The sequence below is a fragment of the Flavobacterium keumense genome (genome assembly GCF_029866485.1).
Taxonomy (GTDB): Bacteria; Bacteroidota; Bacteroidia; order Flavobacteriales; family Flavobacteriaceae; genus Flavobacterium; species Flavobacterium keumense.
The window spans coordinates 1-57671 of sequence record NZ_CP092332.1 but is presented as its reverse complement, the minus strand read 5'-3'; the positions used below and the strand labels follow the sequence as shown (position 1 = coordinate 57671).

The following is a 57671-nucleotide window of genomic DNA, read 5'->3' as shown; positions in this document are numbered from 1 at the left end:
GTAGTTGTTGTTGGGTATGGCCAAATTAAGAAAAGAAATGAAGTGACAGGAAACGTTACTACTGTGAACGCTGATAAAATTAAGGCGGCTCCTATGGTTTCTGTAGATCAGGCCTTACAAGGTAATGTTGCTGGATTACAAATGGCCACTACTTCAGGTACACCAGGTTCTACTCAGGATATTCGTATTCGTGGTAGAAACTCGATTAACGCAGGGAATGATCCATTATTTGTAATTGATGGAATTCCAATGATTAACAGTAACTTTTCTGGATCTTCAAATATTAGTTCATTATCAACATTGTCTTCAATTGCTGCAGATAATATTGAATCTATGACAGTTTTAAAAGATGCTGGAGCAACTTCTGTATATGGAGCTAGAGGAGCTAATGGTGTAATTTTAATAACAACTAAAAAAGGTAAAAAAGGAGATGCTAAATTTAGTTTGAGTTCTAGTGTAGGGTTTCAAAATAATGCTGTTGCAGGTCTTAGACCTTTTACTGGTGCAGAGAAAAAAGAGTTGTTACTTGAGGCAATTTACAATACTTATGGTACTACCTATAATTTCACAGAGGATGGAGCCTTAGCTTGGGCAACAACAAATTTAGCTTCTGGAACAAGCGCAATGAGAGCATGGATTGCTGCTGGTTCTAAAGAATATGATTGGACTAAATTGATGAAAAACGAGGATGCATTAATTAATAATTTGGATTTCTCTGTATCTGCAGGGGATGATAAGTCTACTTTGTATGCTTCTGTTGGTTATAACAAAACAGAAGCAACTGTTATTGGTTCCGATTTTAAACGTATAAGTGCAAATTTGAACTATACTAGGAAATTAACAGATAAGTGGGATTTAAAAACAAGTATTAATGTTTCGGATGTTAAACAGGCAGGTGTTTTAGAACAAGGGGCTTTCTTCTCAAATCCTAATTTGACTAGATATTTCATGAGTCCTTGGAATGCTCCATATAATGCTGATGGGACTTATTTTTTGCCAGCAACAGGCTTGCATAACTCTTTGTATACTGCAAAAAACAATATCAGAGCTAATGAGTTAACTCGTTTAATGTCTAATAATTCAGTTTCATATAAGATTTCTAAAAATTTAACTTATAATGGAGGAATTTCATTTGATTATACCATGAATTCTTATAAAGGATTTAATGATGCAATACATGGAGATGGTGTAGCTTATGGTGGTACTTCTTCAGCTTCAGTATCTAGAAACTTTAATTATGTAGCTCAAAACTCTGTAGATTATCGTTTAGCTTTAGGAGAAAATCACAAATTAGATTTCAAAGGATTGATCGAATTCCAAAAAAATAAACTAAATTTTATTAGTGCCTATGGAGAAGTGTTGCCTCTAGGTTTTACAAATGTTGCTAATGCTGCGGCAAATAAAGATGCTAGTTCAAGTTTTGATGATTGGTCTAATTTGAGTTACTTAGGTATAGCGAATTATAAATTTCAAGATCGTTTCTTGTTAGATCTAACAGCAAGAAGAGAAGGTTCTTCTAGATTTAGTGAAGCAACAAGATGGGGAAGTTTCTTCTCCGTAGGAGGAGCTTGGAATGTTGATAAAGAGAACTTTATGAAAAAGTTATCTTTTGTTGATTTGTTTCGCTTGAGAGCTTCTTATGGAACAACAGGAAATAATTCTATTGGGTTAAATGAATTTCAGACTTTATTAGGAACAAGTAGCTATAATAATCAAGGAGGGATGTTTCCTTCTCAATTCGGTACAACTGGTCTTACATGGGAAATTCAAAAAAAGCTGGATGCAGGTATAGAATTTGGATTATTTGATAACAGAATTACAGGTTCGGTTGCATATTATAACAATAATTCAAACGATTTGTTATTAAGCCTACCGATGTCATTGACGACGGGTCATACTTCACAAACAAAAAATTTAGGTAAGTTAAATAATAAAGGTTTTGAATTTGAATTAGACCTTGATTTAATTCGATCAGAAAATTTTAATTGGAGTATTGGTGGTAATTATTCTACAGTTAAGAATGAAGTAACAGATATGCCAATAGTTAATGGTACAAGAATTACTATTACCGGTGGAACAACTAGAACTGAAATCGGACATCCTGTTGCAGGATGGTATATGAGAAAGTATGCAGGTGTTGATCCAGCTAACGGGAATGCTTTATGGTATGTTAATGGAGTTGATGGGGCTACTACTACGAATTACAATACGGCTGCACAAACATGGCAAGGTAAAAGTGCATTACCAACATATTCTGGCGGATTTAATACTCATATTGATTTGAATAATTTTTATTTAGACGCTACTTTGTATGTTGCTGGAGGTCACAAAGTGTATGAAGATTGGGCCGCATACACACAAGGACAAGGAACAACTACTTTAGTTTCTTATAACGGTTCTGAGCCGTTATTAGCAAGATGGCAAAAAGCTGGAGATATTACAAATGTTCCTAAAGTAGAGTATGTTGCTACTGCAGGAAATGCTCAAGCTACAAGTACATCTACTAGATTTTTACATGATGGTGATTTTATGAGATTAAGAGATGTGACAGTAGGTTATAATTTTAAATCAGATTTTTTATCTCAAATTAAATTAGATGGTTTGTCTTTCTCTTTAAGAGGAACAAATTTATTGACTTGGGTTAAAGATAAAGATTTAAAATATGATCCAGAAGTTCGTGCAGATGGTTTTACAAGACTATCTTCTCCACCTGTAAAGTCAGTTGTATTTTCAATCAATGTTAAATTCTAAGAATTATGAAAAGAATATTTATAAAAATTTTATCGGTTGTGGTTTTTTCTGCAACGATGGTATCATGCTCATCAGATTCTCTAGAGCCTAGCTTGGTTCAAAATAGAGACTTTAATTTGAACCCACCAAGTACTGTTCAAGACTTGTCACTATTGGCGAATGGAATGTATAAAAGAATGGTTGCTGTTCCTTATTATGGTAGAGATTACATTATTTATAATGAATGTAGAACAGATAATGCATATTCAAACAACGCTTCAGGTAGATTTCTAAATGTTGGCACAGGGACTTTAACAGCCTCTGCTGCTTATCCTACCGATACATGGACTCAAATATATAGGGTGATTGCGAATGCTAATTTAATTATCAATTCTTCTATTGAAGGGAGTGCTGCAAATGATTTAAAAGCCCAAGCTTTAGTAGCAAGAGCTTTAGCTCATTTTGATTTATTAAAATTGTATGGTCAACATCATGTAGCTGGACAGGGAGGAATGGATGCACTGGGTGTTCCTTATGTAAAAACATATAGAGATTTAACTCAATTGTCTCCGGCTCGTAATAAAGTTTCTGAAGTAAAACAATTCATTTATCAAGATTTAGATGCTGCTTTACCTTTGTTTGGTTCTACATTGGATTATACAAAAATTAATAAGCAATCGGCCTATGCCATTAAATCAAGAGTAGGTGTTTATTTTGGTGATTGGGCAATTGCAAAAGATGCTGCGGCTACTGCTTTAGGATTAGGAACCGCCACAATTGTTCCTCAGTCAGGATTTGTGTCCTCATTTTCTGCTGATGGGAAACAAGTTAACTCGGTATTTGAATTAGTTCAGTTATCAAATGATAATAATGGGATTAATGGGCTGTACCAGATTTATGGAGCTACAAATTATGGTGATGTAGTAATTAACACAACTCAAAACTTTCAATCTATATATGAATCTACAGACGTTAGAAACTCTGCATTTATGATAGGAACTATCTCTGGCTATGTTAGAAATATAGGTAAGTACACTAAATTAGCTACAAATACAAAAGTAATTCGTTATGAAGAAATTGTATTGAATTATGCTGAAGCACTTTTTGAGACTGGGGATGCTGCAGGAGCTTTAACACAAATTAATAGGATAACAGCACAAAGAGGAGCTACTGCATATACTACAGCAACTAAAGCCAATATATTGCTTGAAAGAAGAAAAGAATTGGCTTTTGAAGGGTTTAGGTTTGATGACAGAATAAGAAATGGTTTAGGTACACCTACTAGTCCCAAGGCTACTGCTGCTTTTGCATATGGAGACTACAGATTAGCTTTCCCAATTCCTCAGTCGGAGATAAATGGTAATCCTAATATGAAACAAAATTATAATTATTAATTATTATAATATTAATTATTCCAAAACAGCAGTAAGCAATTGTTTACTGCTGTTTTTTTTATCCCTTTATATCAATTACCTTTGCGAAGCTAATTGGAGAGATCCTATTTTATTTGCAAATGAGAATTTATCTTAAATTACTTTTTTTATTTATTTCTATTGTTGCTTTTTCTCAAAATAAAAAAGGTGCAACTGATTTTAATTCTTCATACCAGAATATGTCAGATAGTACTAAATCTATTAAGAAAAAGACAGCTACTATAGATAGGTATCGCGTAATTACTTTAGATAGAGATACTACTTATATAGACACCTCTTTGACGATCCAAAAAGAATACAGCCATAATTATTTAAGAAAAGATAATTTTGGGTTGTTACCATTTCCTAATGATGGGCAAACGTATAATACACTTCAATACAGTTTGACGGGATTTTCTCTTTACCCTGAATTTGGGTTTAAAGCAAAACATTTTAATTTTTTAGAAGCTGATCAAATTCGTTATGCTTCAGTAGCTACTCCTGTAACGGAGTTGTATTTTAAAACTACACAATTGAAAGGGCAATCAGTAGATTCTTTTTTTACTTTGAATACTTCTCCAAATCTCAATTTTTCAATTGCCTATAGAGGATTACGATCGGAAGGAAAATATATGAATCAATTGGCAAGTACAGGTAATTTTAGGTTTACCACTAGTTATAATACAAGTAATCAACAGTATAGAGCCAATTTTCATTATGTACAACAGGATATTCTCAACGAAGAAAATGGAGGGATTACTACTGTTAGTGATTTTGAAAGCGGTGATGTAGATTATAAGAACAGACAACGATTAGAAGTTTTTCTGACTGATGCTAAGTCTTTTCTTAAAGGTAAGAGGGTGTTTTTAGATCATGTTTTTAGAATAAGCACACTTTCAAAAAGTAATAATTTGTATGTAAATCACCAATTTAATTACGAAAATAAGTTTTTTGAGTACAATCAAGCAACCGTTCCTTCAACTTTAAGTGGAACTATTGTATATCGATTTGGAGATTCATTCAAAACAAGCGGAATAAATGATCAAACACATTATAATAAAATGTATAATAAGTTTGGCCTAACGTATGAAAATAGTTCTATTGGAAAGTTTCGTTTTTTTGCAGATGACTTTAGGTCAAATTATTATTACAATCAAATTTTGATTTTTGATAATAGGACAGTAGTTAATATTTTGTCTCAAAAAATTAATAATCTAGGGAGCGAATATGAATATCGTAAAAATAAATGGAATGGAAAGTTTTTGTATTCTAGATCTATTACTAATCAGTCATTATCTAATTTAGATGCCAAAATGCAATTTGATCTAGATGAGGAAAATCAATTTACATTTCAATATCAAAACATCAATAAATTGCCAAATAATAACTACAATTTGTACCAAAGTAGTTATATCGCTTATAATTGGTCAAATGATTTTAAAAATGAAAAAATCAATTCATTAGCTGCAACCGCTACTAATCCGTGGTTGAATGCCTCTTTTCAGTTTTCAGTTTTAAAGGACCATTTGTATTTTAATGATGTTTCTTCAGTATCTCAAAAATTGACACATACTCAAATCATTGCTCCAGCACAATATGGAGGAACAATCAATTATATGTCTTTGAAACTAAGTAAGGAATTTAGATCGGGTAAATTTGCCTTAGATAATACTGTGTTATACCAGAGAGTAGGACAAGATGAAGTGGTGTTAAATGTGCCAGAATTGGTCACAAGAAACACAATTTATTTCACAGATTATTTTTTCAAAAAAGCATTATATCTTCAAGCCGGTTTAATTTTTAATTATTTTACAAAATACTATGCTAACGAATATAATCCTGTGGTTGGAGAGTTTTTTGTACAAAGAGAAAAACAGATAGGTGATTTTCCTAATCTTGATTTTTTTGTGAATGCTAAAATTCAAAGAACACGTATTTATTTTAAAGCGGAACATTTTAATTCTTTATTAACGGGTAATAATTATTTTGCTTCTCCAAATAATCCTTATCGTGATTTTACCATTCGATTTGGCTTAATATGGAATTTCTTTGATTAAAATGATTTTTTTTAACAAAGTGACTTAAATCGAGTATTATTTTAGTACATTAGTTTTTCATTTAATAGCCCCCTGAATGAAAGAAGATTTTTTACACTACCTCTGGAAATTTAAAAATTTCGACACATTAAATCTTAAAACTACCAAAGGAGAAGTTGTTACAATTATTCACGTTGGATTTCATTTAAAACAAGCAGGTCCTGATTTTTTCAATGCCCAAATTATAATAGGCACTCAAAAATGGGCTGGTAGTGTGGAAATGCATTTGAAATCATCCGATTGGTATGTACATCATCATGAGCAAGATTCAGCCTATGATAATGTAATTCTTCACGTAGTTTGGGAACATGATATTGATGTATTTAGGAAGGATAATTCGGTAATTCCAGTTTTGGAATTAAATAATTATGTTAGTTCAAAAACGATAGATAATTATCAGTCATTGCGTGTTACAAAATCGTGGCTGTTTTGTGAAAATCGATTGGCTAATTTTGATGAATTTCTTTTAAGGAATTGGCAAGAGCGTTTGTTTTTTGAACGGTTAGAAAGAAAATCAAAGTCTATTTCAAACTTACTCACTCAATCTAATTCAGATTGGGAGGAAGTATTATTTGTTTTACTAGCTAGAAATTTTGGTTTGAATACTAATGGAGAGCAGTTTTTTGAATTAGCTAAATCAATTCCATTTTCAATAATTAGAAAAGAATCTTCAGAACAAATTAATATAGAAGCTTTGTTTTTTGGAAATGCAGGTTTACTCGATTCAGAAAAACAAGATGAGTATTATAAAGAGTTACATTTTCGATATTATTATTTACTTCAGAAGTATCAATTAAATAAGCCAATTCTCCCTCCAGTACAGTTTTTTAGACATCGACCAGATAATTTTCCAACAATTAGATTGTCTCAATTAGCTAATTTGTACCACCATCACTATAATTTATTTTCAAAAATAATATCGTCAAATTCTGTTGAATCAATCTATGCGCTTTTTGAAGTGTCAACTACGTCATACTGGCTAGATCATTATCAATTTGACAAAGTAAGTCCAAATAAAAGAAAAATGTTGTCAAAATCATTTGTTGATTTACTCATAATAAACACCATTGTTCCTTTTCAGTTTGCTTATGCACAAAGTCAAGGAAAAGAGAATAGCGACTATTTGATTCAATTATTACATGAGATTGCCCCTGAAAAAAATGCCGTGGTCGATAAATTTAAATTTTTTGGGATAAATGCTACTAATGCATTTGAAACACAATCTTTATTACAGTTAAAAAATGAATATTGTAATTATGGAAAATGTATGAATTGTGCTATTGGGATAGAATCGATCAAAAATTAATCCGTTAATTGAAATTTATGTAATTTTGGAATTAAATTCGATTACTTTGAATCAATTAAAATTTTTTCTAGAAAAACATGGATTTCATGTGTCGTCTCGATTAGCGGATGCTTTAGGGATGCGTGCCAGCAGTGTGCGATTGTTTTTTATCTATTTGTCTTTTGTAACAGTCGGGTTGTGGTTTGCGGTCTATTTAGTATTAGCTTTTTGGATCCGATTAAAGGATTTGATTAGAGCTAAACGAAGCTCAGTTTTTGATTTATAAAAAAGAAGAGCTCCTATTTGGGAGCTCTTCTTTTTGAATGGTTTATGTTTAATTCTGATTATTTAACCTAGAGCGACTTTTGCTATAGCTAAAATATATTACAATACCAATTAATAACCAGCACCCAGAGAATAGTTGTGCTTTAGCACTCAAATTGATAATGAGATAACTATTAATTAAAATACCACATACAGCTATTACAGGTAACGCAGGAACCTTAAACGTCCTTGTTAGGTTAGGTTGTTTAATTCGCAACATCCATACTGCGATACATACCATAGTAAAGGCAAAAAGTGTTCCAAAGCTAGTCATGTCTGCTAATTCGTTAATTGGAGTAAAAGCAGCTACAATTGATATAACAGCACCTAAAATCATTAAATTAGTTTTTGGAGTCCCTGATGCTTGATTGACTTTTGAGAATACTTGTGGAATTAATCCATCTTTGGACATGCCTAAAAATATTCTTGACTGTCCCATTATCATAACCATTAACACAGAAATTAAACCAATTGTAGCTGCTACAGTAATGATTAAACCAGCCCAACCTTGCCCAGCTATATCAAATGCATAAGCAACAGGAGCTTTAATTGCATCTGGATATTTTCCTAGCGGATTGAAGTCTTGATAGTTCATCATTCCGGTTAAAACTAGTGAAACTAAGATGTACAAAATGGTACAAATTAATAAAGAGGCAATAATAGCAAAAGGAACATCTTTTTTTGGATTGATCGCTTCTCCCGCTTGTGTTGAAACAGCATCAAATCCTACATAAGCAAAAAAGATGGCAGCAGCACCGGATATTATTCCAGTTATTCCGTAGGCACTATGAGTAGATTCTTTTTCAATAATTTGAGTTGCTTCTGGAATAAAAGGAGACCAATTGTCAATATTGATAAAGAAAGCGCCAGCAATGATTACAAATACTACTGCAGAAACTTTTAAAAGAACAATCATGTTATTAGCCTTTGCAGCATTTTGAGTTCCTTTAATCAAAATAGATATAACAAATAATACAATTAAGAAAGCAGGTAAGTTCATGGAAAAACCTTCGCCAGTATAACTCGCAGGATCGGTAGTAAGCCATTCTGGGAGTTGGATATGAAAGATTTTGAGTAATTTATTGAAATAGCCCGACCAAGAAACAGCAACAGTCATTGATCCCATAGCGTATTCCAATATTAGCCCCCATCCAATTATCCACGCAAATATTTCTCCAATCGTCCCATAGGCATAGGCATAAGCAGAGCCTTCAACAGGTAATATTGACGCAAATTCTGAATAACATAGTGCTGCGAAAACACATGCAATACCTGCAATAATAAATGAAATAGCGAGTGCTGGGCCAGCATGGTAATAGGCTCCTGTTCCTGTTAGAACAAAAATACCTCCTCCAATAATAGCTCCGACACCAATAGCTGTTAAGCTCCATTTTCCTAGAACTCTTTTTAGGTCGCTTTTTTTCATATCAGCTTCAAAAGCTGAAATAGGTTTAATTCTCCAAATTGACATGGTTGTTTTTTGTTTTAGTTATTAATTTCCAAATGTATAGTTTTTTGTAAAAAATAAAAACAATAATTGCTTTTAAAGTTATAAAAAGTGAATTATACATAGAGGTTGATTGTTTAATGAGGGAAATTTATCTATGTTTTTTCTTTTAATTCATTTTTTTCTTATTTTTAAATATCCCAAATTTTAAATTGTCCCAATCTATGAATTTCAAAAAGTGCTTCACGTATTTTAATTTTTCTAAATCACAACGATCTGGTCTTTTAGCTTTGTTAGTTTTGATTGTAGTTTTACAAACAATCTATTTTTTTGTTGATTTTAGTTGGCCAATCAAACAAAATTCTGAAAAAGAAAAATGGCTTGCAGTACAAATAGAAATAGACTCTTTAAAATCGACTATGACGATAAAAGAATCTAAATTATATCCTTTTAATCCCAATTTTATTTCAGATTATAAAGGCTATAAATTAGGAATGAATGTAAAAGAAATAGAAAGATTGTTGTCTTTTCGAAAACAAAATAAATTTGTGAATTCAGCTGAAGAATTTCAAAAAGTGACTCAAGTTTCAGATTCTTTATTAAGGGTAATTGCACCTTATTTTAAATTTCCGGACTGGGTGAACCACAAAACAAAATGGAAAACATATAATAATCCAAATTACCCCGTTTTTATAAATAAAGGAAAGCCAATAGTGATTGATATTAATATGGCTACTACCCAAGAGCTGGTTAAAGTATATGGTGTCGGAGAAGTAATTGCTCAGCGAATAGTAAGTTACAAAGAAAGTTTGGGTGCCTTTGTCGATATGGAGCAACTTAATGAAGTTTGGGGTTTGTCACCTGAAGTATTGACTAATCTAAATAAACAATTTAAAGTAAAATCTATGACCGGAATAAAAAAAGTAGATGTTAATAATGCTTCGATAAAAGAATTAGCACAATTTCCTTACTTTAAATATGCAGTAGCAAAACAAATAGTAATTTATCGGAGTATGAATGGTACTATCAATTCTGTTGATGATTTAATAAAAATTAAAAATTTTCCTGTTGATAAAGCAAAAATAATTAGTTTATATTTGGACTTTTAATCAGAACCATAAATTATGAATTTCGATTATAACGAAACACAATTACTCATTGCGCAGTCGATACGAGATTTTGCAGAACAAAACATTCGACCAAATATAATGGAGTGGGATGAAGCGCAAATTTTTCCAGTTCCCTTGTTTAAAAAATTAGGAGAAATGGGATTTATGGGAATTTTAGTTCCTGAAGAATTAGGTGGTTCTGGTTTAGGTTATCACGAGTACATAACAATTGTTGAAGAGTTGTCTAAAGTAGACCCTTCAATAGGACTGTCTGTTGCGGCACATAATTCACTGTGTACCAATCATATTTTAGCTTTTGGAAATGAAGAGCAAAAGAAAAAATGGATTCCAAAGTTGGCTTCTGGAGAGCATATTGGTGCTTGGGGCTTAACGGAGCATAACACAGGTTCAGATGCGGGTGGAATGAGTACTACTGCGGTTAGAGATGGAAATGATTGGATTATCAATGGAGCTAAAAATTTTATTACACACGCTATTTCGGGTCAAATAGCTGTAGTTGTAGTTAGAACTGGTGAAAAAGGAGATTCTAAAGGAATGACTGCTTTTGTAGTTGAAAAAGGGATGCCAGGTTTTAGCTCAGGAAAAAAAGAAAATAAATTAGGAATGCGAGCGAGCGAGACGGCAGAATTGATTTTTGATAATTGTCGAATTCCAGATGCGAATCGTTTAGGAGAAGTAGGGCAGGGATTTATTCAGGCAATGAAAGTCTTAGATGGTGGGAGAATTTCTATAGGTGCTTTGGCTTTGGGGATTGCTAAAGGGGCATATGAGGCCTCTTTAAAATATTCCAAAGAAAGACATCAGTTTGGAAAACCAATATCGGACTTTCAAGGTGTTTCGTTTAAACTAGCTGACATGGCTACCGAAATTGAAGCTGCTGAGTTGTTGTTACATAAGGCTGCTTTCTTAAAAGAAAATAATAGACCAGTCACCACACTTGGCGCTATGGGTAAGATGTATGCTTCTGAAATGTGTGTGAAAGTGGCTACCGATGCTATTCAAATTCATGGAGGATATGGGTATACTAAAGACTATCCGGTAGAGAAGTTTTACAGGGATGCTAAATTATGTACTATTGGAGAAGGAACTACCGAAATTCAAAAAGTAGTGATTTCTAGAAATATTCTAAAATAAAGCAGATTGAGTTGAGGGGATGGGAATTTTATAAATAATTTATAATTTATAATTCATAATTCATATTTTATTTATAGTTTTGCAGCCTTAACGAGAGGAGGTGTCTATATTATGTTAATTATACCAATTAAAGACGGAGAAAATATCGATAGAGCATTAAAGCGCTATAAAAGAAAATTTGATAAAACAGGAACTGTTCGTCAGTTGCGTGCACGTCAAGCTTTCATTAAGCCATCTGTAACGAATAGAATGAAATTCCAAAAGGCGGCTTATATCCAAAATTTGAAAGATAGTTTAGAAAGTTAATTTCTAAATTTATTGAAATACTAACCGTTAGTCATTAAAATTATATAATTTTGATGCTAACGGTTTTTTTATGAAAGAAAATAAAGAAGCATTTCGAGATTATTTGCAGTTGGAGAAAAAATATTCCCCACATACTGTGCAGGCCTATTGGAATGATATTGTCTCTTTTGAATCGTTTAATCTGGTTCAATTTGAACAACCAACCATAGACCAGGTTAATTATACTCAAATTAGAAGTTGGATTGTTTCTTTGGTTGATGATGATCTCTCCAATGTTTCTATTAATCGAAAAATTGCTTCGCTTAAGGCGTATTATAAATTTCTTCTTAAAACCAAACAAATAGAAGTGAATCCGCTTTTGAAACACAAAGCATTAAAGACTCCTAAAAAAATCCAAATTCCTTTTTCCGAAAATGAAGTTGATGCTGTTTTGCTGCATTTACAAAATCCTTCTGGTTTTGAAGCTATCCGAGATAAATTAATTATTGACTTGTTTTATGCTACAGGTATGCGAAGAACTGAGTTGGTTCATTTAAAGATTGCAAATGTTAATTTTGCCGCCAGTACAATTAAAGTTTTAGGAAAAAGAAATAAGGAAAGAATCATTCCAATTCTTCCGGTAATCAATTGTCAGTTTGAGAGTTATCTTTCGGAAAGGTCTAGATTGGAAAATATAATCGACTCAGAATATTTTTTTCTTACAAAAAAAGGGTTAAAAATTAATGATTCTTTTGTGTACCGATTAATAAATTCGTACTTTAGTATTGTTTCCGAAAAAACAAAAAAGAGTCCGCACATTTTGCGTCATACATTTGCAACTCATTTGTTGAATCACGGAGCCGATTTAAATTCAGTCAAAGAATTATTAGGTCATTCTAGTTTAGCCTCGACGCAAGTATATACTCATAATAGTTTGTCCGAACTTAAAAAAGTGTATAAAGAAGCGCATCCAAGAAACCAAAAATAATTCTATAATGTTTAATTGTTTAATTAATTTTAGATTATGAAGGTAAGTATTCATGCTGTCAATTTTAATGTTGATAGAAAATTGGTTGATTTTATTCAGGAAAAAATGAATAAATTAGAAAAATATTATGATAAAGTGGTTGCTTCAGATGTTTTTCTTAAGGTAGAAAAGGCTAGTGATAAGGAAAATAAATTCGTTGAAATAAAAATAAATGTGCCTGGGGATGATTTTGTGGTTAAGAAACAGTGTAAAACATTTGAAGAAGCAGTTGATTTAGCAACAGAATCATTAGAACGTTTGTTGGTAAAAAGAAAAGAAAAAATAAGAACATCGGTTTAAAATTAATTTTTTTTCAAAAAATGTTTTGAAAGAGAGATAAAATCTATACATTTGCAGTCCGTTAGAAATAGCGGACTTTTTTTTATTGGTAAATGCCGGTATAGCTCAGTTGGCTAGAGCAGCTGATTTGTAATCAGCAGGTCGTGGGTTCGAGTCCCTCTATCGGCTCAAATTTGATATATTGATAATTTAATGGTTCGGGGAGATACTCAAGCGGCCAACGAGGGCAGACTGTAAATCTGCTGTGAAAACTTCGCAGGTTCGAATCCTGCTCTCCCCACAAACAAAAGTTGATTAAGTTTCAAGTTTCAAGTTGTATAAAACATGAAACTTTAAACCTGAAACAAAAAACTTTACCGCCGGTGTAGCTCAGGGGTAGAGTGCTTCCTTGGTAAGGAAGAGGTCACGGGTTCAAATCCCGTCATTGGCTCAAAATAGAATATTTGAACACTAATAAATATATAACTAAGATTAAAAATTAAGTAAAATGGCAAAAGAAAATTTTAATCGTTCCAAACCGCACTTGAATATCGGTACAATTGGACACGTAGATCATGGAAAAACTACTTTAACTGCTGCAATCACGAAAGTATTATCTGATGCTGGTTACTGTCAAGCAAAATCATTTGATCAAATTGATAACGCTCCAGAAGAGAAAGAAAGAGGTATTACTATTAATACATCTCACGTAGAGTATGAAACAGCTAACCGTCACTACGCACACGTTGACTGTCCAGGTCACGCGGATTACGTTAAAAACATGGTTACTGGTGCTGCTCAAATGGACGGTGCTATCCTTGTTGTAGCTGCAACTGATGGTCCTATGCCACAAACTCGTGAGCACATTTTATTAGGACGTCAAGTAGGTATTCCTAGAATCGTTGTATTCATGAACAAAGTGGATATGGTTGATGATCCAGAATTGTTAGAATTAGTTGAAATGGAAATCAGAGATTTATTGTCTTTCTATGAGTATGATGGAGATAATGGTCCTGTTGTTCAAGGTTCTGCTTTAGGAGGATTAAATAATGATCCAAACTGGGTACCTAAAATTATTGAATTAATGGAAGCTGTTGATGCTTGGATTGAAGAGCCAGTTCGTGATAACGCTAAACCATTCTTGATGCCAGTTGAGGACGTATTTACAATTACAGGTCGTGGAACTGTTGCTACAGGTCGTATCGAAACTGGAGTTGCTAATACTGGAGATCCTGTTGAAATCATCGGTATGGGTGCTGATAAATTAACTTCTACAATTACAGGAGTTGAGATGTTCCGTAAAATCCTTGATAGAGGTGAGGCTGGAGATAACGTAGGGTTGTTATTGAGAGGTATCGATAAAGCTGATATCAAAAGAGGTATGGTAATCTGTAAACCAGGTTCAGTTAAACCACATGCTAAATTTAAAGCTGAGGTGTATATCTTGAAAAAAGAAGAAGGTGGTCGTCACACACCATTCCACAATAACTATCGTCCTCAATTCTATGTTCGTACAACAGACGTAACAGGTGTAATTACATTGCCTGCTGGTGTAGAAATGGTAATGCCAGGAGATAACTTAACTATTGAAGTTAACTTATTGAGTGAAATTGCATTGAACGTAGGATTACGTTTTGCTATCCGTGAAGGAGGTAGAACTGTAGGTGCTGGTCAAGTAACTGAAATTCTATAATACTTTTAAAGTATAAAATTCAAAAGCCAGTAATGTTTCTCATTACTGGCTTTTATTAACAAACGGGCGTAGTTCAAGGGTAGAATAGCGGTCTCCAAAACCGTTGATGGGGGTTCGAATCCCTCCGCCCGTGCAAAATATATATCATAATGACAAAAGTTGTTAATTACATATCGGAAGCATTCGAAGAGTTAAAGTCTAATGTAACTTGGCCATCTTGGTCAGAAGTTCAGCGTTTGACAATTATTGTTGCTGTTTTTTCAGTTGTATTTGCCTTGGCAACTTGGGGGGTAGATGAATTTTTTGCTAAAGCATTAGCTGGATTTTTTAACTGGATAAAAGCTTAATTCTTTTTGCGATGACAGATAATAATATCAAAAAATGGTATGTTGTTCGCGCGGTAAGCGGTCAAGAGAATAAGGTGAAAACTTATATTGAGACTGAAATCGCTCGTTTGGGAATGGGAGATTATGTTTCTCAAGTATTAGTCCCAACAGAGAAGATTGTAACTGTTAAAGATGGTAAAAAAATAGCCAAGGATAAAGTGTATTTTCCTGGTTATGTTATGATTGAAGCTAATTTAGTTGGAGAGATTCCACATATAATAAAGTCTATTACTAGTGTTATTGGGTTTTTAGGAGAAACTAAAAACGGGGAGCCAGTTCCTTTACGAGTAGCAGAAGTAAATAGAATGTTAGGTAAAGTAGACGAGTTAGCTGTTTCAACAGATACTCAAGCAATACCGTTCAGCTTAGGAGAAACAGTGAAGGTTATTGACGGGCCTTTCAATGGTTTCAATGGTACAGTTGAAAAAATAAATGAAGAAAAGCGTAAACTTGAAGTAATGGTGAAAATTTTCGGAAGAAAAACACCTTTAGAGTTAAGTTTTATGCAAGTTGAAAAAGTATAATTTTTTGTTACATCTATAATAACCATTACAATTGCTTCCAATAATTGTAATGTTAAATTTTTTAAAAATGGCTAAAGAAATTGGTAAAGTAGTTAAACTACAAGTTAAGGGAGGTGCTGCGAACCCGTCGCCACCGGTTGGACCTGCTTTAGGAGCTGCTGGGGTAAACATCATGGAGTTTTGTAAGCAGTTTAATGCTAGAACTCAAGATAAACCTGGCAAAGTATGCCCAGTGGTAATCACTGTGTATAAAGACAAATCATTTGATTTTGTCGTTAAGACTCCTCCAGCGGCCGTTCAGTTAATGGAAGCTGCAAAGCTTAAATCTGGTTCTGGTGAGCCTAATCGTAGAAAAGTAGCTAGCGTTACTTGGGAACAAATTAGAACTATTGCTGAAGACAAAATGCCAGACTTAAACGCATTCACTATTGAATCTGCTATGAGTATGGTTGCTGGAACAGCTAGATCTATGGGTATAACTGTATCAGGAGAAGCTCCTTTTTAATTAAAAGAAAGACATGGCAAAATTGACAAAAAAGCAAAAAGAGGCTGCTTCAAAAATTGAAAAGAACAAACTATATACTTTGAGAGATGCTGCGGCGTTGATTAAAGTTGTAGCTTCTGCAAAATTTGATGAGTCTGTTGATATCGCAGTACGTTTAGGTGTTGATCCTAGAAAAGCGAATCAAATGGTTAGAGGTGTTGTAACATTACCTCATGGAACAGGAAAAGATGTACGAGTATTAGCTCTTGTAACACCTGATAAAGAAGCTGAAGCTAAAGCAGCTGGTGCAGACCACGTTGGTTTAGATGACTATCTTCAAAAAATAAAAGATGGTTGGACTGATATTGATGTAATCATCACTATGCCTGCTGTTATGGGTAAATTGGGTCCATTAGGTCGTGTTTTAGGACCTAGAGGTTTAATGCCAAATCCAAAGACAGGTACGGTAACTATGGATGTTGCAAAAGCAGTTCAAGAAGTTAAAGCTGGTAAAATCGATTTTAAAGTTGATAAAACTGGTATTGTACATGCAGGTATAGGTAAAGTATCTTTTGATGCTGATAAAATCTATGACAATGCACACGAAATTATTCAAACATTAATCAAACTTAAACCAACTGCTGCAAAAGGTACCTATATTAAAGGTATTCACCTTACAAGCACAATGAGTCCTGCAATTGCATTGGATCCAAAAGCAGTATAATTGGTAGTTAATAATTTTTAGTATGACTAGAGAAGAAAAATCAATCGCGATTGAAGATTTAACTGCACAGTTAGCTGGTACAAATGTTATTTATGTATCTGATATTTCTGGATTAAATGCAGAGACTACTTCAGACTTAAGAAGAGCTTGTTTTAAAGCAGGTATTAAATTAGAGGTTGTAAAAAATACATTGCTTGCAAAAGCAATGGAAGCTTCTGATAATGATTATGGTGATTTACCATCAGTTTTAACTGGTAATAGCGCTATTTTTATTGCAGATATAGCAAATGCACCTGGAAAAATTATTAAAGATTTCAGAAAAAAATCAGATAAGCCTGTATTAAAAGGAGCTTATATTAATTCTGAAGTTTACATTGGAGACGATCAGTTAGATGCTTTGGCAACTATCAAATCGAAAGAAGAACTTATTGGCGAAATCATTGGATTACTTCAATCACCAGCACAACGAGTTATTTCTGCTCTTCAAAACCACTTCAAAGACGAAGAGGTTGCTTAATTAAGCTTGGCTTTAATTAAGTGTAGAAAACGCGCACAATATAAATTATATTTTACAAATCATTTTAAAACGATAGAAAAAATGGCAGATTTGAAACAATTCGCAGAACAATTAGTTAATTTAACAGTAAAAGAAGTTAACGAATTAGCAACAATATTAAAAGATGAGTATGGTATTGAGCCTGCTGCTGCAGCTGTAGTAGTTGCTGCTGGTGGTGCTGGTGAAGCTGGTGGTGCTTCTGAGCAATCAGAATTCACAGTAGTATTGAAAGATGCTGGTGCTTCTAAATTAGCAGTTGTTAAGTTAGTAAAAGAACTTACAGGTTTAGGTTTGAAAGAAGCTAAAGATGTAGTTGACGGTGCTCCAAGCAACGTTAAAGAAGGTGTTTCTAAAGAAGAGGCTGAAGGTCTTAAAAAATCTTTAGAAGAAGCTGGAGCTGTTGTTGAGTTAAAATAACTTTTACATAGTTTTAGAACAAGGTTTAGGTCTTGAGTAGTAACACTCGATGACCTAAACCATTTTTCGTATAATAAAATTATAGCCAATTTTATTATAAATTAAGTTTAAAATACGAAAAAGTTTTTGATCAATACGAAGAAAAAAAACCGACTAATTCGTTTAGTTTGTTTTTAAAGATGTGTTGGTTACAAAAAAGAAAGTATAAATTAAACAGTGTTTTTGCACAAAAAATTACTTTTTTTAAATCAAAATTTTGTCCATCGATGATAACAAATCAGACTGAAAGATTGAATTTTGCCTCTACAAAAAATATTCCTGCATATCCAGATTTTCTTGATGTTCAGGTGAAATCATTTAAAGATTTTTTCCAATTGGAAACTAAATCTGATGAAAGAGGCAACGAAGGTTTATATAACACCTTCATGGAAAACTTTCCAATCACAGATACAAGGAATAACTTTGTATTGGAATTCCTCGATTATTTTGTTGATCCACCACGTTATACAATTCAAGAATGTATAGAAAGAGGTCTTACCTATAGTGTGCCTTTAAAAGCAAGGCTAAAATTGTATTGTACAGATCCAGAACACGAAGATTTTGAAACTATTGTACAAGATGTTTATCTTGGAACAATTCCTTACATGACGCCAAGTGGTACTTTTGTTATCAATGGTGCTGAACGTGTAGTTGTTTCTCAATTACATAGATCACCTGGTGTATTCTTTGGACAATCATTCCATGCTAATGGGACTAAATTATATTCTGCCAGAGTAATTCCTTTTAAAGGTTCTTGGATAGAATTTTCTACTGATATCAATAGCGTAATGTATGCTTATATCGATAGAAAGAAAAAATTACCAGTAACTACTTTATTTAGAGCTATTGGTTTTGAAAGAGATAAAGATATCCTTGAAATTTTTGACCTTGCTGAAGAAATTAAAGTTTCTAAAACGGGGCTTAAAAAATATATTGGTAGAAAATTAGCAGCACGTGTATTAAATACTTGGCACGAAGATTTCGTGGATGAGGATACAGGTGAGGTAGTTTCTATCGAACGTAACGAAATTATCCTTGATAGAGATACTATTATCGACAAAGATAATGTGGAAGAGATTATCGATTCTAACGTTAAATCTATTTTGTTACATAAAGAAGATGCTAATCAAGGAGATTACGCTATCATTCATAACACCTTACAAAAAGACCCAACAAACTCTGAAAAAGAAGCTGTTGAGCATATCTACAGACAATTGCGTAATGCAGAACCGCCTGATGAAGAAACTGCTCGAGGTATTATCGATAAATTGTTCTTCTCTGACCAACGTTACAACTTAGGTGAAGTAGGTCGTTACAGAATGAACAAAAAACTTGGTTTGGATATTCCTATGGAAAAGCAAGTGCTTACCAAAGAAGATATCATTACCATTGTTAAATATTTGATTGAATTAATCAACTCTAAAGCAGAGATTGATGATATAGATCACTTATCAAACCGTCGTGTTAGAACAGTTGGTGAACAATTGTCTCAACAATTCGGTGTTGGTTTAGCTCGTATGGCTAGAACTATTAGAGAGAGAATGAACGTTAGAGATAACGAGGTGTTTACACCTATTGATTTGATTAATGCAAAAACATTATCATCAGTAATCAACTCTTTCTTTGGAACGAACCAATTGTCTCAATTTATGGATCAAACGAATCCATTGGCTGAGATTACACACAAAAGAAGATTATCTGCACTTGGACCTGGTGGACTTTCAAGAGAAAGAGCTGGTTTCGAGGTTCGTGACGTTCACTATACACACTATGGACGTTTATGTCCTATTGAAACTCCAGAGGGACCAAACATTGGTTTGATTTCATCTCTTGGTGTTTATGCAAAAGTGAATGGTATGGGATTCATTGAGACTCCTTACCGTAAAGTAACGAATGGAGTTGTTGATTTAGAATCAGCTCCTGTTTACTTAAGCGCTGAAGAAGAAGAAGGTATGATGATTGCACAAGCAAACATTCAAATGGAAAATTCAGGAAAAATTACTGCTGATAACGTAATTGCACGTCAAGAAGGTGATTTCCCTGTTATTGAACCATCTAATGTACATTATACTGACGTTGCTCCTAACCAAATTGCATCGATTTCGGCTTCATTGATTCCTTTCTTGGAACATGATGATGCGAACCGTGCCTTGATGGGATCTAACATGATGCGTCAAGCAGTACCATTGATTCGTCCAGAAGCTCCAATTGTTGGAACTGGTTTAGAGCGTCAAGTAGCTTCAGATTCTAGAGTATTAATTAATGCTGAAGGACACGGAACAGTAGAATATGTTGATGCTAACATCATAACTATCAAATACGATCGTTCTGAAGAAGAAAGAATGGTAAGTTTTGATGCTGATGAGAAAACATATAATTTAATTAAATTTAGAAAAACTAACCAAGGAACAAGCATTAACTTGAAGCCTATCGTAAGAAAAGGAGATCGAGTAGTTCCAGGTCAAGTTTTATCTGAAGGATATGCCACTCAAAACGGAGAGTTAGCTTTAGGTAGAAACCTGAAAGTAGCCTTCATGCCTTGGAAAGGGTACAACTTTGAGGATGCGATTGTAATTTCTGAGAAAGTAGTTCGTGACGATATCTTTACCTCTATTCACGTTGATGATTATTCATTGGAAGTGAGAGATACTAAATTAGGTAACGAAGAATTAACGAATGATATTCCTAACGTTTCTGAAGAAGCTACTAAAGATTTGGATGAAAACGGTATGATTAGAATTGGAGCCGAGGTAAAACCTGGTGATATTCTTATCGGAAAAATTACACCTAAAGGGGAATCAGATCCTACTCCAGAAGAGAAATTGCTTCGTGCAATCTTCGGAGATAAAGCAGGTGATGTTAAAGATGCGTCATTGAAAGCATCTCCTTCGTTACACGGTGTTGTTTTGGATAAAAAATTATTCGCAAGAGCGGTAAAAGACAAACGTAAGAGAACACAAGATAAAGACGCTTTAGACAAACTTGAGTTAGAATTTGAAACTAAATTTGTTGAGTTAAAAGACAAATTAGTTGAAAAATTATTCTTGATTGTTAATGGAAAAACATCTCAAGGTGTAATGAATGATTTGGGTGAAGAAGTTTTACCAAAAGGTAAAAAATACACTCAAAAAATGTTATATGCTGTTGAAGATTTTGCTCACTTAAGTAAAGGTCAATGGGTAGCTGATGAGGCTACTAATAAAATGGTTAATGATTTGATTCATAACTATAAAATTAAATTGAACGATTTACAAGGTGCATTACGTAGAGAGAAATTCACTATTACTGTTGGAGATGAATTGCCATCAGGAATCTTGAAATTAGCGAAAGTATATATTGCTAAAAAACGTAAGTTGAAAGTTGGGGATAAAATGGCGGGTCGTCACGGTAACAAAGGTATTGTTGCTCGTATCGTTCGTCATGAAGATATGCCTTTCTTGGAAGACGGAACACCAGTTGATATCGTATTGAATCCACTTGGGGTACCTTCTCGTATGAACATTGGTCAGATCTATGAAACCGTTTTAGGATGGGCTGGAATGAATTTGGGTAGAAAATTTGCTACTCCAATTTTTGATGGTGCTTCTTTAGACGAAATCAATGCTTTGACTGATGAAGCAGGTGTACCACGTTTTGGACATACTTATCTTTATGATGGAGGTACTGGAGAACGTTTCCACCAAGCTGCAACAGTGGGTGTTATCTATATGTTGAAATTAGGACACATGGTAGATGATAAAATGCACGCACGTTCTATCGGACCATACTCGTTGATTACACAACAACCATTGGGTGGTAAAGCTCAATTTGGAGGTCAACGTTTTGGAGAGATGGAGGTTTGGGCTCTTGAAGCTTATGGAGCATCAAGTACACTTAGAGAAATCTTGACTGTTAAATCTGATGATGTTATTGGTAGAGCTAAATCTTACGAAGCAATCGTTAAAGGTGAGTCTATGCCAGAACCAGGATTGCCAGAATCATTCAATGTATTAATGCATGAATTGAAAGGTCTTGGTTTAGATATCAGATTAGAAGAATAGTTTTTTGTTTCAAGTTTCAGGTTTCAAGTTGTAAACCTGAAACTTTAAACTTGAAACAAGTTATTAATAAGTTTTTAAAGATTTATACCCGTAAACCGTTCCGATTTTTTATTGAAGCTTTAGGCTTTTATAACTAGCACTTCAAAAATTGCGTTTGAAGTTTAGAGAAGTAATTCGAGGTATTAGCTGAATGGTTTATTGTTTATGGAGTAATACAATTGCAAAATAAAAGTAAATCATAAATCTAAAATCAATTTTTTAATTGCAAATAAATCAATAGTAAAAACTATGATGAATAATAGAAATAACAAAGACAAAAACCAAGTTAAAAGGTTTGACAAGATTTCGATAGGACTTGCTTCTCCTGAATCTATTTTAAAAGAATCAAGAGGTGAAGTATTAAAGCCTGAAACTATCAACTACAGAACGCACAAACCAGAGCGTGACGGTCTTTTCTGCGAAAGAATTTTCGGTCCTGTTAAGGATTTTGAATGTGCTTGTGGAAAATACAAAAGAATTCGTTACAAAGGAATTATTTGTGACCGTTGTGGTGTAGAAGTTACCGAGAAAAAAGTACGTAGAGATAGAGTAGGACACATCAACCTTGTGGTGCCAATTGCTCATATTTGGTATTTCCGTTCTCTTCCAAACAAAATTGGATACATCCTTGGATTGCCATCTAAGAAATTAGATATGATTATTTACTACGAAAGATACGTAGTAATCCAAGCAGGTATTGCTAAAAATGCTGAAGGAGAACCATTACAAAGATTAGATTTCTTGACAGAAGAAGAGTATTTGAATATTTTAGATACACTTCCAGCTGACAATCAATATTTAGACGATTTTGATCCAAATAAATTTGTTGCCAAAATGGGAGCAGAGTGTATTATGGATTTATTAGCACGTATCGACTTAGATGAATTATCATACAGTTTACGTCATAGTGCGAATAATGAAACCTCTAAACAACGTAAAACAGAAGCTTTAAAAAGATTACAAGTAGTAGAGTCTTTCCGTGAGTCTAACTTGAACCGCGAGAATCGTCCTGAGTGGATGATTATGAAAGTAGTTCCTGTTATTCCACCAGAATTACGTCCGCTTGTGCCACTAGATGGAGGTCGTTTTGCAACTTCTGATTTGAATGATTTATACCGTCGTGTAATTATACGTAACAACCGTTTGAAAAGATTGATGGAGATCAAAGCTCCTGAAGTAATCTTGAGAAACGAAAAACGTATGTTACAAGAATCTGTAGATTCACTTTTCGATAATACTCGTAAAGCTTCTGCGGTTAAAACAGAATCAAACAGACCATTAAAATCATTATCGGATTCATTAAAAGGTAAACAAGGACGTTTCCGTCAAAACTTACTTGGAAAACGTGTAGATTATTCTGCTCGTTCAGTAATTGTTGTTGGACCTGAGTTGAAATTATTCGAATGTGGTATCCCAAAAGATATGGCATCTGAATTATACAAACCTTTTGTAATCCGTAAATTGATTGAAAGAGGAATTGTAAAAACGGTTAAATCTGCTAAAAAAATAATTGACAAAAAAGAGCCAGTAGTTTGGGACATCCTTGAAAACGTAATTAAAGGACACCCAGTATTACTGAACCGTGCTCCTACTTTGCACCGTTTAGGTATCCAAGCGTTCCAACCAAAATTAATTGAAGGAAAAGCAATCCAATTACACCCTTTAGTGTGTACGGCATTCAACGCGGATTTTGATGGTGACCAGATGGCGGTTCACTTGCCATTAGGACCAGAGGCAATTTTGGAAGCACAATTATTAATGTTGGCTTCTCACAATATTTTGAACCCTGCTAATGGAGCGCCTATCACGGTACCTTCTCAAGACATGGTTTTGGGTCTATATTATATGACCAAAGAGCGTTTATCAACTCCTGAGCATAAAATTTTAGGTCAAGATTTGACTTTCTATTCTGCTGAAGAGGTAAACATTGCATTAAACGAAGGACGATTAGAATTGAATGCTCGTGTAAAAATTAGAGCAAAAGATTTTAATGAAAATGGAGAGTTGGTTTACAAAATAATCCAAACTACTGCAGGTCGTGTATTGTTTAATGAAGTAGTTCCTGAAGCTGCTGGATATATCAATGATGTATTAACTAAGAAAAACTTAAGAGATATTATTGGTCACATTTTAAGTGTTACTGATGTGCCTACAACAGCTGCTTTCTTAGATAATATGAAAGATATGGGATACAAATTTGCCTTCAAAGGTGGTTTGTCATTCTCATTAGGTGATATTAGAATTCCAGAGCAAAAAACTAAATTAATTGCAGATGCTAGAGAGCAAGTTGAAGGTATTTCTGCTAACTATAACATGGGTCTTATCACCAATAACGAACGTTATAACCAAGTTATTGATGTGTGGACATCTACTAATGCTCAATTAACAGAGGCAGCAATGAAAAACATTAGAGAAGACCAACAAGGTTTTAACTCAGTGTACATGATGCTTGATTCTGGAGCAAGGGGATCTAAAGAACAAATCCGTCAGTTAACTGGTATGCGTGGTTTGATGGCTAAGCCTAAAAAATCGACTGCTGGTGGTGGTGAGATTATTGAAAACCCGATTTTGTCTAACTTTAAAGAAGGTCTTTCTATCCTTGAGTATTTTATTTCTACTCACGGTGCTCGTAAAGGTCTTGCAGATACGGCTCTTAAAACTGCGGATGCAGGGTATTTAACAAGAAGATTACATGATGTTTCTCAGGATGTTATTGTTAATCTTGATGATTGTGGAACATTGAGAGGTGTTGAAGTTTCGGCTTTAAAGAAAAACGAAGAAATAGTAGAAACTTTAGGAGAAAGAATCCTTGGACGTGTAGCATTACAAGATGTTGTAAATCCATTAGATAATGAAATTCTAGTTGCTGCAGGACAAGAAATAACAGAAACAATTGTAAAAGCAATTGAAGCTTCTCCGATTGAAAAAGTAGAGGTTCGTTCTCCATTAACTTGTGAGGCATTAAAAGGAATTTGTGCTAAATGTTATGGTAGAAACTTAGCTACTGGAAAAATGACTCAAAGAGGTGAAGCAGTAGGAGTTATTGCTGCACAATCTATTGGAGAGCCTGGTACACAGTTAACACTTCGTACCTTCCACGTTGGAGGGGTAGCAGGAGGTATTTCTGAAGAATCAAGCATTGTTGCTCGTTTCCCAGGAAAACTAGAAATCGAAGATTTAAAAACAGTTAAAGGAGAAGATAATGAAGGAAACGCAGTGGATATTGTTGTTTCTCGTTCTACTGAATTGAAATTAGTCGATGAAAAAACAGGTATTTTATTAAGTACAAATAATATCCCTTACGGTTCAAGTATTTTTGTAAAAGACGGTCAGTCTGTTGCAAAAGGAGAGGTAATCTGTAAATGGGATCCATATAATGGAGTTATTGTTTCTGAGTTTACTGGTAAAATTGCTTACGAAGATTTAGAACAAGGTCAAACTTATATGGTTGAAATCGACGAACAAACTGGTTTCCAAGAAAAAGTTATTTCTGAAGCAAGAAACAAAAAATTAATTCCTACTTTATTAGTATATGGTAAAGACAATGAATTAATTCGTTCGTATAACTTACCAGTAGGAGCCCACTTGATGGTTGACGATGGTGAGAAAATTAAAGCAGGTAAAGTATTGGTGAAAATTCCTCGTCGTTCTTCTAAATCAGGAGATATCACAGGAGGTTTACCAAGAATTACAGAGTTGTTAGAAGCTCGTAATCCTTCAAACCCAGCTGTAGTTTCAGAAATCGACGGAGTTGTTTCTTTCGGAAAAATCAAACGTGGTAATCGTGAAATCATCATTGAGTCTAAATTTGGTGAAGTGAAGAAGTACTTGGTAAAATTATCAAGTCAAATTTTAGTTCAAGAAAACGACTTTGTACGTGCTGGAGCTCCACTTTCAGATGGTGCCATTACGCCAGATGATATTTTAAGAATTCAAGGTCCAGCGGCTGTTCAACAGTACTTGGTGAACGAAATTCAAGAAGTATACCGTTTACAAGGGGTTAAAATTAACGACAAACACTTTGAGGTAGTAATTCGTCAAATGATGCGTAAAGTTCAAGTTCAAGATCCAGGAGATACTTTATTCTTAGAAGATCAATTGATTCATACTAAAGATTTTATCTTAGAAAATGATAAGTTATATGGTATGAAAGTAGTTGAAGATGCTGGAGATTCAGAGGTGTTGAAACCAGGACAAATCATTACGCCACGTCAATTACGTGATGAAAATTCATTGTTGAAACGTACCGATAAGAACTTAGTTGTTGCTCGTGATGTAATTACAGCAACTGCAACTCCAGTGTTACAAGGTATCACAAGAGCTTCTCTTCAAACAAAATCATTCATTTCTGCAGCCTCTTTCCAAGAGACTACTAAAGTATTAAACGAAGCTGCTGTTGCAGGTAAAGTAGATAATTTAGAAGGATTGAAAGAAAATGTAATTGTAGGTCACAGAATCCCTGCAGGTACAGGTATGAGAGAATACGATCACACGATTGTAGGATCTAAAGAAGACTACAATGAAATGATGGCTAACAAAGAAGAGTATATATATTAATTCAAAAAAATAAAGATTCAAAGGGTGTAACACTACACTCTTTGAATTCTTTACTTTTTTAATCTTTTTGATATGACAGAGCAACAAGAACAAATCAATATTGAGTTGGATGAGCAAACAGCCGAAGGAATTTATTCCAATCTAGCGATTATCAATCATTCTTCTTCCGAATTTGTATTGGATTTTGTGAGCATTATGCCAGGAATTCCAAAAGCTAAAGTAAAATCTAGAATTGTGTTGACTCCACAACATGCTAAAAGATTGTTGAAAGCCATTGGAGAAAATATTCATCGTTTTGAAGTCGCTCATGGCGAAATCAAAGACACTGAACAAGCTCCAATTCCATTGAATTTTGGTCCTGCGGGACAAGCTTAAATATTAAAAAGGCTCCAGAAATGGAGCCTTTTTTGTTTTATTGAAGTTTGTGGACTACTTCGTTTTTGATTTCCTCTAAAACGAAGGTGCTTTGTACATTGGAAATCCCCTCAATGACGGACAATTTTTCTACTGCAAATTGTTGGTATTCATTCATGTCTTTTACGGCAATTTTCAATAAAAAATCATAGTTTCCAGAAACATGGTAACACCCCATAACATCATGTAATTTTGCAATTTGCTTTTTGAAATTGTCAATTACTTCCTTGGAATGAATCGATAAGGTGACTTGGCAAAAGACCTGAATTGATTTTCCAATTTTTACTTCGTCCAAAAGAGCAACATATTTTTTGATGTACCCCAATTGTTCTAATTTCTTAATTCTTGCAAAGGTAGGTGAGACCGATAAGCCTGATTTTTCAGCAATCATTTTGATGTTGGCTTTGGCATCCTCTTGTAAAACCATCAGAATTCGTTTGTCAATGGCGTCCATTTTAAAATATTTTTATTGTTTTGATAATTTGTAATTCTTGTTTCAGTATAAAAGTTCTGCTAATATATCTATTTTTAGAATTATACTATTGATTATTTTTATTATTTAGAAAATTTTGAAAATAAATCTACATTTACAAAAAAAAACAATGGAATTACATTCAACCTTTCTTACCGAAATTGATAAACAACGCTTAGCGGAGTTAGAACAGTTTATTAATCTTTCCAATGAAAATTCTATAGGGTATCCTGTTTCTAAAGATTTTGATTTTTCAGAGATGATGCCGTTTTTGAAATACCCCATTAATAACGTGGGTGACCCCTTTGAAAATTCCATTAATAAAGTAAAAACCCACGAACTCGAGCGAGAAGTAGTTGGATTCTTTGCTAAGTTGTTTAGAGCTGACCCTAATGATTATTGGGGCTATGTTACTAATGGTGGTTCTGAAAGTAATTTGTACGGTTTGTATTTGGCTAGAGAGCTGTATCCTAAAGGAATGGTGTATTATTCAGAATCGACACATTACAGTATTCGTAAGAACATTCATTTGTTAAACATTCCAAGTATTGTGATTCGTTCGCAAGAAAATGGGGAAATTGATTATGCCGATTTAGAAAACACTTTGCGAATCAATCGGGATAAACCCGCCATTGTGTTGGCTAATTATGGTACTACGATGAAAGAAGCCAAAGATGATGTGGCTAGAATCAAATCCATTCTAAAAAGTTTAGCCATTCAAGATAGTTATATTCATTGCGATGCCGCCCTTGCAGGAAGTTACGGTGCCTTTGTAGAACCTAGAGTACCTTTTGATTTTAAAGACGGAGCCGATAGCGTAGCGATTAGCGGACACAAGTTTATTGGTTCGCCAATACCTACTGGGGTAATTATTACTAAAAAATCAAATCGAGACAGAATTGCCAAAGGAGTTTCGTATATCGGTTCGTTGGATACGACCATAACTGGTTCAAGAAACGGTCACAGTCCGTTGTTTTTATGGTATGCTTTGAAACGAATGGGAGTGGAAGGATTGAGACAACGATTCCAGAATAGTCTTGAAGTGGCTGCTTATTGTGAAAAGCGATTGAATGCAATTGGGATTCCAGCTTGGAGAAATCCCAATGCGATTACGGTAGTATTTCCAAAAGTACACGATTCCATAATTTCCAAATGGCAATTGGCCACACAAGAAACAATTTCTCATATTATTTGTATGCCTAATGTAACCAAAGAGCAAATTGACAATCTGATTCTAGACCTTCAAAATTGTGTTGAAGTCATGGAAAACGAGTACGAATTTAATTTCTAATTAATCAAACTCCGAAGTGAAAAACAACTTCACGGTTGGGAATTTACTTTGCGTCATTTGAATGGTAAAATCAGAATCGGCTAAGAAAACCAATTGTCCGTATTTGTCGTGTGCCAAAAACTTTTGTTTGATGCGTTTGAATTCTTTGAACTCTTCGCTTTTAGCATCGTCTGGTTTTACCCAACAGGCTTTGTGAACAGGGAAATTTTCATACGAACATTTTGCGCCGTATTCATGTTCCAATCGGTACTGAATTACCTCGTATTGAAGCGCTCCAACCGTTCCAATGACTTTTCTATTGTTCATTTCTAAGGTAAACAACTGCGCTACCCCTTCGTCCATTAATTGATCGATACCTTTGTCAAGCTGTTTTGCTTTTAATGGGTCGGCATTATTGATGTAACGGAAATGCTCTGGCGAGAAACTCGGAATTCCTTTAAAGCTCATCACTTCGCCTTCGGTCAAGGTATCCCCAATTTTGAAGTTACCCGTATCGTGCAATCCTACAATGTCACCTGGATACGAAACATCCACAATCTCTTTCTTCTCAGCAAAAAAGGCATTCGGACTAGAGAATTTTAAATTCTTTTTTTGGCGAACGTGGAAATAGGGTTTGTTGCGTTCAAAAGTTCCCGAAACAATTTTGATAAACGCCAAACGGTCGCGGTGTTTGGGATCCATATTCGCGTGAATTTTGAACACAAAGCCCGACATTTTTTCTTCTTTTGGATCCACCAAACGCGTTTCTGAATCTTTAGGTCGAGGCGAAGGTGCAATGGCTACAAAGCAATCCAACAATTCGCGTACCCCAAAATTATTCAAAGCCGAACCAAAAAACACAGGTTGTAATTTTCCGTCCAAATAGTCTTGTTGGTTGAATTTCGGATAGACCTCGTCAATTAATTCCAATTCTTCACGCAATTTATCGGCTGGTTTTTGACCAATTATTTGTTCTAATTCAGGACTTTGGACGTCCGAAAAAGCAATTGTTTCTTCAATGTTTTTACGGCTATCTCCGCTAAACAAGTTGATGTTTTGTTCCCATAAATTATAAATTCCTTGGAAGTCATACCCCATTCCAATTGGAAAACTCAAAGGCGTAACCGTCAAGCCCAATTTTTGCTCCACTTCGTCCATCAAGTCAAAAGCGTCTTTTCCCTCACGGTCTAATTTATTGATGAAAACAATAATCGGAATGTTACGCATTCTGCATACCGAAACTAATTTTTCGGTTTGTTCCTCCACCCCTTTGGCAACGTCAATCACTACAATTACGCTATCCACGGCGGTTAAAGTTCGAAACGTATCCTCGGCAAAATCCTTGTGACCGGGTGTGTCCAGAATATTGATTTTTTTCTCTTTGTAATTGAATGCCAAAACCGAAGTCGAAACCGAAATCCCTCTTTGACGCTCAATTTCCATAAAGTCAGACGTAGCGCCCTTCTTGATTTTATTATTTTTTACCGCACCCGCTTCCTGAATCGCCCCTCCAAAAAGAAGTAATTTCTCGGTTAGTGTCGTCTTTCCTGCATCGGGATGCGAAATAATTCCAAATGTTCTCCTGCGTTGTATTTCTTCTAAAAAACTCATAATTGCTATAATGGAGTGCAAAAATACTATTTACTTCACTAAATAACTAATTCCAAAAGTTTTTCTAGAAGCTATTTCCCGCTGTACGCTCTATCTGTGTCGGCAAACCCTGCCGCCACAGGATGCCGCTCCCATCAGGGCTAGGGTTTCATTTTCAAAATCTATTTTGTTTACTTCAAAAAAAATAAATATATTTACAAAACCAAATCTTACAAAATGAACCTAACCTTGTTACCCATTTCCTGTACACTACAATCATCTCTGTCTTTAATTCCAACTAAAACGACTGGAATGAATACGCTAGTGAATACTCAAAATAGGCAAAAAATAATAAATCCGTTTGATGATTTATAAAAAAAATAATACACAACATTAGTTGAGCATTGCTAACCAAAACAGCTTGCTTTGCTCAACAATAAAGCAAAAAAAACTGAGCATATAAACGAGTTAGTGGCAATTTTAACAACAACATCACGAAAAAAATGAAATATATATTTACGGTAATATTAGCACTTATTATACATATAAGCACTTGCTACGGGCAGACAAATAAAGAGAATGAAGCCAACAAAAAGATTGACCGCTACCTTTCAGCATTAGAGAGTGTTGGTTTTTCTGGATCGGTATTGGTAGAAATAAATGGTAAAAAAGTTATTGCAAAAGGATATGGTTTTTGTGATGCTGAAACACAAATCACAAATTCACCGAAAACTATTTTCGACATTGGTTCTATTACAAAACAATTTACTGCGGCAGCAATTCTAAAATTAGAAATGCAAGGCAAACTTTCAACTAATGACAAAATTTCAAAGTTCTTTGACAAAATTCCATCAGATAAACAGCAGATTACAATTCACGATTTACTTCGTCATCAATCTGGACTTATAAGTAATGTCGGTAGAGATTTTGAAAAAATTAGTGAAAAAGAATTTTTAGAAAATGTTTTTAATTCAGAATTACTATTCCCGGTCGGGACAAATTTTTCTTACTCGAACATTGGATATAGTTTATTGGCTATGATAATAGAAAAAACATCTAATAAATCTTATGAAACCTATCTCTATGAAAATTTGTGGAAGCCTTCGCAAATGAAAATGACAGGTTACACACGACCTTCATATGACAAAAATTATATTGCAGTTGGGTATGAAAATGATAATAAAGTTTGGGGAAAACCAACAGAAAAAGAATGGGACACAGTTTCACCTTACTGGCACTTAAAAGGCAATGGCGGTATTCTTTCAACTACCGAAGACCTTTATAAATGGCACAAGTGCTTATTGTCAGAAAAGATACTATCTAATGACGCAAAACAAAAATTGTATCATCCTAAGTTAAGACCAGAAGAAACCGAAAATTCATACTATGCTTATGGTTGGGATGTTTCAAAGACAAATAGAAACACTACACAAGTTTGGCATAATGGAACAAATAGGATTTTTTATGCTGACTTTCTTCGCTTTATAGATGAAAAGGTTACATTCATTATGCTATCTAATAAATCGCATCCTAATTTCAATAACCTAAATTTTGAAATGGCAAGAATTGTTTTCAACCCTAATTTTATTCCTGAAATTCCTATTGCTGATAATGCAGAAAACCGTAATTTTTCCAATAACATCATTAAAACGATTAGTGAGTTTGGTATAGAAAAAGCAAAAGAAGAATATGCTAAAAAGAAAAGCACCGAACAACTTTTAGAATTTCTGATGAGAGAAGAAGGTTTTAAGCACATTGACAATGGAAAACCCGAAATTGCTGTTCAAATCTTTGAAATGAATGTGTTTGTTTATCCTAAATCAGCCAAGGCATTACAAGGATTAGGGGAAGGTTATATGGAAACAGGTAAGAATGAATTAGCATTAAAATATTTAAAAGAAAGTTTAGCCATAAACCCCGACAATCCATTCGTTAGCAGATTAATTAAACAGCTAGACAAGTGAGAAAAACTGCCACTAACAGCGGTTTTGCGCAATGGCGGCATTTATAATAAATTCAAGTTTTTCTTTCCGAAAAACCCCGCTGCTCAAAGTCTCCTGACTTTGAGCTCTGTCTTGAATAAGTTTTCTAGCATCATAAGAAGTGCTCTAAACTCAAGGTCAAACAAATAATAACAGTTTTTTCAGGATTCTCAACTCCATTTTTAAAACAGTTTTCATATTTCCCTTAACCCGTTGGGTGAAATTGTTTTTCGATGAAAAATTTTCGTCAGTCCGAGTGATTTTCGACTGAAAATCGTCCTTCGGCTTTGCTCAGGATGACAGAGCAAGAAAATTTGAAATCAAAAACGATTCTCGATACATTTTTTGCTACATTATATTGCGCAAAAAACACTCGAATTGACGTTTTTGATAATCTCATCCAACGGGTTCCCTACTAATTTTTTGTTAATAGTACTTAGTTCACTTGCATTCTCTAATTGAATTGTTATTTTTGTTGGCAATAATACATTTCGGCTTCTATAGTTAGTATTAGATTACTAAAAAATAAAAATTAAACAATGATATTTCAATTACCATCGATTTCCTCTTTTGTTACTAAGAAAGCACTTTCTTTATTCTTGGTTCTTTTTTCTGTAGTGACTTTAACTGCCCAAGAGGTGATTAAAGACCAACCCACAAAAGAAGCACCAAAAACGGACTCGTCAAAAAAAATGAAAGTAGATGGTGTTATCGCTACCGTTGGAGATTACATTATTTTGGATTCGGATATTGACAAAGCTTATTTGGAGATTGCAAGTCAAGGCGGTTCTGTAAAAGACATTACAAGATGTCAGATGTTAGGCAAGCTAATGGAAGACAAATTATATGCACACCAAGCGGTGCAAGATAGTGTTAAAGTGACTGATTCTGAGGTGAAAGCTATGATGGACGAGCGTTTGAATTACATGACAGAGCAGTTAGGTTCAATGGATAAAGTGGTGAGTTACTACAAGAAAAACAACGAAGAAGAATTCAGAACCTATTTTTTTGATATTCTAAAAGAAAACAAGCTAACATCCGAAATGCAAAAGAAAATTGTTGACGATGTGCAAATTACACCTGAGGAGGTGCGTAACTTTTTTAAGAAAATTCCAAAAGACGAATTGCCTGTTTTTGGTGCCGAAATGGAAGTAGCGCAAATTGTGGTAAAACCTAAAATTTCGGATGCTGATAAACAAAAAGTAATTGACCGTTTGAATGGTTTCAAAAAAGAAATTCAAGAAGGTTCTAGTTTTGCTACCAAAGCGGTGTTGTATTCGCAAGACCCAGGATCAAGAGCGAGTGGTGGGTATTACAAAATGAATCGTAAAACACCTTTTGTAAAAGAATTTAAGGACGTAGCATTCAGTTTAGCCGAAGGAGAAATCTCGGCACCTTTTGAAACAGAATACGGCTATCACATTATCTATGTAGAGAAAATAAAAGGGCAAGAAATCGAGTTGCGTCATATTTTATTGGCTCCTAAAGTGACCGAGGAATCGTTGCAAGAAGCAAAAGAAAAAATCGCTTTGATTCGTAAACGAATTGTGGACAAGGAAATCACATTTGCAGAAGCAGCAAGAACTTTGTCTGACGAAAAAGAAACCAGAGCCAATGGTGGAACTTTAATCAACCCGAAAACACAAGATACTCGTTTTGAGTTGACTAAAATGGATCCAAGTTTGTATGCGCAAGTGTCTAATTTGAAAGAAAATGAAATTTCATTGCCAATTCCCGAAGAGTTGCAAGAAGGGAAAAAACAATTCAAATTGGTTACAGTAACTAATAGAATCAATGAGCATACCGCGGATTATGCAAAGGACTATACTAAAATCAAAGAGTTGGCTTTGAAAGAAAAACAAATCAAGGCGATTGCTAAATGGTTTGACGAAAAAATTAAAGATACTTATATTAAAATTGTAGGTGAATACAGGGATTGTACGTTTACCAATAATTGGTTAAAAAAATAAATTATTAAAATAAATCCAAAAAGAGTTAGCTTTATGACACTAAAATCATGTTGCTAACTCTTTTTAATTTAAACTATATTGAGAATGTCTGATGTAGCTGCTATACATAACTTAGTTCAAAAACGAACTGCGCTAAAAAAAGAAATTGCTAAAATTATTGTGGGGCAAGATGCTGTGATTGATCAAATTGTATTGGCTATTTTTTCAGGCGGACATGCTTTGTTGGTAGGTGTGCCAGGCTTGGCAAAAACCTTAATGGTAAATACGTTGGCACAAGCTTTAGGATTGGATTTCAAGCGCATTCAGTTCACGCCAGATTTAATGCCGTCGGATATTTTGGGAAGTGAAATTTTGGATGAAAACAGACAATTTAAATTTATAAAAGGGCCTGTTTTTTCAAACATCATCTTGGCTGATGAAATCAATAGAACGCCGCCAAAGACGCAAGCCGCTTTGTTAGAAGCCATGCAAGAGCGTGCCGTAACCATTGCAGGACATCAATACCAATTGGGCTTGCCGTATTTTGTATTGGCAACCCAAAATCCCATCGAGCAAGAAGGAACCTATCCTTTGCCAGAGGCGCAATTGGACCGATTCATGTTTGCTATCAAGTTAGAATATCCCACTTTTGAAGAAGAAGTTCAGGTAGTGAAACAAACGACTTCGGATGTAAAAAGTGTTATTGAACCACTATTTTCTGCTCAAGAAATTATTGATTTTCAGCACTTAATTCGCCGCATTCCAGTAGCAGATAATGTGATTGAATATGCGGTTGCGTTGGTGGCTAAAACACGACCTGACAATTCATTGACTACTGATTTTGTAAAAAACTATTTGGATTGGGGAGCAGGGCCAAGAGCCTCGCAAAATTTAGTTTTGGCAGCCAAAGCGCATGCTGCTTTTAACGGAAAATTCTCCCCAGACATTGAGGATGTTAAAGCGGTTGCAATTGGTATTTTGCGTCATCGAATTATTAAAAACTACAAGGCTGATGCCGAAGGAATTACAGAAGAAATGATTATTACTAAACTACTCTAATTGCATAGCTTATTTTAATTTCAATCGCTTCATTTGAATTGAATAGGGGATAGTTTTTTATTAATTGTTTAATATCTATTAGGTTAAATTATTTTTTTGATAATAAAATTAAATCTAATTTGATATTTTGTAATAATAATCAGCAATACGACTAGATTTATTAAATTATTTTTAAATCTCGGCTTTAATTTCTAAATTTGCTAAACATAAAAAACAAATAATACCCAATATAGTATGGCTATTGAAAACGAAATGAATCTTTATAAAGAATACATTAAAGAAATAGAGGAAAGAAAAGGTCAAGGGCTTCACCCAAAACCAATTGATAGTGCTGAATTACTAAGCGAAATTATTGCGCAAATTAAAGATGCTAAAAATTCTAACAGAAAAGAGTGTCTTCATTTCTTCATTTACAACACCTTGCCAGGAACTACTAGTGCGGCAGGTCAAAAGGCAAAATTCCTAAAAGAAATCATCCTTGGACAGGAAGTAGTAAGTGAAATTACTCCGGCATTTGCATTGGAGTTATTGTCTCATATGAAAGGTGGACCATCCATTGAAGTTTTATTGGATTTAGCATTAGGAAATGATGCAACTATTGCGAAAGACGCAGCAGCAGTTCTTAAAACCCAAGTGTATTTGTATGATGCTGATATGGCGCGTTTGAAAGAAGCTTATACCAATGGAAATACTGTTGCAAAAGACATATTAGAAAGCTACGCAAAAGCTGAGTTTTTTACCAAATTACCTGAAGTTGAAGAAGAAATTAAAGTGGTGACATTTATTGCTGGTGAAGGAGATATTTCTACGGATTTATTGTCACCAGGAAATCAAGCGCACTCGCGTTCAGACCGTGAATTACACGGAAAATGTATGATTACGCCTCAAGCACAAGAAGAAATTCAAGCTCTTCAAGCGCAACATCCAGACAAAAGTGTGATGTTAATTGCTGAAAAAGGAACGATGGGAGTAGGATCTTCAAGAATGTCGGGTGTAAACAACGTGGCGCTTTGGACAGGAAAACAAGCGAGTCCGTATGTGCCTTTTGTTAACATAGCACCAATTGTGGGTGGAACAAACGGAATTTCACCTATTTTCTTGACTACTGTTGATGTAACAGGAGGTATCGGAATTGATTTAAAAAACTGGGTTAAGAAAACAGATGCGAATGGTGAGTTAGTTCGTGATGCCAATGGCGAACCTATTTTAGAGCAAGTATATTCTGTTGCAACAGGAACTGTCTTAACGATCAATACAAAAACAAAAAAATTATACAATGGTGCTCAAGAATTGATTGATATTTCAAGATCATTCACACCACAAAAAATGGAATTTATCAAAGCAGGTGGTTCTTATGCCATCGTTTTTGGTAAAAAAATTCAAACTTTTGCAGCGCAAACATTAGGGATTCAAGCGCCAGTAGTTTTTGCTCCTTCAAAAGAAGTTTCTAATCCAGGTCAAGGTCTTACTGCAGTAGAGAAAATTTTTAATAAAAATGCGGTTGGAGTAACTCCAGGAAAAGTTTTACATGCGGGTTCCGATGTTCGTGTAGAAGTAAATATTGTGGGTTCGCAAGATACTACAGGATTGATGACGGCACAAGAATTAGAGTCGATGGCTGCTACCGTGATTTCGCCAATCGTTGATGGAGCGTATCAATCAGGTTGTCATACAGCTTCGGTTTGGGATAAAAAAGCACAAGCAAATATTCCAAAATTGATGCAATTCATGAATAATTTTGGTTTGATTACTGCTCGTGATCCAAAAGGAGTGTATCATGCCATGACAGATGTGATTCATAAAGTTTTGAATGATATTACGGTTGATGATTGGGCAATTATTATCGGAGGAGATTCGCATACGAGAATGTCTAAAGGAGTTGCTTTTGGTGCCGATTCTGGTACGGTAGCCTTAGCTTTGGCAACAGGAGAGGCTTCTATGCCAATTCCTGAATCCGTAAAAGTTACTTTCAAAGGAACTATGCCTGATTATATGGATTTTCGTGATGTGGTGCATGCTACTCAAGCGCAAATGTTACATCAATTTGGAGGAGAAAATGTGTTCCAAGGTCGAATTATCGAGGTGCATATTGGAACATTAACAGCTGATCAAGCCTTTACTTTTACAGACTGGTCTGCTGAGATGAAAGCGAAAGCATCTATTTGTATCTCAGAGGATGAAACCTTGATTCAATCTTTGGAAATTGCAAAAGGCAGAATCCAAATCATGATTGATAAAGGAATGGATAATAGCCGTCAAGTGCTTAAAGGATTAATTGATAAGGCAAATAAGAGAATTGCTGAAATTAGATCAGGTGAAAAACCAGCTTTACGACCAGATGCTAATGCAAAATATTATGCAGAAGTAGTAGTTGATTTGGACGTAATTAATGAGCCAATGATTGCTGACCCAGATGTAAACAATAAAGATGTTTCTAAGCGTTATACACACGATACTATCCGACCATTGTCATTCTACGGAGGAACAAAAAAGGTAGATTTAGGATTCATTGGTTCTTGTATGGTCCACAAAGGCGATATGAAAATCTTAGCGCAAATGCTTAAAAACATTGAAAAACAACAAGGTAAAGTGGAATTTAAAGCACCTTTAGTGGTAGCGCCACCAACATACAATATTGTTGATGAATTAAAAGCAGAGGGTGACTGGGAAGTATTACAAAAATATTCAGGTTTTGAATTTGATGATAATGCGCCAAAATCGACTGCACGTACGGAATATGAAAACATGTTGTATTTAGAGCGCCCAGGTTGTAACCTTTGTATGGGTAACCAAGAAAAGGCTTCAAAAGGAGATACGGTAATGGCAACATCAACACGTTTGTTCCAAGGTAGGGTTGTTGAAGATTCTGCTGAGAAAAAAGGAGAATCATTACTTTCTTCAACTCCAGTAGTGGTTTTATCGACAATTTTAGGTAGAACACCATCTATTGAAGAATACAAACAAGCGGTGGAAGGGATTAACTTGACTAAGTTTGCACCTTCACATAAGTTGTTAGTAGGATAAGATTTTTTCTTTGATTATATTTCAAAAAGCTCCTCGTACAGAGGGGCTTTTTTTTAAGAATCACGGTATGATTTAGCTTGCGGGTTCTTTAGTACCGGTATAGAGCTAATTTTATAAATGCTTTAACTTTTTTAAATTTAAAAAAGACTATCTTTGTAATTCTTGAAATATTCCCGTTTTTTTAATAAAGGAATGACAATAATTCCATTTTTGCGTTTCAAAATAGTTGCGATTTTTAAACCGGGTCGAAAATTAAAAACAGAATGAAGTATTGCAAACTAATTTTAATTTTATCGTTTATTAACTTATCAGCAGCTTTTTCTCAAGAAAAACTGATAAAACATACCGTACAAAAAGGCGAAACAATTACTGCAATCGCCCAAAAATATAAAGTTGAGCCAAGTGCTATTTATGAACTTAATCCAGATTGTACTAGAACGTTAAAATTAGAATCGATTATTTTGATTCCGCGCCAAACATCAAAAAGTGGTAAGGCAAAAATAGAATCAAAGCCAACTTTAGTTCAAAATTTACACGAAGTACAACCCAAAGAAACTCTGTTTGGTATTGCAAAACAATATGAAATTTCTTTAGAAGAATTGAATGCAGCAAATCCTGAATTAGCAGAAGCAGGTTTGAAAGCAGGACAAAAAATCAAGATTCCGACCAAGGCTAATGCTAATTTAGTTACTAAGAAAGAAACACTACAATTAGAACCTAAAAAAGAAGTAGTTCTCAAAGAAAAACAAGAAAAAGGTATTCCATTAGCAGTTACTCCACAAACAGAAACAACAATCCATGAAGTAGTACCATCTGAAACAAAATTCGGAATCGCGAAACAGTATGGGATTTCGGTAGCTGATTTGGATAAAGCTAATCCGATATTAGAAAAAGAAGCACTTAAGGCGGGTCAAAAAATTGTGATTCCAATAAAAGAAGGAATTACAGCCGTTGCACCAGTGCTAAAACAAGTGGAGGTGGTACCATCTAAAAAGATAGAGCTAAAAGAAAAAGTCAAAGAAGAAACAGTAGTAGTTAAAAAAGAACTAGTCGAAGAGAAGCAAGAAACGGTGACTCATGAAGTGCTTCCAAAAGAGACGAAATACGGAATTGCTAAAAAGTACGGAATTTCGGTAGCAGAATTAGAAAATCAAAATCCAACGATTGTTAAGAATTTGTACGTAGGTGCCAAATTGACTATTTCTGGAGCCAAAACCATTCAAGAAGATACTATTGTTGAAACTCAACTTGTGTCGACAGAAACCACTGATGCGGTTGCCAAAAAAGAAAATCTTACGATAGCTAGTAGTATTGCAAAGTGGAATACCAATGAAGAATTAGCAGACGAGTTAATTCGTATGGCATCCGATAATTTAGGTTCGAGATACCGTGCAGGTGGAACATCGAAGAATGGATTTGATTGTTCAGGTTTGATGTATTCTACATTTAGTTCGTTGGATATTAAATTACCAAGATCCTCCGTTGAAATGGCTGCAATTGGGACCAAAGTAGAGGCTAAAGAGGCTAAAAAAGGAGATTTAATTTTCTTCAAAACAAGAGGAGGGAGTCAGATTAATCACGTAGGAATGGTGGTGGAAGTGTGTGATGGAGAAATTCGATTTATTCATTCCTCAACGCAAAGTGGTGTTATTATTTCTTCTACCAAAGAGAAATATTACGAGAAAAATTTCACCCAAATCAATAGGGTGTTGCAACAATAAGAAAACAAAAAACTCCTCATTTGAGGAGTTTTTTGTTTTAAATAGGGTATTGTTTATTTCTTTTACTTTGAAAAACTCGGTTTTAAAAAAAAGTATATCTTTAACCAACCAAAAACTAAAACCAATAATTATGGAAGAAAATCGACCAGGAGATTTTAAACGAGAATTAGGATTGTTAGACGGCACAATGCTAGTAGTGGGATCTATGATTGGCTCTGGAATATTCATTGTAAGTGCTGATATTGCTAGACAAGTAGGGTCAGCGGGATGGTTGACTTTGATTTGGTTAATCTCAGGAATAATCACCATGATTGCCGCAGTGAGTTATGGAGAGTTGAGCGCCATGTTTCCAAATGCAGGTGGGCAATATGTCTATTTGAAAGAAGCTTATAACAAACTGATTGCCTTTTTGTATGGTTGGAGTTTCTTTGCGGTTATTCAAACAGGTACAATTGCTGCTGTAGGGGTTGGTTTTTCAAAATTCGCTGCGTATTTAATTCCTTCGCTAAGCGATGAAAATATTCTATATGAGTTAGGCACTTTTAAATTAAACGCAGCTCAAATCGTTTCAATTATCACGATTGTATTACTTACTTACATAAATAGTCGAGGAGTAAAGAATAGTAAAATATTACAAACCGTTTTGACTATAATAAAGATTGTATCGTTATTTGGGTTGATTATTTTTGGGTTTTTATTGGCTGCTAAAGCCGAGATTTGGAATGCCAATTGGTCAGATACATGGAATACCCGTTCGTTTAATACAGACACAAGTTCGTGGTTGCCTATTGGAGGAACTGCTTTGCTGACAGGGATTTCTGCGGCTATGGTAGGATCGTTGTTCTCAAGCGATGCTTGGGTTGGAGTTACTTTTATTGCTGGAGAAATTAAAAATCCAAAACGTAATGTAGGTTTGAGTTTGTTTCTGGGAACTTTTATAGTTACAATTATTTATGTATTAACAAATTTAATGTACTTAGCGGTAATTCCACTTGATGAAATTGCAACCGCCAAATCGGATAGGGTAGCCGTAGTGGCTTCTCAATATACTTTTGGAGATATAGGTACAATCATTATTGCTGTAATGATTATGATTTCGACATTTGCCTGTAATAATGGATTGATTATGGCAGGAGCAAGGGTATATTATACCATGGCTAAAGACGGTTTGTTCTTGAAAAAAGCCGCTAATTTGAATTCGGCAAGTGTACCTGAATGGGCGCTATGGGTACAATGTATTTGGGCTTCGCTTCTATGCTTGACAGGTAAATATGGTGATTTGTTAGATTTTGTAATGATTATTGTTTTGATATTTTATATTCTAACAATTTGTGGAATTTTTATTCTGCGTAAAAAAATGCCTGAAATAGAAAGACCTTATAAAGCTTTTGGCTATCCAATTCTTCCGTTGATATATATAATAATAGCTTCTGCTATATGTGTGTCTTTATTAATCACTAAATTTTCAACCTGTGGCTGGGGAGTTTTAATTATGCTGACAGGGATACCGATTTACTATGCGACAAAACCTCAAGAATAATTAGGTTATTAAAGGTAAAAGTCGTCTTGGTATTATTATCAAGACGACTTTTTTATGATGTGGGGAAAATAAAATTTATAAAATTGAGGCTACTTCTTCAAAAGGCAATCCCCAAGCTTCGGCAACTCCTTTGTAAACAATCTTACCATTGGCAATGTTTAATCCTTTTTTCAATTCTTCGTTTTCATTGCAAGCTTTTTTCCAACCTTTGTTAGCTAATTGTAGCGCATAAGGTAAAGTAGCATTGGTCAAAGCCAAAGTAGAAGTATAAGGCACAGCTCCCGGCATATTGGCTACGCAATAATGAACAATTCCGTCAATAATGAAAGTTGGATTTTCGTGTGTAGTTGGTGTACAGGTTTCAATGCAACCACCTTGATCTACCGCTACGTCAACTACAACTGTTCCTGGACTCATTAACTGTAGCATCTCTTTTGTAATTAGATGAGGTGCTTTAGCTCCTGGAATTAAAACGGCTCCAATGACTAAATCGGCATCAGCAATCGCTTCACAAATGTTGTAATGATTAGACATTAGGGTAGTTACATTTGCTGGCATAATATCAGATAAATAACGCAAACGTGCTAAACTTACATCCATAATCGTTACCTTGGCACCAAAACCTGCTGCCATTTTTGCCGCTTGTGTTCCTACAATTCCTCCGCCTAAAACTACCACTTTAGCAGGGTTAACTCCTGGAACACCGCCCAATAAAATCCCTTTTCCTTGCATTGGTTTTTCAAGATATTTAGCACCTTCTTGGATCGACATTCTTCCTGCTACTTCCGACATAGGTACTAGTAAAGGCAGACTGCGGTCTATTTTTTCTACAGTTTCGTATGCCAAACAAATCGCATCGCGTTCTATCATGGCTTTGGTTAATGCTTCTGAAGAAGCGAAGTGGAAATAGGTAAATACCAATTGGTTTTTTCTAATCAAAGCATATTCAGATGCAATAGGCTCTTTCACTTTAATAATCATTTCGGCTATTTCGTAAACCGCTTCAATTGTGGGTAAAATTACCGCTCCAGCATTGGCATAGGCGCTATCACTAAAACCGCTGTTTTCTCCTGCACTAGCTTGAATATAAATTACGTGTCCGTGTTTCTTGAATTCAGCCACTCCTGCAGGAGTTAGGGCTACTCGGTTCTCGTTATTTTTAATTTCTTTTGGAACACCTATTATCATAAATTGTAGTTTTAAAGTTAGATTTAAAATGCAGTAACAAATGTATGTATAAAGAAAAAATTATTGTAATAATATGTTTAATTAAGTAATTATTTCTTTTATTTTGTATTTTTAAATTATTTATTTCTTTTCAGGTTCCATTTTTTGAAGAGTAAAAGAAAAATAATCGCTTAATTCATTTTTAATTTAATTAATTTCGACTATTACGATGACTATTGATGCTATTGATAAAAAAATTCTTCGTTTACTACAAGAAGATGCTCATTTGACGCTTAAAGATATTTCAAATAAGATTAATTTATCATTGACACCCGTTCATGATAGAGTAAAACGTTTGGAAAAAGAAGGAATTATTGAAAAGTATGTTTCTATTTTAAATAAAAAGAAACTAGGAATGCATCTTACAGTATATTGTCAGGTTACTTTGGTAAAGCAAACGCATGATGTGTCTGAAGGATTTAATGCCTCGATTCTAAATATGCCCGAAGTGGTAGAGTGTAATTTTGTTTCAGGAAATTTTGATTATTTACTCAAAGTAGTATTACCCGATATGGATAGTTACCATCATTTTCACCAACAGAAATTATCCGTTTTACCTGAAGTTTCGTTGATAAATAGTTTTTTTAGTATTGCAGCGGTGAAAACCACTACTGTGTTGCCCATTAAATAAAAAAGTCGTCTTGATATTCAAGACGACTTTCATTCTAAAATTGAGTTGAATTAAATAATTATTCTAAAAATTTCTCCATTATGATTGATCATTTCAATTCGAATACTTTGATTTTCTTCTTTGTTATTCAATAATTTAGAAACAGTTTCAATATCGGTTGCTTTTACATTGTCAATACTTAAAATGATATTCCCTAAAAGCTCCGTTTCGTATTGTTTCAAATTCTCGTTAGTAATTGCTTTGATTTTAACACCATAATTCAAACGGAATCGCTTCTTGTCATTAGCATCAATATTTTCTAATTCTAATCCTTTGAATTCTGTATTGAAATATTCATTTTTGCTAAGTGTAACAGGAACAACTTTATTTTTTCCATCTCGGATAATAGTTACAACTACTTTATCATTAGGTCGTTTAGTATTGATATAACCAGATAAATCAGCAAAAGTTGAAACAGATTGATTATCGAGTTTGATTATAATATCTCCTTTTTGAAGTCCTGCTTTTTCAGCCCCAGATCGTTTGGTTACTCGACTAACGTAGAAGCCTTCGGTTTGAGAAACGCCTAATTCTTTAGACGATTTTGAATTTAATTCGCCTCCTTCCACTCCAAGGATGCCACGTTGCACATTACCATATTCCATAATGTCCTCAATTATTTTTCGAGCTATATTGGAAGGAACTGCAAATGAATAACCAGTATAACTTCCGGTTGGAGAGCTAATCATGGTGTTAATACCAATTAATTCTCCACGAGTATTCACTAAGGCACCACCGCTATTTCCTGGATTGACAGCAGCATCGGTTTGAATAAAAGATTGAATACCGCTGGTGTCTAGATTTCGTGCTTTGGCAGATACAATTCCAGCAGTTACCGTTGAAGTTAAATTATAGGGATTTCCAACTGCCAAAACCCATTCCCCAATTTTTACTGAATCAGAATTAGCAAAAGCTGTATAGGGTAATTTTTCATCGGCATTGATTTTTAGTAAGGCTATATCCATTTTGGAATCGGTACCAATGAGTTTGGCTTTGTATGATTTTTTATTGTTTAATGTGATTTCGATTTCGGTAGCGTCTTTAATCACGTGGTTATTAGTTACAATATAACCATCTTCGGAGATGATGACCCCTGACCCGGTACCGATTTGTTCTTGTTGTTGACTGCCTCCATAGCCATAAAAGAATTCAAGAATAGGATTTGAAATGGTTCTTCGAGAAACATTTTTTACGTGAACTACGGTATGAATTGTCTTTTCGGCGGCTTCTGTAAAATCGACATTTTCAGGAGAAAAACCAGTTCGTTTACCATAATAATCGGGAGCAACAGTGACTAATCCATCATTGTTTTTTGATAAAAAACCATTTTGGTCAAATAATAATTTGTAAGTCCCTAGCGTTACTGCTCCACTTAATAAAGAAACTAAAAATAAATTTGAAAAGCGATTCATAATGTTTTTTCGGTTTTAAATTATTGATGGTAAATTTAAAATAGAAATTGTTTTACAAAAAACAGTTTAACGCTCTTTAACAATGATTAACATTTCATTAATAGTTCGTACTTTTGTGTTTTACAATTACTGAAAATGCAACTAGAGTTTTATAAATACCAAGGTACTGGAAATGATTTTGTAATGATTGATAATCGTTCGAATACTTTTCCTAAAGAAAACACGCAATTAGTAGCTCATTTATGCGACCGTCGTTTTGGGATTGGAGCAGATGGACTGATTTTACTGGATAGCAATACAGATACTGATTTCAGAATGGTGTATTACAACTCGGATGGTAATTTGAGTTCGATGTGTGGTAACGGAGGACGTTGTTTGGTGGCTTTCGCCAAAAAATTAAATGTTATCCAAGACGAAACTACTTTTATTGCTACTGATGGCTTGCATTATGCTACAGTGGCTGCTGATGGTATTGTTTCTTTGCAAATGATTGATGTTACTGAAATTAAAAACACAGCAGAATATTCTTTTTTGAATACCGGTTCCCCACATCATGTGCAATTAGTTGAGGATTTAGAACATTATAATGTAAAAGAGAACGGAGCTGCTATTCGTTATGGCGCTTTGTATGGACAACAAGGAAGTAATATTAATTTTGTAAAAAAAATAGACGATACTACTTTTTCTTTACGAACTTATGAAAGAGGGGTAGAGGATGAAACTCTAGCTTGTGGTACAGGTGCTACTGCGGTAGCGATTGCAATGAATGCTACGGGTCAAACGGATTTGAACGCTATTAATTTGAATGTTGAAGGCGGAAAATTAGCCGTTTCTTTTGATAAAAAAGATGGAAAATACACTAATGTGTTTTTGAAAGGGCCTGCCGAATTTGTTTTTAAAGGAACAATTGAGATATAAATCTAGCAAATGATAACCCTTACAGGCAAAACTATTTATCTGCGCGCATTGGAACCCAATGATTTGGAGTTTGTCTATGCGATGGAAAATGACCAAAATATTTGGGAAGTGAGTAATACACAAACGCCTTACAGTCGGTTTTTAGTGAAACAGTATTTGGAAAATGCCCATCAGGATATTTATGAGGCCAAACAATTGCGATTGGCTATTTGTCAAGACGAAGATTTTCCTGCCTTGGGGTTGATTGATTTGTTTGACTTCGATCCTCAAAATAGGAGAGCTGGAATTGGGATTGTAATTCAATCCATCGAGAATAGAAAACAAAATATCGGTTCAGAAGCATTAGAATTGCTAATTCAATATGCTTTTTACAATTTGAATTTACATCAATTGTATGCAAATATTGCAACAGAAAATACGGCCAGTATAGCACTTTTTACTAAATTTGGATTTGAAAAAATAGGCGTTAAAAAAGATTGGACGTTAGTTAACGGAATCTTTAAAGACGAAGCTCTATATCAATTAGTTAATCATTCATTTTAAAAAAATACAATTTTGAATATAAAAAAAATCATCACTACAGTTAGTATTGTTGTTATTTCAATCCTAATGATTTACGGACTTATATTAGTGCGTCAAATATTTTCGGACAATACTAAATTTGAAGAAAATGAGGTATATGTTTACGTTCCAACAGGTTCGGATTATGAAGCAGTTAAAAAAATAGTAGCTCCGTATGTTGAAGACATGGATCGATTTGATGCGGTGGCGAATAAAAAGAAATACCCTAACAATGTGAAGCCAGGTAAATTCTTATTCAAAAAAGGAATGAATAGTAATGAACTGATTAACGCCTTACGAATCAATAATGAAGTAAAATTATCATTCAACAACCAAGAACGATTAGAAGATTTTGCTGGAAGAATTGGTTCTGAAATAGAAGCAGATAGTATTTCCTTATTAAAGGCTATTAAAGATTCCACTTTTTTAAAGGAAAATGGATTTGATGAAGAAAATGTGCTGACGATGTTTATTCCTAATACCTACGAATTGTATTGGAATACAACAGCTATCAAGTTTCGTGATAAAATGATTAAAGAATACCGTATTTTTTGGAATGAAGAGCGAGTTGCCAAAGCTAAAGCACAAGGTTTAACACCAATTGAGGCAACAATTTTAGCTTCGATAGTGCATAAAGAATCTGTGAAAAAAGATGAAAGACCTAGAATTGCAGGGGTATATTTAAATCGTTTACATAAAGGTATTTTATTGCAAGCAGATCCAACCGTAATTTATGCCGTAAAAAAGAAATCAAATGATTTTACTCAAGTAATTAAAAGAGTTTTAAACAAAGATTTACAAGTTAACTCTCCTTATAATACTTATGCTGTTGCAGGACTTCCACCGGGCCCAATTGCGATGCCTGATATTACTGCAATTGAAGCAGTATTGAATCCGGAGAAACATAATTATATTTATTTCTGCGCGAGTGTAGATCGTTTTGGGTACCACGATTTTGCAGTCACACAAGCAGAACATGAGCAAAATGCTAAAAAATATTACAATTGGATGAATAGTCAAGGTGTAAAAAGATAGTTTAAAAGGGCGAAAATTAGTTGTTTTCGTCTTTTTTTAGTCGCTAAATCGATCAAACAATTGTCAATAATGAGCTTTTTTAAGCTCTTTTTTTATGATTTTATTCGAATTATCAAAATCCAGCGCTAACGTTTGAATACTAGGTTTGCCACTATTTCTAAAAAGTTAAAAAGTTGTTTTTAGAAAACTTTAACATGCTGATTTTAAGCATTGTATTTTTTGTTGTATATTTGCATTGTAGAAATTTCTAATAGTGACAGTGTTTAGAAGAAAAACAATTTATGATAAAGAAATGGCATTTTTATTCCACTTTACTACTAATTATTGCTTTTTTAAGTTCAGGTTTTAAGCCTTTTAATTTAGATTCCAATCCTTGGTTTCTAACTGACGGAACAGATGAATCCGACTATTTATTTCCTTCTCAAAAACAAGAAGATTACGCAAAATTGAATATTCCTTTTACTGGAAATTTCTTTATTGGTTATAAAGAAGCAATTGCCTTCAAAGAATCGCAAGGAAAATACAGAAAAATCAATTCGTTAGGTTATTTAGGTAAATACCAATTTGGACCTGAAACCTTACGAACTATTGGAGTGTACAATACTACTTCTTTTTTGAGAAATCCAGATTTACAAGAGAAAGCCTTTTTGGCATTATTGGCAAAAAACAAATGGTTGTTGCGTAATGAAATTGAAAAATATGAGGGCGCTGTAATTAATGGCATTCATATTACAGAATCAGGGATCTTAGCCGCTGCTCATTTGGGTGGTGTTCGTTCGGTGAAAAGATATTTTAGATCCAATGGAGAGCGTTATTTTAGAGATGCGTATGGTACCTCTATACGAAGTTATATGAAAGCGTTTGGAGGTTACGATACTTCGTTTATTGAACCAGATGCGGATGCTACAGTTTTAAAAAATTAGGTTAAAGAAAAAAGTGTTTAAAGGTTAAAAGAAAGCCAAGTATATATTTGGCTTTCTTTTTTGTTTCTATCTAATTTTGACGATTTCACCATTAGCTTTTACGGTTAAGTGTTTTACCTCTTTATCTTTTTTTATTTTGATATTGTATTGCTTTTTAATTATATCACCGGATTCTTGAGTGTATAAGAATTTATCATTTACAATAGTCCATTTCGGGTAAGTCCTGTAGATAGCATAAATCACTTGTGATGGTAAAATGACATTTTTATAATTTTCTACTACACGAGTTAATTTCCCTTTTTCATCATAGGTTGCAGCAAGTTGTCCTTTATTGCCTTTCATAACTAGAAGGTATTCTTCATATCCCTCATTTTCTTTTCCAAGGTCATAGGCTATGAATTTTTCTTCAATAGCTCTTACTCTTTGATCTGGATTGTTGTCTGGTAGATAGATAGAAAAATCTTTTCCGACTCTTTTGATTACTACACCAGGTAATTCGATTGCTTTGATTTGACCTTTCTCCTGTGCATAAGAGTTAGCAGTAAGTGCTAATACAAGTAAAATAATACTAGTTGATTTCATAATTTTCATGTTTAAATTAATATTGATTGTGTTTAATTGATTAAATAATGTTGTAAGGTTTTTGTTTTCTTCCCCTTTTGGTTAATTATTTAGTGACACATCAATAGGTAATCTGAAAATATGATGATTTGGAGTTACTGTATTTTTTTTAGATATTTAATACAAGTAAAAATATAAATAGTAATTGAATTATTGCGTTAAAAATATATTAATTTTTTGATAATCAATGTTTTAAAATAAAAAGACAGCTTATTAGCTGTCTTTTTATTCTTAAGTATAAGGTTGTTAATCAATTAAAATTTCTAGTATTTTAATTGCTGCTTCGCTAATTTTTGTTCCGGGACCAAAAACCGCCACAGCACCGGCATCAAATAAGAATTGGTAATCTTGAGCAGGAATTACTCCTCCTACAACTACCATGATGTCTTCTCTTCCGTATTTTTTCAGTTCTTCAATTACTTGCGGAACTAAGGTTTTGTGACCAGCAGCTAATGAAGATACACCAAGGATATGGACATCATTTTCTACGGCTTGCTTTGCTGCTTCAGCAGGCGTTTGAAAAAGCGGACCAATATCCACATCAAAACCCACATCAGCATAACCTGTGGCGACAACTTTGGCACCACGATCGTGACCGTCTTGTCCCATTTTAGCAATCATAATTCGAGGTCTTCTGCCTTCTTTTTCGGCAAATACATTGGCTAATTGTTTTGCTTTTTCAAAACTTTCGTCATTTTTTATTTCTTTACTATACACACCACTAAACGATTTAATTTGTGCTTTATATCTTCCAAAAACAGTTTCAAGGGCATCACTAATTTCTCCTAAAGTAGCTCTGTTTCTGGCTGCTTCAACAGCAATTTCTAATAAATTACCATCTCCTGTTTTGGCACAATGGATTAATTTATCTAGACTTTTTTTAACATTTTCATTATTTCGAGTCGATTTAATGCGCTCCAATTGTTCTATTTGTTGTTTGCGCACCATTTGATTATCTACGTCCAAAATTTGTAGTGGATCTTCTTTCTCTAAACGGTATTGGTTGACACCTACAATAATATCTTGTCCACTATCAATTCGAGCTTGTTTTCTTGCCGCTGCTTCTTCAATTCGAAGTTTAGGAATTCCAGATTCAATGGCCTTAGTCATGCCTCCTAATTCTTCTACTTCTTCGATCAGTTTCCATGCACTTTGCGCAATTTCATTGGTCAAATTTTCTACATAGTAACTGCCTGCCCACGGGTCAACAGTTTTAGTGATTTTGGTTTCGTCTTGTAAATAGAGTTGCGTGTTTCTAGCTATCCTAGCCGAAAAATCTGTAGGTAAGGCGATGGCTTCGTCTAACGCATTAGTATGTAACGATTGTGTTCCGCCAAAAGCTGCTGCCGCCGCTTCTATACAAGTTCGTGCAACGTTGTTAAACGGATCTTGTTCAGTTAAACTCCAACCCGATGTTTGGCAATGGGTGCGCAATGCTAAGGATTTGTCATCTTTTGGTTCGAATTGTTTGACCAATTTTGCCCAAATCATTCGTCCTGCACGCATTTTGGCAATTTCCATAAAATGGTTCATCCCAATAGCCCAAAAGAAAGAAAGTCTCGGCGCAAATTCGTCAATTTTCATTCCGGCAGAGAGTCCTGTTCTAATGTATTCTAAACCATCGGCTAAAGTGTAGGCCAATTCAATATCTGCAGTAGCTCCAGCTTCTTGCATGTGATAACCAGAGATAGAAATCGAGTTGAATTTTGGCATACTTTTACTGGTAAACTCAAAAATATCAGCAATGATTTTCATTGAAGGAGTAGGCGGATAGATGTAGGTGTTTCTCACCATAAACTCTTTCAAAATATCGTTTTGGATAGTGCCGGATAGTTTTTCAGGGGTTACACCTTGTTCTTCAGCTGCTACAATATAAAATGCCATAATGGGAAGTACGGCGCCATTCATGGTCATGGAAACCGACATTTCGTCTAGAGGAATTTGGTCAAATAAGACTTTCATATCCTCAACAGAATCAATGGCTACACCTGCTTTTCCAACATCGCCTACCACACGCTCGTGATCTGAATCGTAGCCGCGGTGCGTGGGTAAATCAAAGGCAATAGAAAGGCCTTTTTGACCTGCTGCTAAATTTCGTCTGTAAAAAGCATTACTTTCTTCGGCGGTTGAAAATCCTGCATATTGACGCACTGTCCAAGGACGACGTACATACATGGTTGCATATGGACCACGTAAATTAGGCGCAAATCCGGCTCCAAAATCCAAATGTTCTAATTGTTGAATATCTTGTTTGGTGTAGGTTGGTTTCAAAGCAATTCCTTCAGCAGTTTGAAATTCAGCCGTTGCTTTGATTTCACTTTTGGAATTCTCTACAGATTTGATTTGAATATGTTGTAGGTCTTTTCTTTTCATTTTTGGTGACAAATTTCTATTTGACATTGTATTTGGATACGAAACAATTACTCATTTTCCAATCGTTCTTGTTCTATTTTCTCGGCGAGACGTCGCTCAATAATTGGAGTTATGAGTGTTTTTCTTGGTTTTATTTTGACAAAAGGAAAAAGTTCCAAATCGTGTTTCATTCGATCGCTTTTGTTGGTATGTTTGTTTGTTCCCAATAAAATTTCTTTTCCAGCATCAAACAAATCTTGTTCTTTGTCAGCACTTTCTTGAATTTTTCTTTTGATAATTCCGTCGTTCAATTGTTTTAGAAATCCGCCATTAGCTTCAATATCTTTGAATAATGTCAAGGCTTTATCTGCTAGTTGTTGTGTCAAACTTTCTATATAGTAACTTCCGTCTGATGGATTATTGACTTTATCAAAATAGCTTTCATTTTTTAAAATCAACAATTGGTTTCGCGCAATTCGGTCTCCAAATTCATTGTCTTTGTGGTACAGTGCGTCGTAAGGTAGATTAACAATTGTGTCACCCCCCCCTAATATGGCACTCATACATTCGGTTGTGGAACGAAGCATATTTACGTTGTAATCGTACAATGTTTTGTTTCTCTTTGTTGGTGTAACTACTAAATGGCACGTCCAATTTTGATTGTATTCTGACGCAATTAAATTAAAAAGTAACCGAATAGCTCTTAGTTTAGCGATTTCAAAAAAGTAATTGGTTCCCACCGCAATTTCTAATACCATAGTTTGAGTTGTAGTTATCTCAATGTGGTTGAAATATTCATTGGCATGAGCCAAAGTATAAGCAATTTGTTGTACAATATTGGCTCCGGCATTTTGATATAAAGCTCCGTTTACACTAATTAAAGATAGAGAGGAGTAGTTTTTAGTAAGATTATTTAAGGTGTCAAAATTGTTTTTTTCAGAAGTCGTAAACCAATTTCCTTCTTTGGCTAGTTGCCCAATAGGATCAATGTTACAATAAATGGTTGCTTTTCTTTCTTTAGCAATTGTTGCTAATTTTTTTACGAAATCGATTGAAATAAAACTAAAATGAAAGAAAATCGGGGTGTTCTCTAATGGTAATTTTGCTAACAACTTTACTACATCTATAGTTTCGTTTTCAACGGTGAAACGAATACTCTCTGCACCTCTACTCAAACTGTCTAAGGCACGTTCTATTGATTTGTCAATATCATGGACAAAAATAGGTTGGCAAATTTTAAATTCAGAAGCTTTCGTAGCTACTGAAATAACTTCTTTTATATCTTCTTTATCGTAAAATGGTTTTACCTTTATGTTTTCTGGAGTATTCCAAATCAAGGTTTCATTATAATCAGCTCCTTTCAGTTCAAACTGAATTTTTTGTTTCCATTCTTTGGCAGAAACAGGGGCGAAATCATTAAAAAGAGGTTCCATTTGCTGTAGTTTTTGTTCTTAATTCAAAAAATAGTTACGATTATTTAGTTTTAATAGCACTATCTCCTTCAAATTCGATAATGTAAATATCCTCGCTATCTTTTTTCATGTAATATTTTTCACGGGCATATTTTTCAACGTGACCGATGTTTTGTAGTTCTTTGATGTGTTTTTTGTCCTTTTTAATTTCTTCTTGATAATAGGTTTTATTATCTTCTAATTCTTCAATTTGGTTGTCTAAGAATCTATGGTCGAAATACGAGTAATTATCTAAAAACAGCATCCATACAGTAAAAAATACCAAAACTAAAATGTATTTATTACTCAATAATTTGAACCAAGATTTGTTTTTAAACGTATTTATCATTGTTACTCTTTTTTAGCCCCGATTGCAGTGAAAATACCATTCTTTTTAGAATGGATTGTAACGTAAAGCGGGAAATAGCTCCTAAAAATAATCTAATTGCAATTAAATCAGGATTTTATATTTTAATTTTTTACTAATTTATTGAATTTTCTGATTGATTACGGCTCGTACCACGTCTATTGCTACCGTATTGTATTTGTCGTTAGGTATAATGATATCGGCAAATGCTTTTGTGGGTTCGATAAACTGCAAATGCATTGGTTTTAGCGTGGTTTGATAACGATTCAATACTTCGTCCATATCTCGGCCACGATCGGCGATATCTCTTTTTAGTCGTCGAATCAAACGTTCGTCCGGATCTGCCTGAACATATATTTTTACGTCAAAAAGGTCTCTCAATTCAGGATAAGTCAATATCAAAATACCTTCAACAATCATCACTTTTCTAGGATGTGTAAAAACAGTATCGCTAGTTCTATTATGTGTTACAAAAGAATATACAGGTTGATTGATGTTGTTTCCTGCTTTTAATTCTTTTAAGTGTTGTACCAATAATTCAAAATCAATAGATCTTGGATGGTCAAAATTAATAGCAGCTCTTTCTTCATAAGTCATTCCAACATTTTCTTTATAATAAGAATCTTGTGAAATGATTCCTACTTCAGCTTCAGGTAATTCGTTGATGATTTGATTTACTACAGTAGTTTTTCCACTTCCTGTTCCTCCTGCAATTCCAATAATGAGCATATAATTGTATTCTATAATTTACCTAACAAAAATAGGGATTTAATTCAGAGTGGATTCGTTTTTTCTCAAATGTTTGCTAATTTGATATATTTATTTAGTGATAAGAATAAAAAAAGAGCGACTATTTCTAGTACGCTCTTTTTGAAGTAATTTATTTGTTTTTTTTGGCTTTAATCATCATTTCTAACATATCCCACATTTCGGCAGGAATCTCTTCTAATAGATTAAATTGGCCAGCGCCTTTTAACCATTCGCCTCCATCAATAACGACTACTTCTCCGTTGATATAGGCTGAAAAATCAGAAACCAAATAAGCTGCCAAATTGGCTAATTCTTGATGATCTCCCACGCGTTTTAAAGGAACTTTTTTAGCCATGTCAAATTTTTCGGCTAAATCACCAGGTAATAATCTGTCCCACGCACCTTTGGTAGGGAAAGGTCCTGGAGCAATGGCGTTGGTACGGATTCCGTATTTGGCCCATTCTACAGCTAAACTTTTGGTCATGGCCAAAACGCCAGCTTTTGCAGTTGCACTTGGTACTACATATGCAGAACCTGTCCAAGCATAAGTAGTTACTATATTCAATACGGTAGCTGAAGGTTGTTTACTGTCAATCCAATGTTTACCAAAAGCGAGTGTACAGTTTTTAGTTCCCTTTAGCACAATATCAATGATAGTGTCAAAGGCATTAGACGACAAACGTTCAGTTGGTGAAATAAAATTACCCGCTGCGTTGTTCAATAATATATCGACTTTGCCAAAGGCTTTTAGTGTCTCTTGAAGCATTTTTTCGACTTCTTCGTAATGACGAACATCGCATTGTAGAGGTAAACAAGTTCCACCAGTTTGTGTTTCTAATTCGGCAGCAGTGTTTTTTAGTTTTTCTAAATCACGCGAAGTGATAGCGACTTCAGCGCCTAATTCTAAAAAATATTTAGTCATGGCTTTGCCTAAGCCACTTCCGCCACCTGTAACTACAATTACTTTTCCTTTCAGCGCGTTATCGCGAAGCATTTTATCTGTAAAACTCATAGATGTGCTATTTTGAGAGATAAATATAGGAATAAATTATTATGCATACATAATAATTGAATTAAAAAGAATGATTTGAGATCATTACATTTTATGAATGATAAAAATGGTAGGGCGGTTATGCAAATCTACTTTTGTTTTTTTCCAATCACTTACTCTTAATGTTTTGATGTATTCAGTTGGTAAGGTAATATCCGCAGCAATACAAAGGTGTGTATTGGGATGTAGTGTTTGTAGAATATCTTCTAACAGTTTGTTATTACGATAAGGAGTTTCAATAAAAATTTGCGATTGATTTTTGTCAAAAGACAATTTCTCTAAATTTTTTATGGCTGATTTTTTTTCACTTTTATCAATGGGTAAATAACCATTAAAAGTAAAACTTTGTCCATTCATTCCAGAAGCCATCATCGCTAAAAGAATAGAGGAAGGACCAACAAGTGGAATGACTTGAATTCCTTTTTCGTGTGCCAATTTTACAATTACGGCACCCGGATCGGCAACGCCTGGGCACCCGGCTTCACTCATTAAGCCTACATTTTTACCTTCTAATAAGGGTTGGATAAAACTAAGATGCTCTCTCGCATCGGTATGTTTATTCAATGCAAAAAGGATGAGTTCCGATTGTTTTTTTTCGGGAAGAACGGCTTTAATAGACTTACGAGCTGTTTTTTTCATTTTCTACGATATAATAGTCTATGAGTTCGATAGTTCGTTTTACAGTTTGGGGCAATACATCCATAGGGTCACTTTCTCCCATAGTAGTTGGAATTAAATACAGTTTTCCTATAGGTGTTTTAGTATTCATAACAGTGTGTTTTCAGTTTGAGATAACAGTATTTATTGATGTTTGGTAATCAATTTTTGAGCAATAACGTCACAAACTTCATCTAGCATGGCGTACACAATATCAAACCCATTGTGCATTCCAAAATAGGGGTCAGGTACGTCTTTATTCTGTTCAGGAGTTAACTCATTCATGATGAGTTTTACTTTTGCTTTTTGTTCTTTGGTCTCCGCCAAAGCGATAACATTCTCGTAATTGGAATTATCCATTACGTAAATATAATCAAAAGTATCAAAGTCGGCACTACAGAATTGTCTTCCTCTCTGATTTGAAATATCGAGTCCGTTTTTTTTAGCTACGGCAACAGAACGTTCGTCAGGAGATTGACCAATGTGCCAAGAACCAGTTCCAGCAGAGTCTACGATGAATTTATCTTGGGGTAGTTTTGCGGCTAATATTCCTTCGGCCAATGGCGACCTACAAATATTTCCCAAACAAACCATTACGATTTTTACGGACATTGGCTGTCTATAAGGTTAGTTTTTTATTGATGTCTTCAACAAATTTTTTGAATTGTTTGTCAGTAGAAACTAAATTATCAACCGTTTTGCAAGCGTGTAATACAGTAGCATGATCACGATCTCCAATTTGAGAACCAATGTTGGCCAAAGAAGCTTTGGTAAATTTCTTTGCAAAAAACATCGCTAATTGTCTGGCTTGTACTACGTGTCTTTTTCTAGTTTTAGATTGTAGTGTTTCTAAGTCCAATTGGAAATAATCGGAAACAATTTTTTGAATGTAGTCGATAGAAATTTCGCGTTTGACATTTTTCACGAATTTTTCTACAATATTCTTGGCTAATTCAATAGTTACTTCTTTTTTATTGAAAGAAGATTGAGCAATCAAAGAAATAATAGCACCTTCTAATTCTCTAACATTTGTTTTGATGTTGCGCGCTACATACTCTACAATTTCTTCTGGCATTTCAACACCATCACGGTATAAAATGTTGTTTAAGATGGATACTCTAGTTTCGTAATCAGGTTGATGTAATTCGGCAGATAGTCCCCATTTGAAACGAGACAATAAGCGTTGTTCAATGTCTTGCATGTCAACAGGGGCTTTGTCTGAAGTCAAAATAACTTGTTTTCCATTTTGATGTAAGTAATTAAATATATGGAAAAATACATCTTGAGTTCCTGATTTTCCCGAAAGGAATTGAACATCGTCAATGATTAATACATCAATCAATTGGTAGAAATGAATAAAATCATTTCTTGTATTTTTTCTTACCGCATCAATGTATTGTTGTGTGAAAATTTCTGCTGAAATATATAACACTGTTTTTTCGGGATACTTGTCTTTAATTTCAACACCAATAGCATGTGCTAAGTGCGTTTTTCCTAAACCAACTCCACCAAAAATTAAAAGAGGGTTGAAAGAAGTTCCTCCTGGTTTATTGGCCACAGCCATACCAGCAGAACGCGCTAGTCGGTTTGAATCTCCTTCTAAGAAGTTATCAAAGCTATAATTTGCGTTAAGTTGTGATTCAATTTTTAAATTGCGAATACCAGGAATTACAAATGGATTTTTAAGTTCTGGATTAAGATTTTTTAAAGGAGCATCTACATCCTGAGGTTTCATTTGTATTCTATTAGCACTTGGTAATTGTTCGGTATAAGGTTGTTTATTACCGTAAGTGTTCTCCATTTTAATTTTATAGAGTAACTTTGCGTTTTTTCCAAGTTCTTTAGTAAGTGCCACTTTCAATAATTTAACGTAATGTTCTTCTAACCATTCGTAGAAAAATTTACTTGGTACTTGAATATATAATGCATTATCGGTAAGTTCAACTGATTTAATAGGTTCAAACCAAGTTTTATAAGCTTGATCTTGAATATTATCCTTTATGAAGGATAAACAGTTTTCCCATACTGATTGAGCAGTTTTGTTCAT

At 34.3% G+C, this 57671-nt stretch carries 45 protein-coding genes, 4 tRNA genes and 1 pseudogene (1 of these 50 running past the window's edge); 36 read left to right on the top strand and 14 right to left on the bottom strand.

From position 1 onward, the window contains the following. From MG292_RS00250 to MG292_RS00230, 5 genes are all read left to right on the top strand, one after another. Nucleotides 1-2751, top strand: partial view of a SusC/RagA family TonB-linked outer membrane protein gene (locus tag MG292_RS00250; protein ID WP_264532576.1) — the 3' portion only. Its footprint begins 306 nt before the window's first position; only the last 2751 of its 3057 coding nucleotides appear in the window; the start codon falls outside the window, past its left edge; its stop codon occupies nt 2749-2751. A 5-nt stretch (nt 2752-2756) separates the two neighbouring features. Continuing rightward, on the top strand, nt 2757-4124 hold the full coding sequence (locus MG292_RS00245; protein WP_264532577.1) for a RagB/SusD family nutrient uptake outer membrane protein: 1368 nt from the start codon (nt 2757-2759) through the stop codon (nt 4122-4124). A 119-nt stretch (nt 4125-4243) separates the two neighbouring features. Beyond that, on the top strand, nt 4244-6199 hold the full coding sequence (locus tag MG292_RS00240; RefSeq protein ID WP_264532578.1) for a putative porin: 1956 nt from the start codon (nt 4244-4246) through the stop codon (nt 6197-6199). A 76-nt stretch (nt 6200-6275) separates the two neighbouring features. Next, a complete protein-coding gene (locus MG292_RS00235) occupies nt 6276-7544 on the top strand; it encodes a DUF2851 family protein (protein ID WP_264532579.1) in 1269 nt (422 codons plus the stop codon). A gap of 46 nt (nt 7545-7590) precedes the next feature. After that, complete coding sequence (locus tag MG292_RS00230) at nt 7591-7809, top strand: PspC domain-containing protein (protein WP_264532580.1); 219 nt, start codon at nt 7591-7593, stop codon at nt 7807-7809. A gap of 48 nt (nt 7810-7857) precedes the next feature. Here MG292_RS00230 and MG292_RS00225 read toward each other — a convergent pair whose 3' ends face one another. Further along, nucleotides 7858-9318 carry an APC family permease gene (locus MG292_RS00225; RefSeq protein WP_264532581.1) on the bottom strand — a complete coding sequence of 487 codons (1461 nt, stop codon included), beginning with the start codon at nt 9316-9318 and terminating at the stop codon, nt 7858-7860. Between the two features lie 275 nt (nt 9319-9593). On the opposite strand from MG292_RS00225, the gene MG292_RS00220 reads away from it, so the two are divergent. The 19 genes from MG292_RS00220 to MG292_RS00130 all read left to right on the top strand — a co-directional run bounded on the left by MG292_RS00220 (nt 9594) and on the right by MG292_RS00130 (nt 26983). Continuing rightward, nucleotides 9594-10403 carry a ComEA family DNA-binding protein gene (locus MG292_RS00220; protein ID WP_319799832.1) on the top strand — a complete coding sequence of 270 codons (810 nt, stop codon included), beginning with the start codon at nt 9594-9596 and terminating at the stop codon, nt 10401-10403. A gap of 15 nt (nt 10404-10418) precedes the next feature. Then, nucleotides 10419-11558 carry an acyl-CoA dehydrogenase family protein gene (locus MG292_RS00215; protein ID WP_264532583.1) on the top strand — a complete coding sequence of 380 codons (1140 nt, stop codon included), beginning with the start codon at nt 10419-10421 and terminating at the stop codon, nt 11556-11558. A gap of 111 nt (nt 11559-11669) precedes the next feature. Then, nucleotides 11670-11864 (top strand): 30S ribosomal protein S21, encoded by a 195-nt coding sequence (rpsU, locus tag MG292_RS00210; protein ID WP_264532584.1) that lies wholly within the window; start codon nt 11670-11672, stop codon nt 11862-11864. A 70-nt stretch (nt 11865-11934) separates the two neighbouring features. Beyond that, nucleotides 11935-12831, top strand: a complete 897-nt coding sequence (locus MG292_RS00205) for a tyrosine-type recombinase/integrase (RefSeq protein WP_264532585.1) — start codon at nt 11935-11937, stop codon at nt 12829-12831. 36 nt (nt 12832-12867) lie between these two features. Further along, entirely contained in the window at nt 12868-13170 is a 303-nt protein-coding gene (hpf, locus tag MG292_RS00200; RefSeq protein ID WP_264532586.1) for a ribosome hibernation-promoting factor, HPF/YfiA family, read from the top strand. Between the two features lie 94 nt (nt 13171-13264). Beyond that, nucleotides 13265-13338, top strand: a tRNA-Thr gene (locus MG292_RS00195). 31 nt (nt 13339-13369) lie between these two features. After that, nucleotides 13370-13450: transfer RNA gene (locus MG292_RS00190), tRNA-Tyr, on the top strand. A 78-nt stretch (nt 13451-13528) separates the two neighbouring features. Next, nucleotides 13529-13600: transfer RNA gene (locus tag MG292_RS00185), tRNA-Thr, on the top strand. Nucleotides 13601-13657: 57 nt separating this feature from the next. Continuing rightward, nucleotides 13658-14842: an elongation factor Tu gene (tuf, locus tag MG292_RS00180; protein WP_264532587.1), complete on the top strand. Its 1185-nt coding sequence runs from the start codon at nt 13658-13660 to the stop codon at nt 14840-14842. A gap of 62 nt (nt 14843-14904) precedes the next feature. Continuing rightward, nucleotides 14905-14975, top strand: a tRNA-Trp gene (locus MG292_RS00175). Between the two features lie 16 nt (nt 14976-14991). Next, nucleotides 14992-15189 carry a preprotein translocase subunit SecE gene (gene secE, locus MG292_RS00170; RefSeq protein WP_264532588.1) on the top strand — a complete coding sequence of 66 codons (198 nt, stop codon included), beginning with the start codon at nt 14992-14994 and terminating at the stop codon, nt 15187-15189. 11 nt (nt 15190-15200) lie between these two features. After that, nucleotides 15201-15752, top strand: a complete 552-nt coding sequence (gene nusG / locus MG292_RS00165; protein WP_264532589.1) for a transcription termination/antitermination protein NusG — start codon at nt 15201-15203, stop codon at nt 15750-15752. Nucleotides 15753-15819: 67 nt separating this feature from the next. Beyond that, nucleotides 15820-16257, top strand: a complete 438-nt coding sequence (gene rplK / locus MG292_RS00160) for a 50S ribosomal protein L11 (protein ID WP_264532590.1) — start codon at nt 15820-15822, stop codon at nt 16255-16257. A gap of 13 nt (nt 16258-16270) precedes the next feature. Next, on the top strand, nt 16271-16960 hold the full coding sequence (gene rplA / locus MG292_RS00155; protein WP_264532591.1) for a 50S ribosomal protein L1: 690 nt from the start codon (nt 16271-16273) through the stop codon (nt 16958-16960). Between the two features lie 22 nt (nt 16961-16982). Continuing rightward, nucleotides 16983-17477 (top strand): 50S ribosomal protein L10, encoded by a 495-nt coding sequence (rplJ, locus tag MG292_RS00150; protein ID WP_264532592.1) that lies wholly within the window; start codon nt 16983-16985, stop codon nt 17475-17477. Between the two features lie 81 nt (nt 17478-17558). Then, nucleotides 17559-17933 carry a 50S ribosomal protein L7/L12 gene (rplL, locus tag MG292_RS00145; protein WP_264532593.1) on the top strand — a complete coding sequence of 125 codons (375 nt, stop codon included), beginning with the start codon at nt 17559-17561 and terminating at the stop codon, nt 17931-17933. Nucleotides 17934-18199: 266 nt separating this feature from the next. Then, the gene (gene rpoB / locus MG292_RS00140) at nt 18200-22012 is read left to right on the top strand and encodes a DNA-directed RNA polymerase subunit beta (RefSeq protein WP_264532594.1); all 3813 of its coding nucleotides are present in this window, start codon (nt 18200-18202) and stop codon (nt 22010-22012) included. Nucleotides 22013-22300: 288 nt separating this feature from the next. Beyond that, the gene (gene rpoC, locus MG292_RS00135; RefSeq protein ID WP_264532595.1) at nt 22301-26608 is read left to right on the top strand and encodes a DNA-directed RNA polymerase subunit beta'; all 4308 of its coding nucleotides are present in this window, start codon (nt 22301-22303) and stop codon (nt 26606-26608) included. 72 nt (nt 26609-26680) lie between these two features. Next, entirely contained in the window at nt 26681-26983 is a 303-nt protein-coding gene (locus MG292_RS00130) for a DUF3467 domain-containing protein (RefSeq protein WP_264532596.1), read from the top strand. Nucleotides 26984-27020: 37 nt separating this feature from the next. On the opposite strand, the gene MG292_RS00125 is transcribed toward MG292_RS00130, so the two are convergent. After that, a complete protein-coding gene (locus tag MG292_RS00125; RefSeq protein WP_264532597.1) occupies nt 27021-27476 on the bottom strand; it encodes an Lrp/AsnC family transcriptional regulator in 456 nt (151 codons plus the stop codon). A 148-nt stretch (nt 27477-27624) separates the two neighbouring features. On the opposite strand from MG292_RS00125, the gene MG292_RS00120 reads away from it, so the two are divergent. Continuing rightward, on the top strand, nt 27625-28785 hold the full coding sequence (locus MG292_RS00120) for a histidine decarboxylase (RefSeq protein WP_264532598.1): 1161 nt from the start codon (nt 27625-27627) through the stop codon (nt 28783-28785). Here the strand turns inward: MG292_RS00120 and MG292_RS00115 are convergent, their stop codons facing one another. Then, nucleotides 28786-30375 (bottom strand): peptide chain release factor 3, encoded by a 1590-nt coding sequence (locus MG292_RS00115; protein WP_264532599.1) that lies wholly within the window; start codon nt 30373-30375, stop codon nt 28786-28788. It lies immediately after the preceding gene. Between the two features lie 482 nt (nt 30376-30857). On the opposite strand from MG292_RS00115, the gene MG292_RS00110 reads away from it, so the two are divergent. The 6 genes from MG292_RS00110 to MG292_RS00085 all read left to right on the top strand — a co-directional run bounded on the left by MG292_RS00110 (nt 30858) and on the right by MG292_RS00085 (nt 41629). Continuing rightward, the gene (locus MG292_RS00110; RefSeq protein WP_264532600.1) at nt 30858-32318 is read left to right on the top strand and encodes a serine hydrolase; all 1461 of its coding nucleotides are present in this window, start codon (nt 30858-30860) and stop codon (nt 32316-32318) included. 557 nt (nt 32319-32875) lie between these two features. Continuing rightward, a complete protein-coding gene (locus MG292_RS00105; RefSeq protein ID WP_264532601.1) occupies nt 32876-34306 on the top strand; it encodes a peptidylprolyl isomerase in 1431 nt (476 codons plus the stop codon). Nucleotides 34307-34390: 84 nt separating this feature from the next. Next, on the top strand, nt 34391-35344 hold the full coding sequence (locus MG292_RS00100) for an AAA family ATPase (RefSeq protein WP_264532602.1): 954 nt from the start codon (nt 34391-34393) through the stop codon (nt 35342-35344). A gap of 252 nt (nt 35345-35596) precedes the next feature. After that, complete coding sequence (locus MG292_RS00095) at nt 35597-38368, top strand: bifunctional aconitate hydratase 2/2-methylisocitrate dehydratase (protein WP_264534583.1); 2772 nt, start codon at nt 35597-35599, stop codon at nt 38366-38368. Between the two features lie 263 nt (nt 38369-38631). Next, nucleotides 38632-40089: a C40 family peptidase gene (locus tag MG292_RS00090; protein WP_264532603.1), complete on the top strand. Its 1458-nt coding sequence runs from the start codon at nt 38632-38634 to the stop codon at nt 40087-40089. A 130-nt stretch (nt 40090-40219) separates the two neighbouring features. Beyond that, complete coding sequence (locus MG292_RS00085) at nt 40220-41629, top strand: APC family permease (RefSeq protein ID WP_264532604.1); 1410 nt, start codon at nt 40220-40222, stop codon at nt 41627-41629. Nucleotides 41630-41704: 75 nt separating this feature from the next. Here MG292_RS00085 and ald read toward each other — a convergent pair whose 3' ends face one another. After that, complete coding sequence (ald, locus tag MG292_RS00080; protein ID WP_264532605.1) at nt 41705-42817, bottom strand: alanine dehydrogenase; 1113 nt, start codon at nt 42815-42817, stop codon at nt 41705-41707. A 208-nt stretch (nt 42818-43025) separates the two neighbouring features. Here ald and MG292_RS00075 point away from each other — a divergent pair, with 208 nt between their 5' ends. Further along, a complete protein-coding gene (locus MG292_RS00075) occupies nt 43026-43487 on the top strand; it encodes an Lrp/AsnC family transcriptional regulator (protein WP_264532606.1) in 462 nt (153 codons plus the stop codon). A gap of 50 nt (nt 43488-43537) precedes the next feature. Here the strand turns inward: MG292_RS00075 and MG292_RS00070 are convergent, their stop codons facing one another. After that, nucleotides 43538-44938 (bottom strand): Do family serine endopeptidase, encoded by a 1401-nt coding sequence (locus tag MG292_RS00070; RefSeq protein ID WP_264532607.1) that lies wholly within the window; start codon nt 44936-44938, stop codon nt 43538-43540. A gap of 135 nt (nt 44939-45073) precedes the next feature. On the opposite strand from MG292_RS00070, the gene dapF reads away from it, so the two are divergent. From dapF to MG292_RS00050, 4 genes are all read left to right on the top strand, one after another. Further along, a complete protein-coding gene (gene dapF / locus MG292_RS00065) occupies nt 45074-45856 on the top strand; it encodes a diaminopimelate epimerase (RefSeq protein ID WP_264532608.1) in 783 nt (260 codons plus the stop codon). Between the two features lie 9 nt (nt 45857-45865). Continuing rightward, on the top strand, nt 45866-46399 hold the full coding sequence (locus MG292_RS00060) for a GNAT family N-acetyltransferase (protein WP_264532609.1): 534 nt from the start codon (nt 45866-45868) through the stop codon (nt 46397-46399). 12 nt (nt 46400-46411) lie between these two features. Next, complete coding sequence (mltG, locus tag MG292_RS00055) at nt 46412-47452, top strand: endolytic transglycosylase MltG (protein WP_264532610.1); 1041 nt, start codon at nt 46412-46414, stop codon at nt 47450-47452. Nucleotides 47453-47733: 281 nt separating this feature from the next. Beyond that, nucleotides 47734-48375, top strand: coding sequence for a peptidoglycan-binding protein LysM (locus MG292_RS00050; RefSeq protein WP_264532611.1), 642 nt, complete (start codon nt 47734-47736; stop codon nt 48373-48375). Between the two features lie 66 nt (nt 48376-48441). Here MG292_RS00050 and MG292_RS00045 read toward each other — a convergent pair whose 3' ends face one another. From MG292_RS00045 to dnaA, 9 genes and pseudogenes are all read right to left on the bottom strand, one after another. After that, nucleotides 48442-48957 (bottom strand): hypothetical protein, encoded by a 516-nt coding sequence (locus MG292_RS00045; protein ID WP_264532612.1) that lies wholly within the window; start codon nt 48955-48957, stop codon nt 48442-48444. A 285-nt stretch (nt 48958-49242) separates the two neighbouring features. Beyond that, complete coding sequence (gene scpA, locus MG292_RS00040; protein WP_264532613.1) at nt 49243-51369, bottom strand: methylmalonyl-CoA mutase; 2127 nt, start codon at nt 51367-51369, stop codon at nt 49243-49245. 47 nt (nt 51370-51416) lie between these two features. Continuing rightward, nucleotides 51417-52781 carry a methylmalonyl-CoA mutase subunit beta gene (locus tag MG292_RS00035; protein ID WP_264532614.1) on the bottom strand — a complete coding sequence of 455 codons (1365 nt, stop codon included), beginning with the start codon at nt 52779-52781 and terminating at the stop codon, nt 51417-51419. 40 nt (nt 52782-52821) lie between these two features. Continuing rightward, nucleotides 52822-53148 carry an FtsB family cell division protein gene (locus MG292_RS00030; RefSeq protein ID WP_264532615.1) on the bottom strand — a complete coding sequence of 109 codons (327 nt, stop codon included), beginning with the start codon at nt 53146-53148 and terminating at the stop codon, nt 52822-52824. Between the two features lie 138 nt (nt 53149-53286). Further along, on the bottom strand, nt 53287-53895 hold the full coding sequence (gene udk, locus MG292_RS00025) for a uridine kinase (protein WP_264532616.1): 609 nt from the start codon (nt 53893-53895) through the stop codon (nt 53287-53289). A 151-nt stretch (nt 53896-54046) separates the two neighbouring features. After that, entirely contained in the window at nt 54047-54928 is an 882-nt protein-coding gene (locus MG292_RS00020) for an SDR family oxidoreductase (protein WP_264532617.1), read from the bottom strand. 84 nt (nt 54929-55012) lie between these two features. Next, nucleotides 55013-55736, bottom strand: a pseudogene (locus tag MG292_RS00015) (SAM-dependent methyltransferase). Between the two features lie 32 nt (nt 55737-55768). After that, nucleotides 55769-56236, bottom strand: coding sequence for a low molecular weight protein-tyrosine-phosphatase (locus MG292_RS00010; RefSeq protein WP_264532619.1), 468 nt, complete (start codon nt 56234-56236; stop codon nt 55769-55771). A 7-nt stretch (nt 56237-56243) separates the two neighbouring features. Then, nucleotides 56244-57671, bottom strand: coding sequence for a chromosomal replication initiator protein DnaA (dnaA, locus tag MG292_RS00005; protein ID WP_264532620.1), 1428 nt, complete (start codon nt 57669-57671; stop codon nt 56244-56246).

Excerpts from the sequence above, each read along its gene's own strand:
- MG292_RS00240 (WP_264532578.1), top strand. The coding sequence starts at position 4,244 with ATGAGAATTTATCTTAAATTACTTTTTTTATTTATTTCTATTGTTGCT.
- MG292_RS00105 (WP_264532601.1), top strand. The coding sequence starts at position 32,876 with ATGATATTTCAATTACCATCGATTTCCTCTTTTGTTACTAAGAAAGCA.
- rplJ (WP_264532592.1), top strand. The coding sequence starts at position 16,983 with ATGACTAGAGAAGAAAAATCAATCGCGATTGAAGATTTAACTGCACAG.
- MG292_RS00215 (WP_264532583.1), top strand. The coding sequence starts at position 10,419 with ATGAATTTCGATTATAACGAAACACAATTACTCATTGCGCAGTCGATA.
- rplA (WP_264532591.1), top strand. The coding sequence starts at position 16,271 with ATGGCAAAATTGACAAAAAAGCAAAAAGAGGCTGCTTCAAAAATTGAA.
- rpoB (WP_264532594.1), top strand. The coding sequence starts at position 18,200 with ATGATAACAAATCAGACTGAAAGATTGAATTTTGCCTCTACAAAAAAT.
- MG292_RS00110 (WP_264532600.1), top strand. The coding sequence starts at position 30,858 with ATGAAATATATATTTACGGTAATATTAGCACTTATTATACATATAAGC.
- MG292_RS00095 (WP_264534583.1), top strand. The coding sequence starts at position 35,597 with ATGAATCTTTATAAAGAATACATTAAAGAAATAGAGGAAAGAAAAGGT.
- dnaA (WP_264532620.1), bottom strand. The coding sequence starts at position 57,671 with ATGAACAAAACTGCTCAATCAGTATGGGAAAACTGTTTATCCTTCATA.
- dapF (WP_264532608.1), top strand. The coding sequence starts at position 45,074 with ATGCAACTAGAGTTTTATAAATACCAAGGTACTGGAAATGATTTTGTA.
- MG292_RS00090 (WP_264532603.1), top strand. The coding sequence starts at position 38,632 with ATGAAGTATTGCAAACTAATTTTAATTTTATCGTTTATTAACTTATCA.
- MG292_RS00235 (WP_264532579.1), top strand. The coding sequence starts at position 6,276 with ATGAAAGAAGATTTTTTACACTACCTCTGGAAATTTAAAAATTTCGAC.
- MG292_RS00070 (WP_264532607.1), bottom strand. The coding sequence starts at position 44,938 with ATGAATCGCTTTTCAAATTTATTTTTAGTTTCTTTATTAAGTGGAGCA.
- MG292_RS00075 (WP_264532606.1), top strand. The coding sequence starts at position 43,026 with ATGACTATTGATGCTATTGATAAAAAAATTCTTCGTTTACTACAAGAA.
- nusG (WP_264532589.1), top strand. The coding sequence starts at position 15,201 with ATGACAGATAATAATATCAAAAAATGGTATGTTGTTCGCGCGGTAAGC.
- MG292_RS00115 (WP_264532599.1), bottom strand. The coding sequence starts at position 30,375 with ATGAGTTTTTTAGAAGAAATACAACGCAGGAGAACATTTGGAATTATT.
- MG292_RS00020 (WP_264532617.1), bottom strand. The coding sequence starts at position 54,928 with ATGAGTTTTACAGATAAAATGCTTCGCGATAACGCGCTGAAAGGAAAA.
- ald (WP_264532605.1), bottom strand. The coding sequence starts at position 42,817 with ATGATAATAGGTGTTCCAAAAGAAATTAAAAATAACGAGAACCGAGTA.
- rplK (WP_264532590.1), top strand. The coding sequence starts at position 15,820 with ATGGCTAAAGAAATTGGTAAAGTAGTTAAACTACAAGTTAAGGGAGGT.
- udk (WP_264532616.1), bottom strand. The coding sequence starts at position 53,895 with ATGCTCATTATTGGAATTGCAGGAGGAACAGGAAGTGGAAAAACTACT.
- MG292_RS00125 (WP_264532597.1), bottom strand. The coding sequence starts at position 27,476 with ATGGACGCCATTGACAAACGAATTCTGATGGTTTTACAAGAGGATGCC.
- rpoC (WP_264532595.1), top strand. The coding sequence starts at position 22,301 with ATGATGAATAATAGAAATAACAAAGACAAAAACCAAGTTAAAAGGTTT.
- MG292_RS00035 (WP_264532614.1), bottom strand. The coding sequence starts at position 52,781 with ATGGAACCTCTTTTTAATGATTTCGCCCCTGTTTCTGCCAAAGAATGG.
- rplL (WP_264532593.1), top strand. The coding sequence starts at position 17,559 with ATGGCAGATTTGAAACAATTCGCAGAACAATTAGTTAATTTAACAGTA.
- secE (WP_264532588.1), top strand. The coding sequence starts at position 14,992 with ATGACAAAAGTTGTTAATTACATATCGGAAGCATTCGAAGAGTTAAAG.
- MG292_RS00205 (WP_264532585.1), top strand. The coding sequence starts at position 11,935 with ATGAAAGAAAATAAAGAAGCATTTCGAGATTATTTGCAGTTGGAGAAA.
- MG292_RS00120 (WP_264532598.1), top strand. The coding sequence starts at position 27,625 with ATGGAATTACATTCAACCTTTCTTACCGAAATTGATAAACAACGCTTA.
- MG292_RS00100 (WP_264532602.1), top strand. The coding sequence starts at position 34,391 with ATGTCTGATGTAGCTGCTATACATAACTTAGTTCAAAAACGAACTGCG.
- MG292_RS00045 (WP_264532612.1), bottom strand. The coding sequence starts at position 48,957 with ATGAAATCAACTAGTATTATTTTACTTGTATTAGCACTTACTGCTAAC.
- MG292_RS00085 (WP_264532604.1), top strand. The coding sequence starts at position 40,220 with ATGGAAGAAAATCGACCAGGAGATTTTAAACGAGAATTAGGATTGTTA.
- MG292_RS00245 (WP_264532577.1), top strand. The coding sequence starts at position 2,757 with ATGAAAAGAATATTTATAAAAATTTTATCGGTTGTGGTTTTTTCTGCA.
- tuf (WP_264532587.1), top strand. The coding sequence starts at position 13,658 with ATGGCAAAAGAAAATTTTAATCGTTCCAAACCGCACTTGAATATCGGT.
- MG292_RS00030 (WP_264532615.1), bottom strand. The coding sequence starts at position 53,148 with ATGATAAATACGTTTAAAAACAAATCTTGGTTCAAATTATTGAGTAAT.
- scpA (WP_264532613.1), bottom strand. The coding sequence starts at position 51,369 with ATGAAAAGAAAAGACCTACAACATATTCAAATCAAATCTGTAGAGAAT.
- MG292_RS00130 (WP_264532596.1), top strand. The coding sequence starts at position 26,681 with ATGACAGAGCAACAAGAACAAATCAATATTGAGTTGGATGAGCAAACA.
- rpsU (WP_264532584.1), top strand. The coding sequence starts at position 11,670 with ATGTTAATTATACCAATTAAAGACGGAGAAAATATCGATAGAGCATTA.
- MG292_RS00010 (WP_264532619.1), bottom strand. The coding sequence starts at position 56,236 with ATGTCCGTAAAAATCGTAATGGTTTGTTTGGGAAATATTTGTAGGTCG.
- hpf (WP_264532586.1), top strand. The coding sequence starts at position 12,868 with ATGAAGGTAAGTATTCATGCTGTCAATTTTAATGTTGATAGAAAATTG.
- MG292_RS00225 (WP_264532581.1), bottom strand. The coding sequence starts at position 9,318 with ATGTCAATTTGGAGAATTAAACCTATTTCAGCTTTTGAAGCTGATATG.
- MG292_RS00060 (WP_264532609.1), top strand. The coding sequence starts at position 45,866 with ATGATAACCCTTACAGGCAAAACTATTTATCTGCGCGCATTGGAACCC.
- MG292_RS00050 (WP_264532611.1), top strand. The coding sequence starts at position 47,734 with ATGATAAAGAAATGGCATTTTTATTCCACTTTACTACTAATTATTGCT.